Source organism: Priestia sp. YIM B13486 (assembly GCF_042787865.1).
Classification (GTDB): Bacteria; Bacillota; Bacilli; order Bacillales; family Bacillaceae_H; genus Priestia; species Priestia megaterium.
Map to the genome: position 1 here is coordinate 1 of NZ_JBHZOZ010000003.1, position 55,307 is coordinate 55,307.

61 protein-coding genes, 6 tRNA genes, 1 rRNA gene, 2 other RNA genes, 1 pseudogene and 2 riboswitches (1 of these 73 running past the window's edge) are annotated in these 55,307 nt (G+C 37.9%); of the genes and pseudogenes, 54 read left to right on the plus strand and 17 right to left on the minus strand.

What is annotated here, in order from left to right:
* Positions 1-812: Delta(5) desaturase DesA (desA, locus tag ACFX4G_RS07935; protein ID WP_377573840.1), on the minus strand; the 812-nt coding region annotated here is incomplete at its 3' end.
* Positions 813-1,442: 630 nt separating this feature from the next.
* Here desA and ACFX4G_RS07940 point away from each other — a divergent pair.
* On the plus strand, positions 1,443-1,574 hold the full coding sequence (locus ACFX4G_RS07940) for a hypothetical protein (RefSeq protein WP_230185485.1): 132 nt from the start codon (positions 1,443-1,445) through the stop codon (positions 1,572-1,574).
* 6 nt (positions 1,575-1,580) lie between these two features.
* Here the strand turns inward: ACFX4G_RS07940 and ACFX4G_RS07945 are convergent.
* A pseudogene (locus tag ACFX4G_RS07945) lies at positions 1,581-1,835 on the minus strand (isochorismatase family protein); the annotation flags it as partial.
* Positions 1,836-1,927: 92 nt separating this feature from the next.
* On the opposite strand from ACFX4G_RS07945, the gene ACFX4G_RS07950 reads away from it, so the two are divergent.
* Positions 1,928-2,554 (plus strand): type 1 glutamine amidotransferase family protein, encoded by a 627-nt coding sequence (locus tag ACFX4G_RS07950; protein ID WP_377573844.1) that lies wholly within the window; start codon positions 1,928-1,930, stop codon positions 2,552-2,554.
* Positions 2,555-2,712: 158 nt separating this feature from the next.
* Here ACFX4G_RS07950 and ACFX4G_RS07955 read toward each other — a convergent pair whose 3' ends face one another.
* Complete coding sequence (locus ACFX4G_RS07955; protein ID WP_377573847.1) at positions 2,713-3,546, minus strand: helix-turn-helix transcriptional regulator; 834 nt, start codon at positions 3,544-3,546, stop codon at positions 2,713-2,715.
* A gap of 104 nt (positions 3,547-3,650) precedes the next feature.
* Between ACFX4G_RS07955 and ACFX4G_RS07960 the strand changes: the two genes are divergently transcribed.
* The 3 genes from ACFX4G_RS07960 to ACFX4G_RS07970 are packed head-to-tail and all read left to right on the plus strand — an operon-like array spanning position 3,651 to position 6,065.
* On the plus strand, positions 3,651-4,877 hold the full coding sequence (locus ACFX4G_RS07960) for an MFS transporter (RefSeq protein WP_377573850.1): 1,227 nt from the start codon (positions 3,651-3,653) through the stop codon (positions 4,875-4,877).
* Positions 4,877-5,284: a carboxymuconolactone decarboxylase family protein gene (locus ACFX4G_RS07965; RefSeq protein WP_097822999.1), complete on the plus strand. Its 408-nt coding sequence runs from the start codon at positions 4,877-4,879 to the stop codon at positions 5,282-5,284. The genes ACFX4G_RS07960 and ACFX4G_RS07965 overlap by 1 nt, the downstream gene beginning before the upstream one ends.
* Positions 5,274-6,065, plus strand: a complete 792-nt coding sequence (locus ACFX4G_RS07970) for an amidohydrolase family protein (protein WP_377573854.1) — start codon at positions 5,274-5,276, stop codon at positions 6,063-6,065. The genes ACFX4G_RS07965 and ACFX4G_RS07970 overlap by 11 nt, the downstream gene beginning before the upstream one ends.
* A 253-nt stretch (positions 6,066-6,318) precedes the next feature.
* On the opposite strand, the gene ACFX4G_RS07975 is transcribed toward ACFX4G_RS07970, so the two are convergent.
* Positions 6,319-7,227 (minus strand): DMT family transporter, encoded by a 909-nt coding sequence (locus tag ACFX4G_RS07975; RefSeq protein WP_377573857.1) that lies wholly within the window; start codon positions 7,225-7,227, stop codon positions 6,319-6,321.
* 550 nt (positions 7,228-7,777) lie between these two features.
* Between ACFX4G_RS07975 and ACFX4G_RS07980 the strand changes: the two genes are divergently transcribed.
* The 5 genes from ACFX4G_RS07980 to ACFX4G_RS08000 all read left to right on the plus strand — a co-directional run bounded on the left by ACFX4G_RS07980 (position 7,778) and on the right by ACFX4G_RS08000 (position 10,272).
* On the plus strand, positions 7,778-8,083 hold the full coding sequence (locus tag ACFX4G_RS07980; protein ID WP_377573860.1) for a hypothetical protein: 306 nt from the start codon (positions 7,778-7,780) through the stop codon (positions 8,081-8,083).
* Between the two features lie 183 nt (positions 8,084-8,266).
* Complete coding sequence (locus tag ACFX4G_RS07985; protein WP_377573863.1) at positions 8,267-8,773, plus strand: hypothetical protein; 507 nt, start codon at positions 8,267-8,269, stop codon at positions 8,771-8,773.
* A 152-nt stretch (positions 8,774-8,925) separates the two neighbouring features.
* Positions 8,926-9,429: a MepB family protein gene (locus ACFX4G_RS07990; RefSeq protein WP_230185493.1), complete on the plus strand. Its 504-nt coding sequence runs from the start codon at positions 8,926-8,928 to the stop codon at positions 9,427-9,429.
* A 230-nt stretch (positions 9,430-9,659) separates the two neighbouring features.
* Complete coding sequence (locus ACFX4G_RS07995; RefSeq protein ID WP_377573867.1) at positions 9,660-10,061, plus strand: immunity 22 family protein; 402 nt, start codon at positions 9,660-9,662, stop codon at positions 10,059-10,061.
* Positions 10,054-10,272 carry a hypothetical protein gene (locus ACFX4G_RS08000; protein WP_377573870.1) on the plus strand — a complete coding sequence of 73 codons (219 nt, stop codon included), beginning with the start codon at positions 10,054-10,056 and terminating at the stop codon, positions 10,270-10,272. Before ACFX4G_RS07995 ends, ACFX4G_RS08000 begins: the two co-directional genes overlap by 8 nt.
* 157 nt (positions 10,273-10,429) lie before the next feature.
* Here the strand turns inward: ACFX4G_RS08000 and ACFX4G_RS08005 are convergent, their stop codons facing one another.
* A complete protein-coding gene (locus ACFX4G_RS08005; RefSeq protein WP_377573873.1) occupies positions 10,430-11,302 on the minus strand; it encodes a LysR family transcriptional regulator in 873 nt (290 codons plus the stop codon).
* Between the two features lie 125 nt (positions 11,303-11,427).
* On the opposite strand from ACFX4G_RS08005, the gene ACFX4G_RS08010 reads away from it, so the two are divergent.
* The 6 genes from ACFX4G_RS08010 (at position 11,428) to ACFX4G_RS08035 (ending at position 15,637) form a co-directional block, all read left to right on the plus strand.
* Positions 11,428-12,537, plus strand: a complete 1,110-nt coding sequence (locus ACFX4G_RS08010; protein ID WP_377573876.1) for a Gfo/Idh/MocA family protein — start codon at positions 11,428-11,430, stop codon at positions 12,535-12,537.
* Positions 12,538-12,710: 173 nt separating this feature from the next.
* Entirely contained in the window at positions 12,711-13,304 is a 594-nt protein-coding gene (locus ACFX4G_RS08015) for a YdeI/OmpD-associated family protein (protein ID WP_377574855.1), read from the plus strand.
* A 142-nt stretch (positions 13,305-13,446) separates the two neighbouring features.
* Positions 13,447-13,818, plus strand: coding sequence for an iron chaperone (locus tag ACFX4G_RS08020; protein ID WP_377573879.1), 372 nt, complete (start codon positions 13,447-13,449; stop codon positions 13,816-13,818).
* Positions 13,819-13,858: 40 nt separating this feature from the next.
* Positions 13,859-14,566 carry a DNA alkylation repair protein gene (locus ACFX4G_RS08025; protein WP_377573882.1) on the plus strand — a complete coding sequence of 236 codons (708 nt, stop codon included), beginning with the start codon at positions 13,859-13,861 and terminating at the stop codon, positions 14,564-14,566.
* A gap of 162 nt (positions 14,567-14,728) precedes the next feature.
* Positions 14,729-15,022: an RNA polymerase alpha subunit C-terminal domain-containing protein gene (locus tag ACFX4G_RS08030; RefSeq protein WP_097822988.1), complete on the plus strand. Its 294-nt coding sequence runs from the start codon at positions 14,729-14,731 to the stop codon at positions 15,020-15,022.
* Positions 15,023-15,151: 129 nt separating this feature from the next.
* Positions 15,152-15,637 carry a tetratricopeptide repeat protein gene (locus tag ACFX4G_RS08035; protein ID WP_377573885.1) on the plus strand — a complete coding sequence of 162 codons (486 nt, stop codon included), beginning with the start codon at positions 15,152-15,154 and terminating at the stop codon, positions 15,635-15,637.
* A gap of 265 nt (positions 15,638-15,902) precedes the next feature.
* Here the strand turns inward: ACFX4G_RS08035 and ACFX4G_RS08040 are convergent, their stop codons facing one another.
* Positions 15,903-16,097 (minus strand): hypothetical protein, encoded by a 195-nt coding sequence (locus tag ACFX4G_RS08040; protein WP_043981009.1) that lies wholly within the window; start codon positions 16,095-16,097, stop codon positions 15,903-15,905.
* A gap of 432 nt (positions 16,098-16,529) precedes the next feature.
* Between ACFX4G_RS08040 and ACFX4G_RS08045 the strand changes: the two genes are divergently transcribed.
* The 3 genes from ACFX4G_RS08045 to ACFX4G_RS08055 all read left to right on the plus strand — a co-directional run bounded on the left by ACFX4G_RS08045 (position 16,530) and on the right by ACFX4G_RS08055 (position 18,226).
* Complete coding sequence (locus ACFX4G_RS08045) at positions 16,530-16,757, plus strand: hypothetical protein (RefSeq protein ID WP_097822986.1); 228 nt, start codon at positions 16,530-16,532, stop codon at positions 16,755-16,757.
* A 92-nt stretch (positions 16,758-16,849) separates the two neighbouring features.
* Positions 16,850-17,701 carry a sialate O-acetylesterase gene (locus ACFX4G_RS08050; protein ID WP_377574858.1) on the plus strand — a complete coding sequence of 284 codons (852 nt, stop codon included), beginning with the start codon at positions 16,850-16,852 and terminating at the stop codon, positions 17,699-17,701.
* Between the two features lie 252 nt (positions 17,702-17,953).
* Positions 17,954-18,226: a hypothetical protein gene (locus ACFX4G_RS08055; RefSeq protein WP_255255683.1), complete on the plus strand. Its 273-nt coding sequence runs from the start codon at positions 17,954-17,956 to the stop codon at positions 18,224-18,226.
* Between the two features lie 185 nt (positions 18,227-18,411).
* On the opposite strand, the gene ACFX4G_RS08060 is transcribed toward ACFX4G_RS08055, so the two are convergent.
* Positions 18,412-18,963: a DUF4352 domain-containing protein gene (locus ACFX4G_RS08060; protein ID WP_097822984.1), complete on the minus strand. Its 552-nt coding sequence runs from the start codon at positions 18,961-18,963 to the stop codon at positions 18,412-18,414.
* 434 nt (positions 18,964-19,397) lie between these two features.
* Between ACFX4G_RS08060 and ACFX4G_RS08065 the strand changes: the two genes are divergently transcribed.
* The gene (locus tag ACFX4G_RS08065) at positions 19,398-20,402 is read left to right on the plus strand and encodes an AbaSI family restriction endonuclease (protein ID WP_377573890.1); all 1,005 of its coding nucleotides are present in this window, start codon (positions 19,398-19,400) and stop codon (positions 20,400-20,402) included.
* A gap of 254 nt (positions 20,403-20,656) precedes the next feature.
* On the opposite strand, the gene ACFX4G_RS08070 is transcribed toward ACFX4G_RS08065, so the two are convergent.
* A complete protein-coding gene (locus tag ACFX4G_RS08070; protein ID WP_013058266.1) occupies positions 20,657-20,812 on the minus strand; it encodes a hypothetical protein in 156 nt (51 codons plus the stop codon).
* A 356-nt stretch (positions 20,813-21,168) separates the two neighbouring features.
* Between ACFX4G_RS08070 and ACFX4G_RS08075 the strand changes: the two genes are divergently transcribed.
* The 12 genes from ACFX4G_RS08075 to ACFX4G_RS08130 all read left to right on the plus strand — a co-directional run bounded on the left by ACFX4G_RS08075 (position 21,169) and on the right by ACFX4G_RS08130 (position 25,075).
* Positions 21,169-21,429 carry a hypothetical protein gene (locus ACFX4G_RS08075; protein ID WP_377573893.1) on the plus strand — a complete coding sequence of 87 codons (261 nt, stop codon included), beginning with the start codon at positions 21,169-21,171 and terminating at the stop codon, positions 21,427-21,429.
* 526 nt (positions 21,430-21,955) lie between these two features.
* A complete protein-coding gene (locus tag ACFX4G_RS08080) occupies positions 21,956-22,135 on the plus strand; it encodes a small acid-soluble spore protein H (RefSeq protein WP_028409545.1) in 180 nt (59 codons plus the stop codon).
* Between the two features lie 329 nt (positions 22,136-22,464).
* Positions 22,465-22,653: non-coding RNA, 6S RNA (gene ssrS, locus ACFX4G_RS08085), on the plus strand.
* Between the two features lie 13 nt (positions 22,654-22,666).
* An RNA gene (gene ffs / locus ACFX4G_RS08090) (signal recognition particle sRNA large type) lies at positions 22,667-22,931 on the plus strand.
* Between the two features lie 52 nt (positions 22,932-22,983).
* Positions 22,984-23,099 (plus strand): 5S ribosomal RNA (rrf, locus tag ACFX4G_RS08095).
* Positions 23,100-23,224: 125 nt separating this feature from the next.
* Entirely contained in the window at positions 23,225-24,076 is an 852-nt protein-coding gene (locus ACFX4G_RS08100; protein WP_377573896.1) for a tyrosine-type recombinase/integrase, read from the plus strand.
* 341 nt (positions 24,077-24,417) lie between these two features.
* Positions 24,418-24,494 (plus strand) — tRNA-Ile (locus ACFX4G_RS08105).
* A gap of 15 nt (positions 24,495-24,509) precedes the next feature.
* Positions 24,510-24,602, plus strand: a tRNA-Ser gene (locus ACFX4G_RS08110).
* A gap of 18 nt (positions 24,603-24,620) precedes the next feature.
* Positions 24,621-24,697, plus strand: a tRNA-Met gene (locus ACFX4G_RS08115).
* Positions 24,698-24,707: 10 nt separating this feature from the next.
* A tRNA-Leu gene (locus tag ACFX4G_RS08120) sits at positions 24,708-24,792 on the plus strand.
* A 9-nt stretch (positions 24,793-24,801) separates the two neighbouring features.
* Positions 24,802-24,878: transfer RNA gene (locus ACFX4G_RS08125), tRNA-Arg, on the plus strand.
* Positions 24,879-24,984: 106 nt separating this feature from the next.
* Positions 24,985-25,075 (plus strand) — tRNA-Ser (locus tag ACFX4G_RS08130).
* 343 nt (positions 25,076-25,418) lie between these two features.
* On the opposite strand, the gene ACFX4G_RS08135 is transcribed toward ACFX4G_RS08130, so the two are convergent.
* Positions 25,419-26,594 (minus strand): NupC/NupG family nucleoside CNT transporter, encoded by a 1,176-nt coding sequence (locus ACFX4G_RS08135; RefSeq protein ID WP_025750788.1) that lies wholly within the window; start codon positions 26,592-26,594, stop codon positions 25,419-25,421.
* Positions 26,595-27,026: 432 nt separating this feature from the next.
* On the opposite strand from ACFX4G_RS08135, the gene ACFX4G_RS08140 reads away from it, so the two are divergent.
* Positions 27,027-27,692 (plus strand): MOSC domain-containing protein, encoded by a 666-nt coding sequence (locus ACFX4G_RS08140; RefSeq protein ID WP_377573899.1) that lies wholly within the window; start codon positions 27,027-27,029, stop codon positions 27,690-27,692.
* Between the two features lie 57 nt (positions 27,693-27,749).
* Here ACFX4G_RS08140 and ACFX4G_RS08145 read toward each other — a convergent pair whose 3' ends face one another.
* Positions 27,750-28,589, minus strand: a complete 840-nt coding sequence (locus ACFX4G_RS08145) for a C40 family peptidase (RefSeq protein WP_013058260.1) — start codon at positions 28,587-28,589, stop codon at positions 27,750-27,752.
* 506 nt (positions 28,590-29,095) lie between these two features.
* Here ACFX4G_RS08145 and ACFX4G_RS08150 point away from each other — a divergent pair.
* Positions 29,096-30,010, plus strand: coding sequence for a DMT family transporter (locus tag ACFX4G_RS08150; RefSeq protein ID WP_097822979.1), 915 nt, complete (start codon positions 29,096-29,098; stop codon positions 30,008-30,010).
* Positions 30,011-30,058: 48 nt separating this feature from the next.
* On the opposite strand, the gene ACFX4G_RS08155 is transcribed toward ACFX4G_RS08150, so the two are convergent.
* Positions 30,059-30,709, minus strand: a complete 651-nt coding sequence (locus ACFX4G_RS08155; protein WP_097822978.1) for a DUF975 family protein — start codon at positions 30,707-30,709, stop codon at positions 30,059-30,061.
* Positions 30,710-30,902: 193 nt separating this feature from the next.
* Between ACFX4G_RS08155 and ACFX4G_RS08160 the strand changes: the two genes are divergently transcribed.
* Positions 30,903-31,256, plus strand: a complete 354-nt coding sequence (locus ACFX4G_RS08160; RefSeq protein WP_377573904.1) for a DUF4181 domain-containing protein — start codon at positions 30,903-30,905, stop codon at positions 31,254-31,256.
* A 34-nt stretch (positions 31,257-31,290) separates the two neighbouring features.
* Here ACFX4G_RS08160 and ACFX4G_RS08165 read toward each other — a convergent pair whose 3' ends face one another.
* Entirely contained in the window at positions 31,291-32,304 is a 1,014-nt protein-coding gene (locus ACFX4G_RS08165) for a S66 family peptidase (protein ID WP_377573907.1), read from the minus strand.
* A 148-nt stretch (positions 32,305-32,452) separates the two neighbouring features.
* Here ACFX4G_RS08165 and ACFX4G_RS08170 point away from each other — a divergent pair, with 148 nt between their 5' ends.
* Both ACFX4G_RS08170 and ACFX4G_RS08175 read left to right on the plus strand, forming a co-directional pair.
* On the plus strand, positions 32,453-32,965 hold the full coding sequence (locus ACFX4G_RS08170; RefSeq protein WP_377573910.1) for a sigma-70 family RNA polymerase sigma factor: 513 nt from the start codon (positions 32,453-32,455) through the stop codon (positions 32,963-32,965).
* A 19-nt stretch (positions 32,966-32,984) separates the two neighbouring features.
* Complete coding sequence (locus ACFX4G_RS08175) at positions 32,985-34,148, plus strand: DUF4179 domain-containing protein (RefSeq protein ID WP_377573913.1); 1,164 nt, start codon at positions 32,985-32,987, stop codon at positions 34,146-34,148.
* A 45-nt stretch (positions 34,149-34,193) separates the two neighbouring features.
* Here the strand turns inward: ACFX4G_RS08175 and ACFX4G_RS08180 are convergent, their stop codons facing one another.
* Positions 34,194-34,613 (minus strand): MarR family winged helix-turn-helix transcriptional regulator, encoded by a 420-nt coding sequence (locus tag ACFX4G_RS08180; protein WP_016765035.1) that lies wholly within the window; start codon positions 34,611-34,613, stop codon positions 34,194-34,196.
* A 145-nt stretch (positions 34,614-34,758) separates the two neighbouring features.
* Here ACFX4G_RS08180 and ACFX4G_RS08185 point away from each other — a divergent pair, with 145 nt between their 5' ends.
* Together ACFX4G_RS08185 and ACFX4G_RS08190 are read left to right on the plus strand one after the other, a co-directional pair.
* Complete coding sequence (locus ACFX4G_RS08185) at positions 34,759-35,106, plus strand: DUF6054 family protein (protein WP_377573916.1); 348 nt, start codon at positions 34,759-34,761, stop codon at positions 35,104-35,106.
* 205 nt (positions 35,107-35,311) lie between these two features.
* Positions 35,312-35,695, plus strand: a complete 384-nt coding sequence (locus ACFX4G_RS08190) for a FixH family protein (protein WP_013058250.1) — start codon at positions 35,312-35,314, stop codon at positions 35,693-35,695.
* 79 nt (positions 35,696-35,774) lie between these two features.
* On the opposite strand, the gene ACFX4G_RS08195 is transcribed toward ACFX4G_RS08190, so the two are convergent.
* Positions 35,775-36,155 carry a VOC family protein gene (locus ACFX4G_RS08195; RefSeq protein WP_377573918.1) on the minus strand — a complete coding sequence of 127 codons (381 nt, stop codon included), beginning with the start codon at positions 36,153-36,155 and terminating at the stop codon, positions 35,775-35,777.
* A gap of 329 nt (positions 36,156-36,484) precedes the next feature.
* On the opposite strand from ACFX4G_RS08195, the gene ACFX4G_RS08200 reads away from it, so the two are divergent.
* The gene (locus ACFX4G_RS08200) at positions 36,485-36,652 is read left to right on the plus strand and encodes a hypothetical protein (protein WP_098247867.1); all 168 of its coding nucleotides are present in this window, start codon (positions 36,485-36,487) and stop codon (positions 36,650-36,652) included.
* A gap of 149 nt (positions 36,653-36,801) precedes the next feature.
* Here ACFX4G_RS08200 and ACFX4G_RS08205 read toward each other — a convergent pair whose 3' ends face one another.
* Complete coding sequence (locus tag ACFX4G_RS08205; RefSeq protein ID WP_377573921.1) at positions 36,802-37,731, minus strand: DUF3298 and DUF4163 domain-containing protein; 930 nt, start codon at positions 37,729-37,731, stop codon at positions 36,802-36,804.
* A gap of 432 nt (positions 37,732-38,163) precedes the next feature.
* Between ACFX4G_RS08205 and ACFX4G_RS08210 the strand changes: the two genes are divergently transcribed.
* From ACFX4G_RS08210 to ACFX4G_RS08230, 5 genes are all read left to right on the plus strand, one after another.
* Positions 38,164-38,421 (plus strand): FeoA family protein, encoded by a 258-nt coding sequence (locus tag ACFX4G_RS08210; protein WP_013058246.1) that lies wholly within the window; start codon positions 38,164-38,166, stop codon positions 38,419-38,421.
* Positions 38,414-39,145, plus strand: coding sequence for a FeoB small GTPase domain-containing protein (locus tag ACFX4G_RS08215; protein ID WP_097822969.1), 732 nt, complete (start codon positions 38,414-38,416; stop codon positions 39,143-39,145). The genes ACFX4G_RS08210 and ACFX4G_RS08215 overlap by 8 nt, the downstream gene beginning before the upstream one ends.
* Before the next feature lie 13 nt (positions 39,146-39,158).
* Positions 39,159-40,526, plus strand: coding sequence for a nucleoside recognition domain-containing protein (locus ACFX4G_RS08220; RefSeq protein WP_377574861.1), 1,368 nt, complete (start codon positions 39,159-39,161; stop codon positions 40,524-40,526).
* A gap of 180 nt (positions 40,527-40,706) precedes the next feature.
* Entirely contained in the window at positions 40,707-41,390 is a 684-nt protein-coding gene (locus tag ACFX4G_RS08225) for a hypothetical protein (protein WP_097822967.1), read from the plus strand.
* Between the two features lie 73 nt (positions 41,391-41,463).
* Positions 41,464-41,841 carry a hypothetical protein gene (locus tag ACFX4G_RS08230; protein WP_377573926.1) on the plus strand — a complete coding sequence of 126 codons (378 nt, stop codon included), beginning with the start codon at positions 41,464-41,466 and terminating at the stop codon, positions 41,839-41,841.
* Positions 41,842-41,886: 45 nt separating this feature from the next.
* Here the strand turns inward: ACFX4G_RS08230 and ACFX4G_RS08235 are convergent, their stop codons facing one another.
* Positions 41,887-42,267 (minus strand): FixH family protein, encoded by a 381-nt coding sequence (locus ACFX4G_RS08235; protein WP_377573929.1) that lies wholly within the window; start codon positions 42,265-42,267, stop codon positions 41,887-41,889.
* A gap of 230 nt (positions 42,268-42,497) precedes the next feature.
* On the opposite strand from ACFX4G_RS08235, the gene ACFX4G_RS08240 reads away from it, so the two are divergent.
* On the plus strand, positions 42,498-43,481 hold the full coding sequence (locus ACFX4G_RS08240) for an HD domain-containing protein (protein ID WP_377573932.1): 984 nt from the start codon (positions 42,498-42,500) through the stop codon (positions 43,479-43,481).
* 90 nt (positions 43,482-43,571) lie between these two features.
* On the opposite strand, the gene ACFX4G_RS08245 is transcribed toward ACFX4G_RS08240, so the two are convergent.
* On the minus strand, positions 43,572-44,678 hold the full coding sequence (locus ACFX4G_RS08245; RefSeq protein ID WP_377573935.1) for a GntR family transcriptional regulator: 1,107 nt from the start codon (positions 44,676-44,678) through the stop codon (positions 43,572-43,574).
* Positions 44,679-45,015: 337 nt separating this feature from the next.
* On the opposite strand from ACFX4G_RS08245, the gene ACFX4G_RS08250 reads away from it, so the two are divergent.
* The 8 genes from ACFX4G_RS08250 to metE form a co-directional block, all read left to right on the plus strand.
* Positions 45,016-46,647, plus strand: a complete 1,632-nt coding sequence (locus ACFX4G_RS08250) for a xylulokinase (protein ID WP_377573938.1) — start codon at positions 45,016-45,018, stop codon at positions 46,645-46,647.
* Positions 46,641-47,339: an L-ribulose-5-phosphate 4-epimerase gene (locus ACFX4G_RS08255; RefSeq protein WP_097822963.1), complete on the plus strand. Its 699-nt coding sequence runs from the start codon at positions 46,641-46,643 to the stop codon at positions 47,337-47,339. The genes ACFX4G_RS08250 and ACFX4G_RS08255 overlap by 7 nt, the downstream gene beginning before the upstream one ends.
* 29 nt (positions 47,340-47,368) lie before the next feature.
* Positions 47,369-48,793, plus strand: coding sequence for an L-arabinose isomerase (araA, locus tag ACFX4G_RS08260; RefSeq protein WP_230183242.1), 1,425 nt, complete (start codon positions 47,369-47,371; stop codon positions 48,791-48,793).
* A 147-nt stretch (positions 48,794-48,940) separates the two neighbouring features.
* Entirely contained in the window at positions 48,941-50,320 is a 1,380-nt protein-coding gene (locus tag ACFX4G_RS08265) for a sugar porter family MFS transporter (RefSeq protein WP_377573941.1), read from the plus strand.
* A 144-nt stretch (positions 50,321-50,464) separates the two neighbouring features.
* Positions 50,465-50,653 carry a hypothetical protein gene (locus tag ACFX4G_RS08270; RefSeq protein ID WP_377573944.1) on the plus strand — a complete coding sequence of 63 codons (189 nt, stop codon included), beginning with the start codon at positions 50,465-50,467 and terminating at the stop codon, positions 50,651-50,653.
* Between the two features lie 239 nt (positions 50,654-50,892).
* A complete protein-coding gene (locus tag ACFX4G_RS08275) occupies positions 50,893-51,771 on the plus strand; it encodes a metallophosphoesterase family protein (protein ID WP_377573946.1) in 879 nt (292 codons plus the stop codon).
* 597 nt (positions 51,772-52,368) lie between these two features.
* Complete coding sequence (locus ACFX4G_RS08280) at positions 52,369-52,620, plus strand: hypothetical protein (RefSeq protein WP_377573949.1); 252 nt, start codon at positions 52,369-52,371, stop codon at positions 52,618-52,620.
* 79 nt (positions 52,621-52,699) lie between these two features.
* Positions 52,700-52,810: riboswitch (SAM riboswitch) on the plus strand.
* A 79-nt stretch (positions 52,811-52,889) separates the two neighbouring features.
* Positions 52,890-53,078, plus strand: a riboswitch (cobalamin riboswitch).
* Between the two features lie 150 nt (positions 53,079-53,228).
* Positions 53,229-55,307: the 5' portion of a 5-methyltetrahydropteroyltriglutamate--homocysteine S-methyltransferase gene (metE, locus tag ACFX4G_RS08285; protein ID WP_377573952.1), read on the plus strand. Its footprint extends 216 nt past the window's final position; only the first 2,079 of its 2,295 coding nucleotides appear in the window; its start codon is at positions 53,229-53,231; its stop codon lies off the right edge, out of view.

Genomic DNA, 55,307 nt, shown 5'->3' on the forward strand with positions numbered 1-55,307 from the left:
TGATGGAAACCAATATTACCTGTTACCCATTGTAAAACTTTAGGAAGCTTGTAATAGGAGCTACCATCAACCGCAGCTTTCACGTAATCCCACTCCTTTTCGTTTTCAAAGTAGGAATCCTCAAATTGATGCTGTACGTAAAATAGCCAAATTCCCAGTGATCCTGCTACAAAAAGTATGGGAGCTTGAACGAGCAGAAAAGCTCGCCAACCAATACCCCAACATAAAAGTGCATACACTGCAACAATTGAGAAATTGGTTAAATATGTGTTCAAACGTTCCTTTCGTTTCGCGTCTTTTCGATTCAATCGGTTAGAAACTAAGAAGAGATAGATGGGACCTAATCCAAACATAACAAGTGGATTGCGGTACACTCGGTAAGCTAACCGACCCCAGTAGGAAGCTGCAACATACTCATCAACTGTCATGACCCACACATCACCAGTTCCTCGTTTATCTAAGTTGCTGCTCGTGGCATGATGAATCGAGTGGCTTCGTTTCCACTGTTCATACGGAAACATGGTGATAACCCCACTGATTGTACCAAGGATATTATTCGCTTTTCGGCTTTTGAAAAATGATTGATGACAACAATCATGGAAAATAATGAAGGTTCGGACGACGAACCCGGCTGTAACAATAGCTATTGGCAGTGTTAGCCAATAAGAAACGGACAAACTTTTATAAGCTAAAAACCAAAGTAGTAAAAACGGAAGAAATGTGTTTATTAATTGCTTTATACTCGATTTCGTATTGGATTTTTCAAAAGGTGCTACATTTTTTCTTAATTCAGTCGTTTTTTGTTTGCTCATGTGTTCCTCCTTACATCTTTCTTTACATTGATTAGTATTCAACTCTTCTTTATATTTATAGTAGAACATAGTAGCTGGTAATAAAAGATATAAACGTCAAGTAGTTAGTATGACAATTGTCATACATGTGTGAATGTATTTTCTTAATAAAAGGAAAAGGGTATGAAAAAATTCAGTTTCATTAAAGCATTAGCATTATTTCAGTCCTAGCTATTTAAAAGCACTCATCAGTGTGTACCTTTCTAACAGGTTTTGTGCCACTATTTTTAAAATATAATGCGAACAAGTAACTACTTCTACTATAATGTCTAGGATTGGAGGTAGCTTTTCAGAGCTATGAAGTTTCAACTGTCGTGCACTTTGTTATAAAACAGAAAAACCTATTGGTTCATCCGGCACCAGTAGGTTTTTCTATTTAAAACAACAAGGATTTTAAAGTATTGGATAGATGCCTCACGGCGTCTTGTTTAGTTTGCTCGTTATAGTAGATATTATTCAATGTAGGCAATCTAAATATAATAAAATGAAAAATAATATTAGATTGTTTTTGTCAGAAATCATAACAAAGTCATAGCTTGCTTATATCGGTTTATATGTAATGTATTAAATCCAAAAGCTGCTCTTTTCTTTTTGAGTATTTTTTCTCAGTTTATTTCAGCTGATACAGCTAGCTGGGTATGTTGGGCTTATGGAACGGAGATCGTTATCGCAGTAGGTTTGTGGTTTATCTTTATTTCGACAGTGATTTTCAGTCAAATTTAACTTTTTGATCAATTCTTCAGTTGTTAAAACTTTGGCAAACTCATTATCTAAAGTTGCTAATGACACGGTATGTATTTGTTTAGCTGGATAATATGCATTATCTGCTCCTTTTATTGCAAATGCAGCTGTGGCATCTGATATGAGATACGTTTCAAATCCTAAATTTTTACTCATTCGAGTAACAGTTGATACACAATGTGGAGTTGTTAATCCTACTATTACGACTTTTTCTATTTTGTTTTCTTTCAAATGATTCTCAATCTCCTTGATTTTTTCTGAATATTTTAACATATTTATAGATATATGCCTTTAAAATGGTATAATATAGAGAACGTCAGTTCGGGAGGCTTAATATGCAAACAAAAAAAGTTTATATTTATGTATTTAATACAATGTCAGATTGGGAGTATGGATATTTAATTGCTGAACTAAATTCAGGAAGATATTTCAGGCAAGGTTTAGCCCCTTTAAAAGTAATGACGGTAGGAGTTAATAAAGAAATTATTAAAACAATGGGGGGGCTAAGTATACAGCCGGATATTTCTCTTGATGAGTGCACTTTTCTGGATAAAGATCTTTTAATTCTACCGGGAGGGAATACATGGAGTGAGGAGATTCATCAACCTATATTGAAAAAAGTTGGGGAAGTTTTAGAGCTTGGTACTATTGTATCTGCAATTTGTGGTGCTACTGATGCCCTTGCAAATAGTGGGTACTTAGATTCTAGAAAGCATACGCTTAATAACTTAGAATATACAAAAATGGTCTGTCCTAATTATAAAGGAGAGAAGTTGTATGAGATTGGACCTGTAGTATCCGATAATAACATGATTACTGCTTCAGGAGTAGCACCTCTAGAATTCGCGAGGGACGTATTAAAAAAATTAGATGTATTTGCATCAAATACATTAGATTCATGGTATAGCTTAAATAAAACTCAGAAGTCCGAATACTTTTTTCAGTTAATGAGTTCAATATAGATTCCTAATTATATACAAGGTCGATTACAATAATTTTCTTTTTTATTTTTGTAGATACCTATAATCAAACTTATGTAAACTCAAGAAAAAGCCTATGTACTTGTCAGGAGTACATAGGCTTTTAATAATTAAGACCATTAATATATACAATACTACTATTACCTCAATAACTGCTTCATCTTCTCTTTTGTCTCATTCTCCTCACGAGGCTGATAAACAGTCACTTTTAATTGGGGTGCATCATACACTTGGAGCGTAATATGATCCATAATCATTTTTCCTGCTACAGGGTGAATAATAGTCTTTTTTCCACAAGGCGTACCTAAAACTTCATGGTTAGACCACCACTCATAAAACTGAGGGCTTCTGTTGCTAAGCTCACTGATCATGGTTTTAAACCACTCATCTCCTACAAAACGTGTGTAAGCTAGGCGGAATTGAGCAATTAGTCGTTGGGCATGATCTTCCCAATTTTGAAAAAGATTTTGATATTCTTGGGAAGTGAAGCAGCGCCACACTGCATTGCGGTTTCGCTCATCCATCTCGTTAAAATCCCCAAATACCATTACAGCAGCTTTATTCCAGTCTACAATATTAAGTTTTTCGTCTGTTACATAGGCAGGGCATTGGTCTAATTGGCTTAATAAATTTTTTACAACGCGATCTATATTTTCTCTTTCATTCTGTACGGTTGCAGATGGAAGTGGCTGATTGCCTAATAAAAATAAATGCTCCATTTCTTCTTTGCTTAATTTAAAAATACGTGATATGGCTTCTAATACTTCAGAAGATACTTGTATATCTCGTCCTTGTTCCAGCCACGTATACCAAGTTATGCCGATTCCTGCTAGTTGAGACACTTCTTCTCTGCGTAATCCTTTGGCTCTTCTCCTCGGTCCAATAGGCAAGTTAAAATCTTTTGGAGACAATCGTTCTCGTCTTAACTTGAGAAAATCCCCTAATTCTTTTCTTCTTTCTTTATCGCTTACCATGATTTTACTCCTTTGTGTAGGTAGTACTTTTACTACTAGTATAACTAGACTCCTATTACCATTATAATCCTTATTTTATGATCTTGGTAAGGGAGGTGAAACAGATGATAGTAAAAGGTAGCGAAAAAAAGTCTCATATATCAAGAGGCTTAGTTCTTTTAATGGCTACAGTTTGCGGGTTTACAGTGGCCAATGTCTATTTAAACCAAACTCTTTTAGTAAGCATGTCCGCCAGTTTTCACGTTTCAGCAGCCGACATAGGTATTATAGCGACTTTAGCTCAAGTTGGATATGCGCTAGGAAATCTTTTTTTAGTACCGCTAGGAGACATCTTCGAACGAAAAAAATTGATTTTGATTTTATTATTCGCTATATGTATCGTTCTCGCTTTAAACTCTTTATCTATCAACAAAACGAGGATGATGGTTACAACCTTAGCATTAGGAATCGTAACGGTTGTTCCTCAAATTATCGTTCCGCTGGCTGCGAATATAGCTTCAGATCATAGTAGAGGAAAAGTTTTAGGAAATGTCGCCATTGGATTAGTTTGTGGTATTTTAGGCGCTCGGCTTGCTAGTGGATTTATTGATGTTCATTTTGGATGGCGAATGGTGTATTGGACGTCTGCTGTGGCTACACTTTTTATGATTTTGTTAGTTTACGTCTATTTTCCAAGAAGTAAAGGAGGAAATGCAACCAGTTATAAACACTTGCTCATGTCGTTAGGTCCGCTGTTTATAAAAGAAAGAGCCCTGCAAAAAGCATGTGTAAGTCAGGGGATGATGTTTGCTTCTTTTAACGCATTTTGGACCACGCTTGTCTTTTTATTACATACACATCCCTATTCGTATGGAAGTGACATGGTAGGGGTAATAGGGTTAGTCGGGATAGCGGGAGCGTTTGCTACGCCAATTATCGGACGTTTAATTGATACAAAAGGGGCAAAGTTTGCAAGTCTTTTGTGTATGTCCGTATCTTTACTTGCTTTTATAGGTCTTATACGGGAAGGGTACTGGTTACCTGGATTAATTTTAGGAGCTCTCCTTATAACGATAGGGACTCAAGCGAATCAAGTTGCCTGTCAGTTTACTATTTTCCAATTAGGAGAAGAGAAAAGAAGTCGATTAAATGGATTATATATGGTTTCCACATTTTTAGGCGGGTCCCTAGGATCTTACGTGGGTTTACTTGCATGGAGTAAATGGCAGTGGCATGGAGTGTGTGCCATAGCCATACTGATGATAGCCATTAGCTTTTGTTCTTTAATTCCAACGAACATTCCTACAAAGACGATAGAAAATTTCATGAGTAAGAAAGGAAGTAAAATGTAATGAGAACACATACAGATAACTTTCAACGAGGATTAGATATATTAGCTAGGATTGATCCAGAGAACTATGAGGATATAATGGCAGGCTTTGAACAGTCAGCTCTCCCTGATTTAGGAATGCTAGCTGTAGAGTTTAACTACGGACAAATTTTCTCGAGAGGAGGTTTAGACTTAAAGTCACGCCTTCTTGCTACAGTGGCTGGCCTAACTGCATTAGGTAATACGGAACAGCTGAAATTTTATCTAAACGGGGCTTTGAATGTTGGATGGACACAGGAAGAAATTTTAGAAGCAATGTTACAAATGGTCATTTATGCTGGATTCCCTGTAGCTTTAAAAACGATTTTGACAGTTGCTAATGAAGTCTTTTACGAAAGAAATGAAAAGGAGAAACAAAATGATTATTGATAGTCATGCACATGTGGTTTTGCCTATAGAGAAACATATTAAAATGATGGATGAAAGTGGAATAGATAAAACCGTATTGTTTTCTACTCTTGTTCATCCAGAAAAAAGCAGTAATGTTAAAGAATTTACAACGGAAATGAACAAATTACATCAAATTCTCAATAATGAGGTGAATCCCTTACAAGCACGCTTAAATGCGCTAGAAGAAGTAAGCGTTGCGATTAAGGAATACCCGAATAGGTTTGTCGGATTTGGTTCGGTTCCGCTTTCCTATTCTCCTGGTGATGTCAATCTAAACTACTGGGTAGAGAAGCTTGTCAAAGAGCAAAAGATGAAAGGTCTTGGAGAATTTACTCTTGGCCCAGATCAAATTCCATTGTTAGAACCTATATTTAAAGCAGCGAGTGACTATATGTCTTTACCTATCTGGGTACATACTTTTCATCCTTTGAACTTAAAGGATATTCAAGAGTTATTTCTTCTCACTCAAAAATATGAAAATGTGCCGGTTATATACGGGCATATGGGCGGAATTCATTGGCTACAAACGATAGAAATGATAAAAGACACCAAAAATGCATACTTAGATATATCAGCATTTTATACAACATATGCCTTGTCTTTGGCTATAAAAGAAATACCTGAAAGAACGTTATTTAGTTCAGATTTTTCATACGGAGATCCCTACTTAAATCTACAGGCTGTTAAGCGGCATACATCTAGTGGAGAAGTTGCAGACAGAGTGTTAGGTGGGAATATCTCGAATCTGCTAAATATATAAATTCAGCGTTTTTGTTTGATGTTGTGTTGCATGGGATAACGAGCAGTGAATTTTAAAATTATTTTCTGCCTTGAAATAAAAAAGGCAGCCAAATAGAGGGCTGCCTTTTAAACAAGATTGAACAACTAGAATTACGCCTTATCATCACGTATGATGAATTTCATTTGAAATATATCATATTCTGTAGTCTTTCAGTTTCTTAATTCTACTCTCGGAGATAACTTTAAAGACTCACATTATAAGATCTACTTACTTAATTTTGTTTATTGCTAACAAGAGTGACATGCGGAGTTTTACCTTTTGATTTCCTAGATGAAAGATAAACGCCAGCAAAGATAATAAGTAGTCCAACGATTATGTGTGGAGTAATTGTCTCTCCCAGTAGTAAATAACCCCATACCATGGCGGAGGCAGGGATCAGGTAAGTAACCGTCGCTGCTAATTCAGGCCCACCATTTTTATTGATATAAAAATAGATTAACTGACCCAATCCTGAGCCAAAACAGCCGAGACCCACAATTGCCAGAATCGGAAGTGGATGAATCAACAAATCTGATTTAAATGGTTCGGTAATCAACATCCCAACTAAACCGATGATAGCACCTGTTAGTAGGGTGAAGGTTGTTATAGTTAGTACGCTCACCTCAGACAAAAACCGTTTTGTTAACTGCCCAGCAAGCCCATAGCAGATACAAGCAACAAGCATTGTTCCAATCCCAACAAACCCTTTCCCGAAAATCTGACCAAATTGAAAATTCATGAGGACGAGTATCCCGAAAAAACCGATAAGAATACCGATCCACTGACGTCCGGTAAGTCGATAAGAAAAAAGAATAAATCCGATAAGACCTGTCCAGATTGGAGTGGTCGCATTCAGAATGGAGGCAGTCGTACTGTTTATCTCAGTTTCGCTTAAGGAAATTAATCCCCAGGCTAAACCACAGTTAAATATACCAACAACAATCAACGCCTTCCAGGGGAGTTTTTCTTTAACTTTTCTACGCTTCCACCATAAAAACGGGAGCAAGATGATTGCACCTGCTAAACAACGAAAAAATACAATTCCCCATATTCCAGCTGAGGGAAGCAGCCACTTCATAAATACAAAAGATAAACCCCAAATTAAACTAAGCCCAATTAAGGCTCCATACAATCGAAACATAATACACCTCCTTACTTCACTTATTATGGCAAATTTTGTTGATTATTTCATTCCGAAATTTTGCTTTGTAGAACATTTTCTCATGTTTTTTTGTTTTCGTTATCTCGATACCTTTCTCTAGGTATATAAGGTATTTCTTTTTTTATAAAATAATAAATTCGACGTTATTCATAGGAATAATTCGGAAAACTTTAGAGTTTTTATTGAAAAGGGAACGTTTGTTCTTGTATAATATAGAGAACGAATGTTCTTTTTGATAGGTTCTTTGGATCGATTATGAGCAGCTACTAAACAGAGTCATTATATGTATCGACATGAAGGCATTCTTTGCTTTGTTTTTTTCTATATTAAATGCAAACGTTGAAGAAGAGGAGAAAATGAGCTTGTTGGAGGATGTTGTAATCAGCGTGAAAGAAGCCTATGCCCTTGCCAAAACGATTGATTAAATTGGGCTTTCTCTTTAAGAGCACCCAACTATACCATCATCTTAAAGGGAAAAGATAACCAATATATAAATTATATAAAATTAGTTTTCTAAGGAGAAATAACATTGAACTCTACACTCAATAATTCAGAAGGTATAAAAAGGGAAGAAGGACAAAAGCAGCTGCTTGAAAAAAGTCTTCAAGCTCATAGAAATAAAAAATGGATAATCAACTTTACTTGTACTATATCTTTTCTTTTAGCAATATTATGTTTTTGCTTTCAAGTGCCAGACGCTATAATTATTACTGTTATCTTACTGTTCATATGTGTAACTTTCCAAACCGCACATAAAATGTTAGATAGAAAAATAGAGCTGCGCTTGAAACGTATAAAGCAGGATCATAGAAAGATCATATTCAAGATAAAATAAATCCTAACTTCCTGCCTATACTTTTCTAAAGTTTAGACAATCTTGCCGCGAACTAATAACACGTCATTTTTTTGCTTGTTCGTTTAAAGTTAGAGGTTTTTGAATAGATGTAATCCAAGAATGAACGCTTTTTTACTTGTTATTGGACTCACTCGATGCTTTAGTTTAAAAAAGGAGGGCTTTATGAATTACTCTAAACTGCTTCAATATCAAGGCTGTATTTATTTAAACTCTATATTTGAACCTGAGGATAACGCGCTAATAGTGGATATTGAACGTTGCAAAATTAGTGGAAATGCAGATGAAGAGATAACAGGAGAAAGCACTTCTTCTTCTTATGCCTCTATTGATGTGGATTACGCACTTCCTATAATTCGACTTACATTTGATTGGTACATTGCATACTCTGTTAGAAACGAAAGTTTTACTGTAATAGATGAATATGAAATGTATAGAGGAGGCGCTTTTGCAGTTTATTCAAAGTCCAGATATCTAGATTTTATCGAAGTTGGTACCATAGCTGACGATATACACCCTGGCCCGTTTAAGCACTATGGAATACATGCTTTGAATCATATAATTGATGTGGTTTCAACTGAACCTCCAAGTATTTCAGTAATACAAAGAGATCGAGAACAAGAGTGGAAAATGAGGTTAATATGTGGCACATTAACTATATTAAGAGGGTAGCAACACTTAATGGATCAAGAGGTGTTATAAGTCAAGGATAGTTTCGCTATATCATTTGGAATATTCAAGATATTTAGACGCGATTTCGAGGAAAGAAATACAAATCACTTAGTATTAATTGGAGAGGGCTATAAACATAAGGGGTAAAAACAATGGAATTTCATGAGGCGTTAACCTATGTAAATGAGAACTTTTATGAACCAAATCACTTCGTTATAAAAGCTATTCGAGAAGAAGCTCAGAACTCAGATTATGGCGCTGGTATATTTCAGTTAAATTCAAAATCTATAAGATTTAGGGTAGCGAAAACTACACCTAATAAGGTAGGGCAGTTTGTATCCTTTTGGGAAAAAGATGCGGCTCATAAAAACCAAGCCTTTTCGTATGGAAAAGCTACCGATCTATTAGTTATTAATACCTTCACTAGTACAAATAGATTTGGACAATTCATTTTTCCAAAAGAGATTCTTTTAAAACAAAAAATCCTTAAAACGGCTACCACAAAAGGTAAAATGGCTATTAGAGTGTATCCGATATGGGATAAACCAACTAGCAAACAAGCTATGGAAACACAAAAATGGCAATTAGAATATTTTGTTGAGACGAATGATGCGAACAATTTGCTCCATCAAAAATTATTAAAGCTATACATCTAGAGTGGCAAGGGTTAAAGCCTTATATATGAATTAGCAAGTGCACTTTACATAATATAAGAAGAGTCAATGCGTAACAAAGACAGGATTCATTCAGTTTTTTGATTCTTTAGGTGAACTGTTTGTTTTTATTGATGACACGTTTGGTTTAAAGAACAAAATGAGATTAATTGAGCTAATCGATGTTTAATTCGTGTAGAGTTAAAGTATAAAGAATGATTGTAATGTAAGAAATGTTTTTTGGAAAGAGGGATTGTATAGAACAGATAGGTTATGTATCTTTATGGATCGGTAAGTTTTCAACTAGCGAAGAGCTAGAAAAATATCTGTTGGTTGCTTATACGGAAGATGGAGATGCCATACCCTCACAATTTGAAAAGGACTTTAAAGTTGATTACTTTGACGAAGATTTTAGCGAAGCTCATTATGCAAATCAGGATATGCGTAAGCTCTCGCACCTGTTAAAAGGCTGTTCGTATGATGGTGTAGTAATTCCTAACTTTGTTGAAAAATATGGAGAATATTTGCCTGATGGTTTCAACAGTATGATTTTAATTTATGATTTTCAGCACAATAAAAAGAGTGATAACGAAATTAATGGTGTTAAATATTTAGGAAGTATTAGGTATGGATAGTTATGAACAAGGTGGTATTCATATCCATTTTGCTTTACATATAAAAACAGAGAACTTTGATTCTGCCATTAAAGTATTAAACGATGCTAGTATTGACCATAAGGTTATAGAAGAGGTTAATATCAATATGCAAAAAGAGAAGCGGCTGTATTTTAAGGATAATGAAGATAACGTTGTAGAATTCTACACGTTGGATATGAGGGAAGATTAATAAAGAGCGAATCAAACATTGATTTGCTCTTTATTATAAATGGCTGCTAAGAATACGCTTTATGTAAAGCGAAAAAATCTTTCACTGTACCTATATAAAAAACAATGATAGCCAAGAAATCACAAAGAAGGTTACAGAAAAAACTATAACCTCAATATTAAACTTCTACTCTTCTAAAAGTGTCCCCAAGGAAGTTATTCAATTCAATAAACTGTTTTTCGATAGGGGTAAATTCATAATTTAGCCGGGAAATGAGATAAAAGTCAGTGTACCGATAAGGTGGTGGAACTTCTAAATAATTATGGATGTTATAACGGTTTGCGATACGCTTGGATACTAAAGAAATTCCCATCCCCATTAACGCAAATTGTACTAATGTTTCTGGATCGCCGACTTCGATCATGTCACCTTGTTCAATATGTAAGCTGGCATAAATAGTATGTAATATTGTCATGTACAAGCACTTATCTGAAAGTACCAGTACATTTTTTTGCCTTACATAGTCATCAAATGTCGTGTGTTGATCAATATCGCGACCAATGACAACCATTTCTTCTACGCCTACTTTTTTATACCGTATCTTTTTGTTGTTTAATGATCCAATCGTATAAGCTACATCAATTTGTCCAAGTGAAACTTGGTTTTCAATATATTCGGTTGAACCCGTTTTTAGTGTTACTGCTAAATCTGGATAAGTGTTGTAAAGTTTGTTTAAAGCGCTTGAGAATTGAGTTCCTCCAACTGATATCATGGTGCCAATACGGAGCTTTTCATCTTGTTTCTTCATTTTATTTTCAGTTTCTTCCCAAAGAATCAATATTTTTTTAAATTGGTGATACAATTTTTCTCCTTGCTTGGTTAATTTAACGCCTTTTGAGTTTCTAATAAACAGTTCTTGATTATAATAGCTTTCTATTTTCTTTATTTTAGCGGTCATATTAGATTGAAGATGGTTCAATTTTATTGCAGCCGCAGATATATTTCTTAATTCGGCCACTGAAACAAAAGCTTTCATATTTTCAATATCCATTCATATTCACCCTCCATCAAAAAAAGTGATATAGCCATCATATTTTAACATTTAAAATAATGATTCATTTTAATTATACTTGATTAAAAGGTAATATTTTCTACAAAATGTTGGAGGAATGTCTAATGAAGGAGAAATTAATAAAAGTAGGAATTATAGGGGGATCTTTAAATAATCGATGGGCAAGTAAAACACATATTCCAGTGCTTAAGGAAAGCCCTTTTTATCGAATAACCGCGATTGGAACATCAAAAGCAGAAACCGCCAAGGAAAGTGCGAGGGTACTTGATGCTTCCCATAGCTTTACAGACTATAAGGAATTAGCGCAATCTAAAGATGTTGATTTAGTAGTAGTTAGTGTAAAAGTTCCGTTTCATTACGAAGCTTCAATTGCTGCCATAGAGGAAAATAAACACATTTATTGCGAGTGGCCTTTAGGTGTAGATACTAAGCAAGCAATTAAACTGGAAAAGTTAGCAGATGAGGCGAACATTCATCATGCGATTGGGTTACAAGCAAGACAATCTCCCGAGGTGAATTATGTAAAGCAGGCTATTAACCAAGGGGAAATTGGAAGAATTATTTCCTGTACCATGCAGGTAGCGACACAAGGGAAGGGTGGAATAACAGATGAAGCAAACAGCTATATCTTAAAAAAAGAAAATGGAGCGAACCTTCTTACAATCAACGGTGGACACTCGCTTGATGTTCTGTGCTACATCTTAGGTGATTTTAAAGAGTTATCGTCGATAATGAATACGCATTATACAGAAGCTCTCATACAAGGAACAGAAGTTACGGTGCCAAAGGATACAGCGGACCAAATCTTAATACAGGGAACACTCAACGGCGATATTTCAGCGTCTGTCCATATTCAAGGCGGAGTTTATCCTGCTTTTCAATTAGAGATTAGAGGAGAAAAAGGTGTTTTTCGCTTAACTCAGAATTCTTCATCCGGTCACGTACAATTTGGTAATCTTAAATTAGAGAAGGTCAAGTATCCTACTTATTTATTAAGTACTGAAAGTGTGTATGTTGAAGAGATAAACGTATCTTCGGTAAAAGATAATCATCCAAAAGATTACGTTGAAAAGGCTTATCAGGTGTTAGCAAAAGATATATTTGAACACAAAAGTCAAATTCCAAACTTCCACGATGCTGTTAAACTTCATCAACTATTGGATGCGGTTCGAATATCTGCAGAGACTGGTGAAAGGGTAACGCTTGATAAATAAACGAAAGCCTCTTTCTTATAAAGTTAAAATGTTTATAATTTTAATAACTATCAAGTCAATTGTAGAAGGGCATTTCCTACATTTGAAGAATAGTAACACCATTAAATGAATTGAAGGCTGACTGTATGGCTGCTAGAGCGACAGATTTAAAAATTGAATGGGAGTGTTCTTTAATGACAAATAGCAAAATGAATCCTAAGGTTAATGAATTTTTAAATAAAGCTAAAAAGTGGAAAGAAGAATATGAGACGTTGAGAAAGATTGTTCTTGACTGTGAGTTGACCGAAGATTTTAAATGGATGAACCCTTGTTACACGTTTGAGAAGAAAAACATTGTTTTAATACATGGATTTAAAGAATACTGTGCGCTGCTGTTCCCTAAAGGTTCTCTGTTACAAGATTCTCATGGTATTCTAATTCAACAAACGGAGAATGTACAAGGCGCGCGACAAATTCGGTTTACCAATGTGCAAGAAATAGCTGAAAAGGAAGCCATCTTGAAAGCTTATATTGATGAGGCCATCGAGGTGGAAAAAGCCGGATTAAAAGTCCAAGTTAAAAAGCCTGAAGAACTCATTATTCCTGATGAGCTACAGCATAAATTTGATGAAATACCTGCTCTAAAAGATGCTTTTACTACATTGACTCCAGGACGGCAAAGAGCATATATTATTTATTTTTCTGCGGCCAAGCAATCTAAGACTCGAGAATCAAGGATTGAAAAATGCATTCCGAACATTCTTAATGGAAAAGGATTAAATGATTAGTACATTTTATTTAAAACATGGCCAATATAAATTGTTAATGTATTTGAGTCAAAAGTGAAACAAGGTTAAGTGAACTGACTGGTGTTCCATTTGTATAAAAGTAGAGTAAATTAAAAAAAATTTTATTTGAGGAGAAAATGCTATGGAAGTTTTTGCAGAATATTTAGCGCGTATAGATAGCCCTGACCACCGTGACCGAACAGAGGAGGTTTTGGCTTGGATTGCTAATACTTTCCCGAATTTGGAACCACAAATCAAATGGAATACGCCAATGTTTACTGATCGTGGAACATTCATCATCGGCTTTGCCTCAGCGAAACATCATTTGAGCGTTTCACCTGAAGAAACAGGCATCGTGCACTTTAATAATGACATTGCTCAGGCTGGATACAGAGCTACCAAAGGCTTGTTTCGAATTCTATGGACTGAGCCAGTAAACTATGAATTACTTAAAAAAATAATTGAGTTTAATATTTTAGATAAGAAAGACTGTTCAACTTTTTGGCGGAAATAAAAAGCAGATTATGAGCGGAGAAGAAGGAGGGTACAGAACGGTGGACTTTGAAATGGTTATGAAAGAACTTGAAGCGCTTGGTACGGAACGAATTAAAAAGACTTACATAAACAATGGTGCACACGATCCACTTTTTGGAGTGGCAACAGGGAAAATGAAGCCGATTGCAAAGAAAATCAAGAAAAATCAGGCTTTAGCCGAGCAGCTTTATGCGTCTGGCAATTATGACGCTATGTATTTTGCTGGTATCATTGCAGACCCAACAGAGATGACTGCGGAGGATTTTGAGCGTTGGATCGATAAAGCGTATTTTTACATGCTGTCCGATTATGTAGTTGCGGTAACTTTGTCAGAAACCGATTTTGCACAAGTTGTTGCTGATAGATGGGTGGCAAGTGATGAAGAACTTAAAATGTCGGCAGGTTGGAGTTGTTACTGCTGGCTTTTGGGTAATCGTCCTGACCATGAATTTAGCACAAGCAAGATTGCCGATATGCTTAATCAAGTGGAAAATACGATTCACGATTCTCCAGATCGAACGAAATCGGCTATGAATAATTTTATCTATACAGTGGGTATTTCATATTTGCCACTTCATGAGAAGGCGCTTGAAACTGCAAAGGCAGTAGGTCCAGTCGAAGTTAAGAAGGATAAGAAAAAAAGTAGTATTCTTCTTGCTTCCGAAAACATTCAAAAGGATATAGATAGAGGACGGCTTGGGTTCAAACGCAAACATGTAAGGTGTTAGCATAATTTGTAATGGAGCTGCACTACCTGAAACGAGACTCACAAGTATTTAATGATAATTAGCTTACTATACGCATGATGTTTTGTTCCTTCATAAACCATCCATTGAAGAAGTGGCAGGGGATAAAAGCTAAAAAACTCTTGAGAAAAGGAGAGATTAAAAATGAACATCCAAAAGGGAAATCTAAGAATCTGTCATAAAGGACATAAATATTATAAAAGCAGTAGTTGTCCGACCTGCCCAACCTGTGAACAAGAACGCAAACCTGAAGAGGGATTTCTTTCCATGCTATCAGCACCAGCAAGACGAGCATTGGAAAGCAACGGGATAACTTCTTTGCAGCAGCTATCAACATTTAGTGAAAAAGAGATATTACAATTTCATGGTATGGGGCCGGCTTCTTTACCTAAACTTAGAACAGCTTTGCAGGCCAATGGGTTAGTCTTTAAAGATTAAACATTCATTAAGGATAGTTAAAACAAGAAATAGATCTGGATAAAGTGTACGAATAAGCTGAATTTCTGGATATGGAAGGATGTTAAGAGATAAAAAAGTAGTGGGAAAAAGAAGGGTTGGAGATTTAAGTTGAATCACAAACTAGATAAAGCATTAGCATTACGAAAGAATGGAAATCACAAAGAATCTAACGAATTGCTAAGTGAATTAGTTAAGGAATTTCCAGACGATGCTTTATATAACTATCAATGTGCTTGGAGCTTTGACATATTAGGAGAAGAAGAAAAGGCAGTACCCTTTTACGAAAATGCCATAAAGATAGGATTACCTTCGAAGGATATGGAAGGGGCAATATTGGGATTGGGCAGCACATATAGAGCCTTGGGGGAATATGAAAAGTCAAAATATATATTTTTAAAGGGAATGGAATTATTCCCAGATAATCATGTAATTAAAGTGTTTTATTCTATGACCTTATACAATTTAAAAGAACATAGTCAAGCGATGGAACTGTTATTGAAGTGCTTACTAAATACGACAAATGACAATGAAATACTAAGTTATAAAAAAGCCTTACATTTTTATTCAGATAAACTGGATCAGACTTGGAAGTAGCTTGTAAAATTCACTGAATATAAGTTCGTTTTCTGAAACGAGGAGAGGACTTTTTTTGTAACAATACTGGCAGGCTTCCTGCGATAAAATGACTTTTTTAAATGATAGAGTGTGAAGAAGTACATTTAAACTATAGGGGGCGTTTGTTGAATAAGAGAGTCCTTACATATTATATATGTCTAATATGTAAGGAACCTTATTAGAAATAGATTTGAAATATGAGATCTTTGCTTTAGATCTTGCGCTTCTTTCTTTGTTGAAGCACTTATGTTTGTACCACTCTATCTCTATCCTTACTAAACTCTTCTTCAATTAGCTTATCCATGAGAAAATGATAAAAAACGTGATAATTTGTTTTAGTTAGTTTGTCCAGTTCCTGGTGAGTGATAATATTATGTTGGATGAGTAAACCTATAGCAGCTGATATACAATTTACTTTTAAATCTTCTTCCCCTAACATATAAATCACCTTCCCTTAGTTACTAAGTAACCCATTCTATATAATAGGCATACTTAAGACACGGACTTATATAAGCTCTTTTCTCAATATTGCTCTCGTGCTGATAGAAAATGATAATAAAATGTTCTTAACACTTTTTAATGCATACTGTTATTTTTATATACTGCGCTTTCTTTTCCTGCAAAAAAAACTAAACGATTCAAAATTTCCCTTATTATGGAATGTTACATTTGTTTTTAACAGTTAGGGAAGCTTTTGAACGCTCAGTATGTATCTGAATGCCAACACCAAGAACTTATGAACGCCATCCAAGGAAAGTGAATAATGGAATTTATTTTAATTGGTTTCTATTATTTATCTTATGTAAATGCGAAATAAATGTGGTTTTCCTGTAAGTAAAATACTGTTGTTACAAGTTAGTGAGGTAGAAGTATGAAAGAAACCAATAGTAAGAATTTAAAATCTGAAATTATAAAAAAGCATGAGGTATTATTTGCAAAGAGACTAGAACTTGAGAGTGAAGCAAGCCGTTTGATGTTAGAAATTAATTTATTAGATGCACAGAATACTCTTGATAATGTAAGTCAATTAAACCAACAGATAGATGATATAACCTCTGAAATGGATTATTTGAAACAAGCCCTTGAAGCTATCAATTAAGCTATATATCAAAGTGTAACTAATTCTATAAGTATAACCACGAGCAAATTAGAAAAAAAGTGATCAACATGGAAGAGAAAGAAGGTATTTCTATGAAATCTATATTGTTAATTGGACAATCAAATATGGCAGGCAGAGGATTTATTGAGGATGTACCACCGATTTATAATGAGCATATACATATGTTGAGAAACGGTAGATGGCAAACGATGGCAGAACCAATTAATTTTGATCGTCACATATCTGGTGTTGGACCGGCAGCCTCTTTTGCTCAACATTGGACAGAGGATCATCCTGGCGAGTCCATTGGGTTGATACCATGTGCCGAGGGAGGAAGCTCAATTGATGAGTGGACAATTGACGGACTATTAACAAGACACGCGATTTCTGAAGCGAAATTCGCAATGGAAACAAGTGAGTTAGTGGGAATTCTGTGGCATCAAGGAGAAAGCGACAGTTACGGAGAACGTTATAAGACGTATGAAGATAAATTGCTTTCATTATTTAAACATTTGAGAGAAGAATTGAATGCACCAGATATCCCGATTATTATAGGTGAGTTGGGGCATTACCTTGGAGATGTCGGATTTGGAAAAAGCGCTGTAGAATATAAACAAATAAACCAGATATTATCTAAAGTTGCCCACACTAAAAAAAATTGTTATTTTGTAACATCAAAAGACTTAACAGCAAATCCAGATGGCATTCATATTGATGCCGTCTCTCAAAGAAAGTTTGGATTAAGATACTATGAGGCTTTTTCAAAACAAAAGCATGTTTTAGATGTTTTGGACGTTGAGCATGAATGGATTGAAAAGGAAGCAAAGCGTGAACTAACTAAAAATGAGCGTATATTTGTTGAAAGTATGAAGTTTGCCTTGGGACAATTAAGTTTTGAGGAGTTTTCTATTAATATCTCTACTATTATTAATGAAAGTAAGTAAAGCAAAATTAATCCCATTTTATGAGGAGAGATCAATTGATTCCACTTTTAATCTTAGGTTTGTTAAAAGAAAACCAGGTTCATATGGATATGAACTTTTGGCAATTATGAATGAGTGGAGTTAGTATAGATTTGTTAATTATTAAAACTAAAAAAAGAAGAATCCTTTAAACAGGAACTCCAAAAAGCCGGTATTCAAGCCACGCAAATTTTTCAAATGCAACTAGCGGAGAAGTTGCAGACAGAGTTTTAGGTGGGAATATTTCAAATCTGTATTTCTCCTCTCGTTTCAGAGAAATGGAAGAACATTCGGGAAAAGTTTATTCAACGAATTTCAGAAGACATTGCCTATGCGCAGCGCAATGGATTAGCCCGTAAAGATGTACATAACGAGCTAGTAGCAAGAGGGTGGTTTTTCACTAATGAAATGTACCTTTGGGAAATTGTTCGTAATGAATATGAGCATCCTGTAGAACAAATTGCTAAGAATATCGCATCTATTTACATTAAAGGACTCTATTTATAATTTCGGTGCGTAAATTGAATTTGTTTGAAACAAGTATATAGTATCCCGCTACTATTCAACATTCTCTGCAGAAAAAAGGGGCCGTTTCCCCATACACTCTCTCATGGGTATAGATAATAGTATAAATATAATAAAGCTCACTAAACGTTGAACGTTTAGTGAGCTTTTTACTCTATGGAAAAGTATTATTTAATTTGAACTTTACTTCCGTTTATTTCTAAATACCATTTCCCTTTTGCATAGCTATCTTTTGAAATCTCAAACACTTTAATGTCTGTTACTTTAATGTTAGGGTTCAAGTCACTTGCAATTTTAGAGTTATCAATATCTGTTTCGATTGCATAATTTGATGTTGCATCAATATCTGCTTCATATTTTGTACCTTTTTCGTCAACTAAATTAATTGATGGAACTGAGAAAGCATTTAAAGGTTTATCAGATACGTTTTTAACAGTCCATTGCACAGCAACAAGTGTACCGCCTTCAGAAGCTTTTTTATTTGCATATTGGTTTCCAACTTGTTCTTTTTCCTCTACTTTTGTTACAGAAACTTCCGCTTTATCATCTACTGTAAAAGTGTCTCCCACTTTATGAGCTTTTTGTTCTTCTGATTTTGAAGAGTTAGAACTAGATCCAGAACCACTATCATCTCCACCGGATGCTACGACAGCAATTACTACAATAAGTGCAATAAGAATAATAAATCCTAAACAGCCAATCTTAAAAATTTTTTTCATTTTAGTACATTTCCTCCTGTAAACATTAAACATGCATTTATTATGTATTTAAAATACATGTTTAATGTTTACATATATATAGTTATATTACAATATTAAATTTCCTTATTTTGATAATAGGTTAGATCAAACTGCTTAATATACACTAATAGGGACTTATTATCCTGAAATTAAGTCTCGATATGTTTGTTCTGGTTAATTTTAGTATATATTAATTATTTTACTAATATATAAATGTTGGAAATAGTATGTGAGTATGTACCTCAAAATAACTAGCAGAAACTTATAGCAACAAGAGGGAGGAATCGTAAAGGCAAAGTCCAGTAGACAGTTCATCAAAAGAGTTGCACTGCCTTCACCGTTTGGATATGGTTATTGAGGCATTCATTTTTATAGTGCTACAGCAGAGGGAAAAGAGAGGATCTAGAAAAGTAATGAACAAGTATGACTATATTAAAAGACAATTAGCGAAAACGAATAAAAAAAACGATGAAAATTATATCATTACAAGGATCTGGCATTTGCTTGATAATTACGATATAAAAATAAATACTCAACAGTATGTAGTACGATCAAATAAAAACCAAAAGGCTGAATACGGATTAATTGATTTGTATTTTCCGCAGTTTAATTTGGCGGTTGAAATTGATGAAGCCCATCATAAGAATGATATAAATCAAACACTGGATGAAATTAGAAAAAACGATATTGTGAATGCGTTAGATTGTGAATTTATCAGAATAGATGCTACTCAATTTCTTGAAAAGATTCACGAAAAGATCGACCAGGTAGTGGAAAAAATTAATCTGCTAACAAAGGAGAAATGGTTTATTCCATGGGATTTGGAGAAGGAATATGATCCAAATACTTATATTGAACAAGGATATATAGATGCTGATGACAATGTTTCTTTACGGTTAGTTGCAGACTGTTGCAATGTGTTCGGAGCTGGCTATGCTCACGGGATTCAAAAAAGCGGCGCACCGCACAAGTTTGAAGAAGATACAGATATTAAAAGATTAAAATTTTTCCCTAACGAAACGTGGAACAATCAACTTCTTGAAAACGAGGAAATATTTATTGAATATAATACAATTCCAGAAGAGAACGAAGTCTACTTTCAAAAAAGAATGTATCAGCTGAATCAGAAGATCGCGCTATTCGCATATGCAAAAACCTCTTCGGGACGATTTGAAGCAATATTTAAAGGACTTTATCTACTAAATCGTGAAAAAAGCAAAAATACAGGTGTTCTGACTTATGAAAGGATGTCGACCATAATGCCGACTTATTATCCAAAAGATGTTAAACAACCTCTTAGAGTCGCAGAAGCCTATAATAACGACGGATATAAAGTAGCACACTTTTGTACAGAGAATCAGGTTAGAAAATTTGAAGGTAAGTATAAAAAAAGATATAAGATAATATCGTATACATAAAAAGATCGTTTTTCTTATAAGTTTCGGAAAGAGTTGTTATGTTAAGCTACACTTTTTTATTTTGTTATAATACTTAACGATTATCTAATGTGAGATACTTTCTTTTTATTTGAATTCTGTTTCCATAATAGAATTCAAATTCTCTTTAGCTTGGTGCCTCTTTTGCTCATAAGTCTTCTTCACTCTATAAAAGAAACCTCCGTTCAAGTCATAAATTTGAACGGAGGTTTCTTATTATCCTCGAAAGGTTAAATTTATTTTTTATTCACTTGGCGTCCACTTTTTTTCTGGCTCTGGGAACTTGTGTTGCCAGTTTGAAATTCATTACCTAATTCAACATCATTTCTTTTATCTTGCTTCTCCACTTGCTCTCTTGTTTGATTCTTTTTCTGTATCCCTTGTTTTGACATTACTTATCTCATCTCGCTTTCATTTAGTATTGTTTTTAATATGTGCAACTATAAGAAAAAACATATAAATTAAATAAATAATTTGTTAGTTGCTTCTGAATCAAAGCCCTATTTGCCACTAGGCGAGCCCCAGCATATAAACAACCGAGCACATCTTACATTACTACTTACACCTCACCTAATGCAGTAATTATTCTTTTTTAGTTTTAGGGTGAACGGACAAGCTTTATGGGATTAATTTGATTTTGGGATAGGTGAGAATAGTATCGTAAAAAGGACACATAATTAGTAAAACAATTACTGTTGTTTAATGTGTCAAGAGATGAAGATTTTACTCATTTTTGGAGGAAGTTGTAATGAAGAAAGATCAAACGTTGAAAAATGCGATGAATGAATGGGCACGTGTGACTGAGGATCCACAAATGTTAATGACTTATGAAGTAAACCAGGAATTCCAAGTAGATGAAACATTGACATTAAAAAAAGCTGAAAAGCAAGGGGGAAAAAGAGCTATTAAGAGAGTAGCATTAAGAATGCTGCAAAAAGGTATGGATAATCAAACAATATCTGAATTAACGGAGCTTACAGAAGAAGAGATTGAACAGATTCGTAAATAACGAATGTAAACCGAGGGCAGGAAGGAATAGATCCAAAACAACATTTTATTTTATCACGATAAAAAAAGGGCTACCCCAAAATAGAAAAGAGGTAGCTTGCTCTACTGAAGCAAAAGATTGAATACATTGGTTGAGTTAAAACAACTACATTATTTTAACATGTATAAAATTTTTAGTAAAACGCTATCATTTCCAGTTTTATTACCTGATTTCCTCTGCTAAAATGGAATTATAGGGATGAAGAGAGAAGGGTAGATGAGGCATATGAGTACGAGTCTATTACTAACTTTAGGGGTTATATTTTTGGCAACAATAGCTATAGCCATTTTAATTAAGATTCCAGAAGAAGATTAAACTGAATAATAAAATGAAAAGCTATCTCAAATTATGAACGAGATAGCTTTTTGACCGCTTTATGTCTCATTTGAAAAATTAAAATTGATTTTATATAGAGGAATTAAATGTATAAAAATTAATTAAAAACAAATACTTTCACTGTCATAAATAAAAAGGAGGCTAGATAAAGATGGATGCACAAAGAGCACAAGAAATTGCCGATTCAGTGGACATGGCCAATGTCATACATAACGGGAAAAGCATTTACATTGAGCATGTAGACCAACAAAATGGGGTAGCTACAATTCATAACCTGGATGAACCAAATAGTAAGCAAAGTGTTTCTATAACTGAACTAACAGAACAATAATTTACTCTTAGAATAAAAAAGCCGTTTTATGTAGGCTTTTTTATTTTTCTCCCATAGGATAAGAAGAAAAATAACCGCATCAGAAAAGTGTTGTCAGATCAAGGATGTATAAAAATCTAATCGTAATGAACTTCACTTTTAAGTGGAGGACTCAATATAATGAAACACGACTCCTTATAACTTCCACCTTTCAAAGGAATCCCTTCCCAACAACAGAAAATCAAGCAAATAAGAAAACATTGAGAGTTAGGAGTTATTTTTTCGTTTATGTTGACTTCTGCGAAATTTTATTGTAGGATAATCTATATCATCAATAAACACATTAAATACTTATCCTACGATGTAAGTTATGCCCTATTTGTTTTGAACCGTACTGTTTATTTGGGATTCCTACATTTGTTGACTGATGCCATGCCTGTCTTTGACACAGGATCGCTGAAACGTTAATATGCGGAAACCCACCTGCGAAATCGCGGGTTCACAAAACAGATTGGGAGGACGACATAGGTGGGAATCCATTAACTATACATACCGTGCTAGACGGGGAGATGGCGGTGCCCTGTAACCTGCAATCCGCCTTAGCAGGGTTTAATTCCTAACAGAGGTATGAGTCAGGTAAGGTCTGACTTGGACAAGTGGTGTTGACAACTAGGTCCTGTACAACAGAAACCTATGAACATGGTCAGGTCCGGAAGGAAGCAGCCATAAGTAGATTCTTCTGTGTGTTGCAGCACAGCCCGGTCGAGCTAACTGTACAATTAACGCTTATTTGATCATGTCAATGACGGGTGCACGGTGTTTTTACTTAGCAATTTTTATTTAGTGTTAAGAAAACTATCTTTAATAGGTCTGGTGGCGATAGCAGAGAGGTCACACCCGTTCCCATATCGAACACGGAAGTTAAGTTCTCTAGCGCCAACGGTAGTGGGGACTTTGTCCTTGTGAGAGTAAGACGTTGTCAGGCAAAAAAACAGCCCATCATATCAATGATGGGCTGTTTTTTTGTATATTAATTTCGTTTAAATTGATTTCTACGAAATTAAATGTTATGTTTTATGTAATTTATTAGTACATGTAGGAGGATTTAGAGTGAAAAAAAATAGCCTAGAAGTTATTCCGTTGATTGATGACTTTAGCCGATGGTTAATAGAATCAGGCAAATCTGATAATACGATTAAAACCTATCGAGCAGTGCTAAACCAATTTCATGAATGGCTTCTAAGTGAAGGTAGACATTTAGAGCAAGTAACAAGAAATAATGTCCAAACTTATATGATTAACCTTGAATCTAATAATAAAAGTGCGTCGACTATAGAAAAAGCTTTTGTCACAATTAGCGTTTTTGCACGCTTTCTTGAAAAACCAGAAATTGTTCAAAATGTTGAACGTAAACCAAAAGAGAAAAATAACGAGGTTGTACCAGAGTCATTAGAAGCAAGTGAGCGTGAGCGCCTTTTATCTGAAGTAAATCAACAGGGAAACCTTCGTGATATTGCTATTGTATATACTTTATTACATACAGGGATTCGAGTATCAGAGATTTGTGCTTTGAATCATAAAGACGTAAAGATTAACAAATCTGACGGTTTTTTAATTATCCGTAATGCTAAAGGGTCTAAAAAGCGACTTGTTCCTCTTTCTACAGAAGCAAGAAATAGTTTAAAGAGATATATTGATTCACTTGATTCTAATCATGAAGCTTTATTTGTCTCTAATTTTGATAGAAGAATGTCTGCACGTACGGTTCAGTACATGTTAAAAAAATATAATGTAAATCCTCATAAATTACGTCATACTTTCTGTCATGAGTTAGTTAAGAAAGGGATAGATATTGCAACAGTTGCCGAATTAGCAGGCCATTCTGATGTGAATGTTACAAAACGATACCTAAAATCTTCTACAAGAGATTTAGAAAATGCGATTATGCAAACCTTTTTATAAAAATAAGCTCTGTAACAAGAATCATGATTCTTGTTACAGAGCTTATTTTATTTAGGTGTATATTCCTACTTAATAATTGCAAAATTAAGTATCAAAACACAATTTACATAGATGTTGACTTCTACGAAACTATAAGGTAAAATAATTTTTGTTGGTAGCGAAACAAATATTAATTATTAACTTACTAGTGCATGTTTCATATGAAGGGGTAGCATACGGATAAATGTGACTGACTATAAATAATTTTCATACTTATTGGTGGCATAGTCAAGGTCTGCAATACCTTTATCACCGGTTCAAATCCGATTGCCGTCTCCACATTCTAATAGAGAACTTAGAAAGGACCTTTAGCTCAGCAGGTTAGAGCAGACGGCTCATAACCGTCCGGTCGTAGGTTCGAGTCCTACAAGGTCCACCATTGAACCTGAAATATGGAGGAATACCCAAGTCTGGCTGAAGGGATCGGTCTTGAAAACCGACAGGGGTGTCAAAGCCCGCGGGGGTTCGAATCCCTCTTCCTCTTCCATTATATCTTTGTTATTATCGCGGGGTGGAGCAGTTCGGTAGCTCGTCGGGCTCATAACCCGAAGGTCGCAGGTTCAAATCCTGTCCCCGCAACCATTTTTCACATGCGGATGTGGCGGAATTGGCAGACGCGCTAGACTTAGGATCTAGTGTCTTATGACGTGGGGGTTCAAGTCCCTTCATCCGCACCATTTTAGGAAGCGCCCGTAGCTCAATTGGATAGAGCGTTTGACTACGGATCAAAAGGTTAGGGGTTCGACTCCTCTCGGGCGCGCCATAAACGGGAAGCAGCTCAGTTTGGTAGAGCCCAAGTCTGATGAGGTCGGTGTCAAGCCCACTTAGGCCTACTATTATTCCACAGTATCTCAGTGGGAGATCCATACAGAGAAGTACCCAAGTGGCTCAAGGGGCTCCCCTGCTAAGGGAGTAGATCGTTAACGCGGTGCGAGGGTTCGAATCCCTTCTTCTCTGCCATTTTATAATTTTATCTGGTCCGTTGGCCGAGTGGTCGAGAAATTGTCCTTTTAAAAAGGTAACACGGGTTCGAATCCCGGACGGGTCATTACAAAAAAGGCAGTTTGCTGATAAAGCAAGCTGTCTTTTTATTGGATAAGAGATATTGCTTTAATCCATTATGTAAAACTAATTTAAATGTTATTAGAATGAAGATAAAAAGCATTTGATAATAGTGCCGATAACTCGGAGTATGTCAACAGAGATATTTAATAAATTTCAACATTGTAGAAACGCTCCAGCTATAACCCCAAAAGAACCAGCCCCAACAAAAAAGCACTCACCAAAAGTGAGTGCTTTTCCATTAAATAAACAATCCAACCATAATACCTGTTAATATCGATCCCATTGTCGCGACTAACAGCATCTTCAAGCCGAACTTCGCAACGCGTGAAGCTTGTTCGCCGTTGATTGCTTGGATCGTACCAAGAACGATACCAATTGAGCTGAAGTTTGCAAATGAGATTAAGTAAGCTGATACGATACCAACCGTTTTTTCAGAAAGGTGAGGCATCATTTTTTGGAAGTCAAGCATGGCAACGAATTCGTTTGCTACTACTTTTGTTCCCATTACGCCGCCGGCTCTCATTAGTTCATCTGCCGGAATACCCATGATAAAGGCAATTGGGTAGAAGATATAGCCTAAAATGTCTTGAACAGTTAATCCGATGACGCCGTTTAATACGTAGTTCACTAATGCTAAAAGACCAACGTACGTTACAAGCATCGCTGCTACGATTAACGCAACGCGTCCGCCGTCTAGTGCTCCGTCGCCGATTGCTTCAAACAGCGTGCCTTGCTTAGCAGGTGCTTTGATATCGACTTCGTTTTCATCTTCTACTTTTACAGGCGCAACGATAGAAGAAACAATTAAGCCAGAGAATACGTTTAGCGGAAGGGCAATTAATACGTATTCCGCCGGAATCATCTGCATGTATGCGCCTAGAATCGAACAAGAAACGGATACTAATGATGTTGTTGTAACGATAAATAAACGGTTTGGTGTTAAACCTCCGATGTGGTTTTTCACCGCAATTAGCGCCGTTGTATCACCAAAAATCATTGCGTTCACGGCTGTGAAGCTTTCAATTTGAGGAAGTCCGGTAATTTTTGAAACAAGTCCTCCGATATATTTGATCCCAAAGGGTAAAATACGAGAGTAGTTTAAAATACTTAATAATGCTGAAACGAATACAATCATAACTAACGTTTGGATAAAGAAAATGCCTTTTCCTGCAAGATCTCCAAACACGAACGAAATTCCGTCGTTACCAAATGATAAGATCTTTGTAAATACACTTGTGATAAAGTCAAGCACCTTGCGACCAATCGATGTATTCATCATAAAAGCAGAGATAGCAAGCTGGATAACCAGCATAACTGCGATGCCTTTATAGTTGATAAGTTTCCTGTCGTTCGACATGAGGAATGCAACTGCTAAGATAATTACAATCCCGATAATTCCCATTAAAATTGACATTTACTTTTCTCCTTACATGTATTCTATATTTATAAAAGAGGGACGTGCATAGAAATGACTATGTAAATCGGCCTCTATTTTATACAAAAACGGAACTTTTACGCCAATTTTGTTAAAAATGGGCAAAATTTTTTAGGCCATTGTAAAAAATGACGTAATTGTAAAATAATATTTACTATGTGCTATTATGTAAAGAAACATGCAGAGCTGACATAATAACTTATATTTCGACAGCCTCTACTATCTTAAATCATTTCGAACAAAAGAAAAAGAGGAAATGAAGATATTTTTAATATAATTGTGAAATATTTTTTAAACTTTCATGATATTGCCAAGATCTTAGTGAAATACATAAAAATAAGAGATCCATCTTTAAAATGTGGTAAAATATGACGTAATTAGTAAGGGAAAACGGGGAAGGGAGAGGTACAAATGAATGAACGCAAAATAATTCATTTAGCAACCGGAATGCCTGAACAAATGGCATATAGTCCTGACAAAGAAATGCGCACAGGCATCTGCAAAAAGCAAGTAAACGAAACGTTTTTAGCAAAAGAAGGGTTTCAAGGCGACGGCGTAGCGAATTTAAAGTATCACGGCGGGCCGGATCGTGCGGTGTGCGTGTATTCGTATGAACACTACAATAAATGGAACGAAGAGTTTGATACGGAGCTCCCAATGTCTGCGTTTGGAGAAAATCTTGTTGTAGCAGGCATGGTTGAAAAAGACGTATGCATTGGAGACGTTTATCAAGTAGGAGACGCCGTTATTCAAGTGACGCAAGGTCGAAATCCATGCGACACGATTACAAAGAGAACGGGCGTTAAAGGGATTTTAAAACGAATGATTGAGACAAGCTATACGGGCTACCTTTGCCGCGTGCTGAAAGAAGGTACGATTACGCAAGATGCGGAAGTGAAATTGATTGAAGCTCATCCAAACCAAGTATCCGTTGGGTTTACGCTTGATTTATATTTCCATCGTTCAAAAGATGTAGAAGGGATGAAGCGGGCTTTAGAAGTGGCTGAGCTAGCTGAAGACTGGAAGCATAAATTTCAAACGCGTATTGAAAAGGCGCTTTCCGTCGCGCAGCGATAAAAAGTAAATGCCCTCTAATCGTTAGAACGTATCTAACGATTAGAGGGCATTTTTTTCTTAGAAGCGTCCGTATCCTAAGAAATGATCTTGGTAGTAAGAAACATCTAGGTCAGCTACAGCTACACCGTGTGAACCAGCATGAATCATTTGGCCGTTTCCGATGTAGATTCCCATGTGAGATGGGCCGCTTGTGTATGTGTTTTGGAAGAATACTAGATCTCCTGGTTGTGGAGACGAAATTTTTGTCGCCATGTTCCAGTAGTTGGCTACGCTTGTACGTGAAATGCTGTGACCGCTATGGTTGAACACGTATGCGATAAAGCCTGAGCAGTCAAATCCGCTTGGCGTGTTTCCTGCCCATTGGTAAGGTGATCCTACTAAACTACGTGCAACATTTACTGTGCTTCCAGAAGCCGTGCTTGTTGTTGGAGCAGGTGCTGGTGTGCTAGTTTCTTGTGCTGCAGATGTAGATGCTGTAGAAGTAGAAGGAGTTGATGTGCTTACACCTTTTACTTGGCTTGCGCTTGGTTTACCTGATGCAATTGTTACGTAGCTTGAGCTTTTTGAAATCCATTTGTTTGGTGCAATTTCAACTAAGCCGTTTGCTTCTTTTAAAATAGCAAACTCTTGACCTTGTGTTGCAGTTCCAACGACTGGAGATGAAAAGCTAGCTCCTTGACGAATATTTAACGCACTCACGTTTACGATGACTTTTTGATTAGTAGTAGTAGTTGCTTGTTGTTGAGGTACGCTTGGCGTTACCTTTTCTTGTACGGGTGCTGGTGCAGCGCCTCCGTCATTAGCACTTGCTGAAGTTGTGCTAAATGTTAGGGCAGCGGGAACAAGTAATGCTGCTAACCCCATATTCATAACTGTACGATTTGCTTTCTTTAGCATGTTCTTTCTCCCTTTCCATAACTTGTTTTATTCACAAGTGTGAGTCTATCAATCCTGACAGGAAAAGTAAACATCTAATTCCAAATTACGACATTTTGTAACATAGTTTTAATATTAAAGGGCGATATAAGTAGAATTGTCACCTTCTCTGTAATAATTCTGACAATTTATCTAGGTAGAAATGTTTAGGAGATTCATAGATTTATTAGAAAATATGTAAGCTAAATGAAAAAGGGGAGCAGAAACCCAGCAGCTGAATGGCTTTTAGGATGTATAAAAGCTATAGATAAAAAGTGATATTGTCACTAGCCATGCACTTTATTTTTTCTGGGTGAACACATAGAGAAGAAAGATACGCTGTCATAAAAGAAACTCAGTTACTATAACTGCTATACATAAATTACATCAAAAGCATCCAGTTGAAGTGAGTAAAAAAGAAGCGTAGTATACAAGGAGGAATGAACGCGTGAATCATTTACATTCATATATGTAGGAGTGGTTGTTGTATGAAACAGTCATCATCTTTTATTAATGGGATTCTTTTAGCTGCTCTTGTACTGATTTGGGGATTAACGTGGCCGATGTCGAAACTGGCGCTTGGCTATTCATCGCCTATTTTGTTATCTGGACTGCGGTCATTAAGTGCGGGAATCATCTTATTAGCAGTCGCACTGCCAAGATATAAGCAGCTTCACTGGAAGCAGAACTGGCGTAAATATATGGTGTCAGGTCTATTTAATTCAATCTTATTCTACGGTCTGCAAACGATTGGACTTATGTTTATGCCAGCAGGGGTCTTCAGCGTTATTGTCTACTTGCAGCCGGTGCTCATCGGCATCATTGCATGGATGTGGATTGGAGAAAGCATGAACGCTGTGAAGATAGGGGGGTTGCTTCTTGGCTTTGTAGGTGTAGCTACCATCAGCACGGGAGAATTATCTGCTAATGCTTCAGCCGCTGGAATTCTTTTAGCTGTCCTTACGGCACTGAGCTGGGCGATTGGAACCGTTTATATCAAGCGTATTAGCGACAGTGTAGATGGTATTTGGCTTATTACCGTTCAAAGTCTTGTCGGCGGAGTGGTTATGACAGCAGCCGGAAGCGGAGTGGAAGGATGGTCTCATATGGTGTGGAATTCATCATCTATGCTGCTGCTTTTATTTTTAGCACTGTTTTCCGTTGCCGTTGCGTGGCTCATTTATTTTTATTTAATCAGTAAAGGAGAGGCCAGCAAAGTGGCGTCCTTTAATTTTCTTGTTCCGATTATTTCAATTGTCATTGGCACACTCTTTTTAGACGAACCGTTTACGTCGTCACTTCTTGTAGGGCTGGTGCTTATTATTATCAGTATTTATTTAGTGAATAAAAAAGCGAAGAATCAAAAGTTAAAGCCCTCTGATGGAGGAGACCAGGCAGCGTAAAGCTAGCCATAAAAAAACCGTATTCGCAACTCGAATACGGTTTTTCGTTTATTCAGCAACTTCAGTTTCATTTGCTTTTAGCTTTTCATAAAATACGCCAAGCGAAGTCGTTACATACGGAACGAGCCATAATAACCCAATGCCAAGCGTGATGATACTTAAAATTCCCCAGCCGATAAAGCTTAAAACAAGTAAAAAGTAGGTCCACTTGTAGCCGCTCATTAATCGTCTGCTTTCAGTAATAGACTGGTTGACCGAATAATCTGGGTTATCCCGGAATACGTAGTAAGCCTGTGAATAGGCAAGGCTTTTGATGATGCCGGGAATAATTAATAAAATACTCCATAGCACGGTATAAATAATCGTTAGCAAGTAAAGTCCGAGGGTTCTAAAATATAATCCCGCACATGAAAACGAATCAAACACGTTTCCTACACGTACACTTTCTCCTCGCACCAGACGCAATAGTACCCAGTAGTAAGAGAAAAAGAGCGGTACGAGCAGCAGGGATACAATATTAGCTAAGGTAGACTGAGAGTATTCGGTTTCAGACCCGCTTGGAAATCCGTTAACAAGAAAGTCAATAAGTCCTGGAATACCGGCAGCGATTAGATACGTAACGAACGTAAGCAGTACGGCAAATCCCCAGCGGTTTTTCAGCGCTGCGAGTGCACCTTGCTTCACTTCTTTTATTCTCATAACTTGATGTCCCCCTCTAGGTGAGTTTATACAGAGAATTTAACCTGTACATTAGTCAATATATTAGCGATTTTTAAATATATGAATGCTTGCACTAATAAGTTGTGTAAAGATTTTTTAGAGTCTTGAAATTTATGGGAACTTCTTTAAAATGGAAGTATAAGGATATTTTTGGTCGGAAGGAGGAACGGAAATGACGCTTGTGTATTTGCTGATTCTGGCAGTTGTTTATATTTTTCTGGATCTGTTCATGCGAAAAAAGCTGCATACAAAGATGAAAAAAAGCTATTGGAGAAGCTTTAAAGGAAGGCGTCCGCTGTTTGTCACAATTGAAATGGTAATGCTTGCTTCGTTTTTAGTGCTCATCTTCGTTATACCTCCAGCCTACACCTCGGTTTTTATGTTTCTTTTCTTTTTTTTCCTATACGTAATTCGAGGTTTCGAAGAATGGAAGTTTGAAAGAAAGCAAAAAGAGTACTACCACTCGTGGTTTGGCGCAACTTTTTTCTTATTTGGGACGTTTATATTATTGATGACGAATATGTGAAAAAACAAGAGAACAAAAAAGTTCTCTTGTTTTTTTATGTAAAGTATTGAACGACTGTGCCTTTGTTCTTCTCTACGTTAACACTCGCATACGCGCCGTTAATAAGCGTGAGCTGAGGAGGGAGGTGGCCGCAGTCAATGTCATAGATAACTGGAATATGTAAGTCAGAGGCAAGGTCATGATACACGTCTTCAGCGGTGTAGGAATCAACGGGCTTATTAGCGCTGCTTCTGCCGAATAAAATACCTGAGCAGTTATCAAACCAGCCCGCTAGCTTAAGCTGAAGAAGCGAGCGGCGAAGTTCAGCGGTCGTGAGTTCACAGTTGTCAAAGTACCAAATGACCGGCTCAGCAGGAATGTATTTTTCTCGAAACGTTTTTACATCTCCAAAAGGAGTTCCTACTAAGTGCCTGATCACGTCAATACATCCTCCGAGAAGACGCCCTTTGATGTGCAAGTCGCTTAACTCCGTATGCTTCCAAGTGGTTTGTTCCGTTAAATGAAACACGCATGGTGACGGGTTGTCATGCTGCCATTCTTTTTGATAGCAATCAGAAGAAACTTGAGCCACACTTTCTCCTTTTTTGGTCGTCAGCACCTGCTGCCACATCGCAGTCGTTGGATCCCAGTGCTCTCCTCGCAAGTCCACAAAGTTGGTTCCATGAGCCGTTGCAATCCCGGTGTTAAGTGTAATAGCCAGCAAAAGAACGCTGGTGTCAGAATAGCCAAGCACCCATTTTGCTGTCCATTTTGTAAAGTCGAGATGTTCAAGCATTTCAATCAGCAGCTCGCCTCCCCAAGGCGGGATAATGATATCAATGTTTCTATCTTCTATCATGGCTTGAAGCTCATTTGCACGTTTTTTAGGAGAAGCGGATTTTGCTTTATGCTGCGTCCACACGGTTTCGCCCGGTATAACAGAAAAGCCTTTTTCTTTCATTCGTTCACACGATAAAGAAAACATGGAATGAAGAGCTTGAGGTACACCAGAAGAAGGTGCGGTTATACCGATGGTTGGGTTGGATGTAAGAAAAGGATAGGTAATCATAGCGGCCTCCTTCACAGGTTTTAGCTTATTTTACCAGCGAGAGAAATACGGAACAAGCTTATTTTTCATTTAATTTAGGAAGATTGATAGGTTTTGTAAAAAGAATCCGTATTAATAGATGTAAAAGCAAGTGGAAAGGAGCAATGTCATGGAAGATGACTGGATTGTTGCGTGTATAAAGAGAAAAAAAGAAAAAGGATTAGAGCTGTTAATCGATCAGTACGGAGGGTTAATTACGGCCATTGTACGCAAGCATTTAGGCACGCTGAAAAGCTACGAGGAAGAGTGTGTAAACGACGTATTGTTAGCGGTGTGGCATCATATTGATCGCTTTGATCCGGAGAAAAATACGTTTAAAAATTGGGTTGCAGCTGTTGCTAAGTACAAAGCCATTGACTATCAGCGCAAATACATAAAAACGCAGCACGAATCGCTTAGCAAAGCGGGAGTGGGTGAAACATCAGAAGTTCATAACATTCAAACAAACGACGTGGAAGAACTTTTAGGTCACTTAAGCGAAGGAGACCGCGAGCTGTTTAAAGCGTATTACTTACAGGAAGTCGAGCTGAAGCAAATTGCTCAAAAGCAGCAGACTACCATCAGCAATTTATACAACCGGCTGTCGCGCGGACGCAAAAAGTTAAAAGCGATTTTCAAATAAGAAATAAGGAGGGACAAAGATGAAAAATCAATACGACTTATTAAATGGATCTTCTGTAGATTTTGATGAATATGAAGAAATTGAGCTAACGGCAAGCGAGAAAAAGCGTATGAAAAAACGTTTAAAGCGTGACATAAAGCCGACTCGAAAAAAAGCGCGTCCGCTGATCGCCGCTGCGGTGCTGCTGCTTGCTGTGACGCCTGTGATGATGCAAAACGAAACGGTATGGGCATCGGCTGTGCGAATCAGTCAGCAAATTGGCCAGCAAATCGAGCTGCTTATGAACAAGCCTGAAGGCAGCTTGAGCAGCTATAAAAAAACGGTAAATGAAACAGCAACGGACCAAGGCATTCAAGTAAAAGTAAATGAGCTGATGCTTGATGACGGACAGGTGCTGCTTGGGCTGACGATTAGCGCAGATGAATTTAGAAGAACTGCACTAGGTCTTAATCGAAACGCGCCAATTCGCCCAGGAGAGCTGCGCGTGAAAATTGGCAACATGTCGTTTTTTGATTCGGCTTCCAGTATTAGAGAGGAACCAATCAAAAACAAAGACGGAAGCTGGAACTATCTGTACGCTTTAAAACTAACGCAAGCGGACACGAACGGAGACGGGAAAATCGATGTGGAAGGCTACAATGTGCTAGATCATATTGATCCAAATAAAAACTATCAAATCAGCGCGCAGTTCACAAGTCTAGAATTTGAAAAGAATCCTGCTCAGACGAAAAGCGGGAACTACCGGGATTCCTACGGAGAAATTAAAGGAAATTGGACGGTTCATACAAGCGTAAACGGCTCAAAAATTATTGCTGATACAAAAGTGTATCCGTTAAATAAAGAAATTCCGATTAATGAAAAAGAAATAGAAGGCGTATTGTCTATTAAAGAAGTTCGCGTATCGCCTGTTTCGATTAAGCTGCACTATACGTTTACATCGTCAACCGGAAGCATTCGAAACGGAACGAACGTGGGTGTAAAAATAAAAGACCAAAATGGAAGAGATCTTTCTGAAAGCGGCAGTGGAGGAGGAACAGACAGAGTGCTAGAAATGGACGAAGAGTACCGAAACGACAAAGGAGTGGTTATGCTGCGATTTGTTCCGTATGTAAGTGATTACGAAAACGACAGTTCAAAAGACTTAACCTCAGACGCCTTTAATTTGAAGGTAAACAACAAATAACAAAATAAAAACCAGATGCCTGCTTAGCGTGCATCTGGTTTTTTATTAGATATCCATTTTATTTAACAAGCGAAGAAACGTTTGTAATTCTTCATCCGTAAAATGGCTAAGCTTTTCACCATATTCTTTGGTGAGCACTTTTTCCATTTCTTCTGCAAACGCTTTTCCTTTATCCGTAATGGATAAGTAGACAACGCGGCGGTCTTTTTGACTGCGTACGCGCGTGACAAATTCTCTTTCCATGAGGCGGTCGCTGACGCACGTCATGCTGCTGTTTGAGATGTGCATATGCTCTGCAATCTCAGAAACGATATGATTGCCTTCTTTATACAGCAGGCGAAGCGCTAAAAATTCATTTAAAGGAATATATGATTTTAAAGTGGGGATAACCGATAGCTGCATTTTTTTCGTTTGGTTTCGCATCGTTGAAACCACATTTTGGATAAGTTGATCTCGTGTATTCATAGAGGTTGTATGCTCCTTTTTCCGTTCAAACAATTCTTTTTCTTCTATTGTACCATATTGATTGTACATAAAGAGAAGCGGCAGGTTTTTTAGTGGGAAAAAGAGAAGTAGTACATATCTGTTGCGATAGAAAGGGGCTTGAGTGATGGAAAAAGTAATTGAGTTTAAAACGACGCTGCTTCCTTTTGATGGAGCAAAAAAGCTTGTGAATGCAAATAATTCGGAAAGTGACTTATTATACAAGGAATATTATGATCTCGGAGATGGCAAGCAGATGTGTACGCTTGTGTTTGAACGCTATTTTTTCCGCACCGGCGGCAGGGGATCACTAACGATTATTTTAGAAAATGTGTCCGGTCCAAACAAAGTAAAGTGTATTCCTTCAGGAAGCGCAGAAGGGATATTAAATATTGATTGGGGAGGAAGCAAAGGTTTTGTGCGATGGGTAGAAAACGCCCTCTTATCGTACACGTTAGAAGAACCGCAAAGATAAAGGCAAAGCTGGAGAAGGCAATAAGCTTTTTCAGCTTTTTTTGTGAAGCGAAGGGCGAGTAGAGAAATGAAAAGATGCAAAAGCTACTGTAGAAATAAGAACTTTATGTGGACAATAAGCAGTTTTTCTCTTTTTACCGGATAAATGAGTATAATATGAAATTGCAGGAAGACTTCACATTTACATAACAAAGGGGAACAACATAATGAAAAAACTCAGCATCGTATTATTTGTTTTAATGATAGCTATAGTAGGCTGTTCAAAAGGAAATGATTCAAGTTCAAAAGAAGTAAAAGGAACGATTGAAGTACCGGAATCAATTCAAGCAAATGAACAAGTCAAGCTTAAAGTCCTTGTGACACAAGGAGATAAAAAAGTGGAAAACGCCGATGACGTACAGTTCCAAGTTGAAAAAGAAGGCTATATCAATCAAGAAATGACAAAAGCACCGCACGAAGGAAAAGGTGTATACAGCACGGACTATACGTTTAAAGAAGACGGCGAATATATGATTACCGCTCACGTGACGGTAGACGGTGACATGAAAATGTTTACGAAAAAAGTAGAGGTAGGTAAGTCTAAAGAGTAAAGCTTATAGTTGCAGAAGGGGCTTATATAGCCATGTAAAAGAGAATGCCTCGTGCATTCTCTTTTTTAGTAAGATGGCTTTAATCTAAGTAGTTCGATAGCTCAATCAAATTGTAATCAGGATCTCTTACATAAACAGAAACGATAGGTCCTACAGCACCTGTTCGTTTGACGGGTCCTTCTTCAATTTCTATATCATGTTTTTGTAAATGACTAATTACGCTTTCGATTTTTTCTTCTGTGATAAAACATAAATCAGCAGAGCCGGGAAGAGGATGCTTTGCTTTTGGCTCAAATTCATGGCCCGCTTGATGTAAGTTTATTTTTTGTTCACCAAAACGAAGCGCTATTCTTCCTTCTCCGAACGTTTCTTTTTTCATGCCTAAAATAACCGTATAAAAGTGAGTCGTTTTTTCAATATCTTTTACCGTTAGCACAAAATGGTCTAATTTTTTAATCATTTCGTTTCCTCCTCACAATATAAGCTTTCTTTCTCTGACGATAAGGTAAGTACTGGGTGAGCTTTGAGAAATTTTTCTATAAATAAGTATATCATTTGTAAAAAGGAGAATAGACAAAGACAGCTGTATGTCTATTTTTAGTTCAAAAGAGTGTTTTATAAATAGCTTGTTTTTTTAAATATTGTGGTTTTACACAATGCATTAAAGATTTATGGGATTTTATGTTAATATTAGATGAGAAGTGGCATTTATTTTAGTAACTTGGTCTGAAAAGCTTGTTGATTAGATGGGTTAAAAATCTAAATACATATATGAATGGAGATGCTCGTATGTCTATGGGGATACTTTCTTTAATCACTTTTGTTGTCTGGTTTGCAGCCATTCAAGAGTTTTTAAAACCTGAAAAGAATCAGAGTAACCGAAAAATAATGATGTTAACATCCGCAGGCTCCTTGCTGACGTTAGTTCTGACCATTTCTCTTTTTCAAACACTATAAAAATACTTCTAAAAGCGGTTTTTTCTAGGCTATAAGAAGCGGAATAGGGCTCACCTTTCTTTTTTGCTCCGCTTATTTTGCAGAAAAAAAGAAAAAGAAGCTTATGAACTGATGATTCGTAAGCTTCTTTTTTGTTTTATACGATTATCTTATTTATAAACGCTGGACGGAATTTTAAATGTATGAATGCCGTTAGAATACGGGCCGTACTCATACTCACCAAATATAATGGCAATGCCGCTACTTGTGTAGTAAAACTGATCTTCTTTTAAGTTTACAGACTTAAATTCATTAACCCAGAACTGAGCACCTTTTTTATTGCGAGCAATCATTTCATTGCGAATATAGTTATTAAATTTATTCAACTTAGTGTTGTTGTTAATAATATCTTTCAAGCTAATTTGTCGAGCTTTCAATAAATCGTAATTATAAGTATCAATCCAAGCGTTGCCGTGAGCGCCGCCAGCGTACGCATCATTCGTAATAGCAACACTTAAAATATTATCTTGGTTGTAAGGTACAGAGTATGTCATATTACGAGAATAAGGACCTGGTGCCCAGCCGTTTTTACGGTCTTCCTTTTCCTGTTCTTTTAGCTCGTTGTGTTCTTTTTGTGCTTCTTTCGCAATGTTTAAAAATTTTCGATTATAGCTAGCTTCAAATGGTTTATTGATAAGGCCGGACACCTGCGGATAGCTAATGTTGCTTGCTAAAGATTTCTTCGTAACCGTTACTCCTAGTGCTTGAATTTTGTCACTAGGTGCTTTTTCATACTTAATACTTGATGACTTCTGAGCATAGGTACCCTTTGATACCCCATACAGACCACCAAATTTGCTGGACTCAGAATACACGCGGAATACTTGCCCTTTTGTCACTTTTCTAGCCGCTACTAACTTGTTGTTTTTAATGTTGTAAAGATTCGTGTTCTTTAAAACGGTAACGCGTCCTATTTGCCCTTTAACCAGTTCCTGATTCCCCCACACCACTTTTGCTTCTGCAACTGTTTGCGGAGCAAGCGGTGAGAATAACAAAGCCAAACCTAAAACAACTGCGCTAACTCTTTTGAACTTTTTCATAAAAGCCCCCTAAAGTGATTTTTTGAGGTTTTAAAGCTAATCAATACTTTATTTTCAAAAAAAACCCATTCACTAGTATAGCATATTTTTACAGTTTTTCACTTTTATTAATTCGTGTTTACTAAATTATTTTTCGACTTGATTCCTCTTATTAAATAATTAAATAAAATAGCCGGCGCACTTTATGCCTTCAGTAGAAATAAGAAAAAACACAGTATTTTACCCTAGACTAAAAAAGTTTCCTGTGGTAAACTTTCGGTATCATGACAAGTAAAAACTGAAAATTTTAAATAAATGATGCTGACATGTTCATTTTTCTGCACCAGCAGAATACCTTATTAAAAATCAACGAGCATATTTTTTTTACCTTAAAAGTTGGTCTGGTGAAAAAAACATAACCTTAGGTAAAAAATGAGAAGGGACGAAAAATAGATGGCTAGTGTAAATAATTATCCATTGTCTACATTTACGACAGGTGAAACGGTACAGCTAGAGCGAATCGAAATCGAAGGTGCCTTAAAGCGACGCTTGTTAGATTTAGGATTTATTCCAGGAGCAATTATCAAAGTGCTTCAAAAAAGCCCGTTAGGAGATCCTGTTGCCTATCAAGTCAGTCATACAACGATTGGTCTCAGAAAAGAAGAGAGCTCAAAAATTTATGTAAAAAAAGTAGGTGACGACGGTGAGTAAGTATCGTATTGCATTAGCAGGAAATCCGAACACAGGAAAAAGTACGTTATTTAATAGCTTAACCGGTCTCAAGCAGCATACGGGAAACTGGACGGGGAAAACCGTAGCCAAAGCAGAAGGGACGTTTGAACATCACCAGCAGCTCTACACAATCGTCGATTTGCCTGGAACGTATTCACTTTATTCAAACTCAGCGGACGAAGAAGTAGCGCGTGACTATATTTTATTTGAAAGACCTGACGTTACGGTTGTGGTGGTCGATGCAACGGCGATGGAGCGAAATCTTAATTTAGCGCTGCAGGTAATGGAAATGACTGAAAACGTCGTGATTTGCGTGAACTTAATGGATGAAGCAAAGAAAAAAGGAATTGTGATTAATGAAAAAAAGCTCGCTGAATCGCTAGGCGTACCGGTTGTACCTATATCAGCACGCAATAAAAAAGGAATTACGAATTTGCTAGATGCTATTGAACAAGTCGTAAGCGGGCAGGTACAGCTAAATCCTTACCAGGTGCAGTACACAAAAGAAATTGAAGCGTCACTAAAGGAGCTAGAACCTCAAGTTGCTTCTATTGTGGGAAATCAATTTCCTCTCCGCTGGATTGCTTTACGGGTTCTTGATGGAGACACATCATTTTTAGAAACGATTCAGCAGCGTCAGCAGCAAGACACCAGTCACACAGAAAGGAGGAACAGCGCATATGGGAAATCCGTTAACTCCTGAAAACTCATTAGCCATGGAACAGCTAACACGCTATGCTCAGCAGGCAAAAGAAAAAGATCATCGTTCAAATATGGTCGCAAGCATTTACAAGTCGTCACAGCAAATATGTAAAAAATCAGTTGTGTACGAAGACCGCTCAAAGCTTCAGCGCACGGAGAAATTGGATAAAGTCTTCACTTCGCCGATCTGGGGATTTCCAATTATGCTTGGCATTTTATCGGTCATCTTTTATATCACCATAGCCGGCGCAAACGTTCCTTCCGGATTAATCGCACAAGGATTTGGCTGGGCGGAAGGGTATTTAACAGCTTTCTTTCAAATGATGCATGCGCCGGAATGGCTGCACGGAATTCTTGTATTAGGACTGTTTCGAGGTACAGGATGGGTCATTAGCGTGATGCTGCCTCCGATGGCCATCTTTTTCCCGGTGTTTGCGCTTTTAGAAAACTACGGCTACTTGCCTCGCGTCGCGTTTAATATGGATCGTCTGTTCAAACGAGCAGGCGCACACGGCAAGCAGTCACTGACGATGGCGATGGGATTTGGATGTAACGCCGCAGCGATTATGTCAACCCGTATTATTGAATCGCCGCGTGAACGTATGATGGCGATTTTAACAAATAACTTTGTTCCGTGTAACGGCAGATGGCCTACGCTGATTTTGTTAGCTTCTTTATTTATGGCAACAGGCTTTACAGGGAGTGCTAAAACATTCGTAACGGCGCTTGTGGTAGTCGGAACAGTGTTATTCGGAATTGTGGTGACGCTGTTCGTATCGTGGGCACTTTCTAAAACGGCGCTGCGCGGAGTACCAACACACTATACGCTAGAGCTTCCGCCTTACCGCAAGCCGAAATTTGTTGATACGATTGTGCGCGCGACGCTGGATAAATCACTGTTTGTGTTAAAACGCGCGATTATTGTTGCAGCACCCGCGGCGGTGTTAACGTGGGTATTGGCTAATATCTATATCGGTGACACAAGTATTTTAATGCACTTCGTTCAGTTTCTTGATCCGTTTGCCAAGACGCTGGGGCTAGACGGGTATATACTAGCTGCTTTTATCATTGGCTTGCCCGCTAATGAAATTGTTGTACCGGTTCTACTGATGGCGTATTTATCAACGGGCTCATTAATTGAAATTGAAGATGCAACTCGACTGAAACAAATTTTCCTTGACCACCACTGGACGTGGCTAACAGCTCTTAACATGATGTTGTTTTCGCTTCTGCATTTTCCGTGCGGAACGACGCTTGTGAATATTTATAAAGAAACCAAAAATGTCAAGTGGACGTTTCTTGCTTTTGCAATACCAACAGTGATTGCGATTGGCGTTACGTTTACGGTTGCTCAAGTGGTAAAAGCGTTTAACCTTATTTAAATATGATATAAAAGTGCAGGGTTTTAAAAAGAGCCCTGTATTTTTTATGAGTTGTTAATTAACTAGATTTTCAGTTTTATAATGTAAGATTGATTGATATTTTTTAGGAGAAATGGTAATTTGTATGATGTGTATTTGTTTTATGATACGCACACATGTAACTTCTGGGGGAGAACAACTATGGCGAAAAACAAGGCAGCAGAAACCATCTGCTGGCTGGGAATCCTTGCTCTCCTTATTCTCAGTATTGTAAATGTCGTTTATAAAGGTACAAAACAAACGCTTCTATTTACAAGAGATGAGCTGAAGTCTGGAGAAGTAAGCAAAAGCTGGGAATCATTTCGAAAAGAACAGCAGCTGTCAAAGAACAATGCAAAAATAGAAGATTTTCGTTTAACGCTCGATAGGAATCAAAACATATCTTCTATGCGGTTTACAGTAATAGATCCTTCTGATCATAATTCCTATACAACGTTACATTACAGCTCATGTTTTTCTTGTGAAGACAAAGGAGAGGATCGTTTAACGGTTACAAGTGACAAAGTTGATCGAAAGCCTGCTCAATATGACCGATTAATGACCGCAGATGAGTTTTTTTCGAAGGTAGAGGTTCTTAATAATCAGCATTTCTTTACAACTAGTCGCTATGTGTACACGCACCTTTATTCTTCCGGTGAGTACGAGAATACGAGTTATGACGGCCCTTACTTTATTTTAGAGGGAACGGAGTTAAAACAACTACAAACCTCTCATGCTTCGGACAAAGATTATCGTAATTACGGCAGCATACAAGTGATTGGCAGCAACAGTTCGGGAAGCTATCAGACAAGCGAGGGTACGACCAAAAGCGTCATCATCAGGTAAAAAGAAGCTGCAGTTTACACTAAGAGAGATTAGTAGAAAAAAGCGCGGATAACGTGCTAAAAGGAGGCTGACGGTGGGGATATTTTCTAATAAAATAGATTCAAAAAAAGCTAATAAGTATCAAACAAGGCTATACTCTTGTTTCACCATTCTCATCGTAGTGAATGTGATTAACAGCTGGTTTCTCGATTGGCTTTGGCTTTATATCACCACAAGTAGCGTTCTTGTTATACTCGTGATATTCCTGCTCAAAACACCTAAACGTGATTTAAATGAAGAGTGGAAACAGCTAGAAATAGAGAAAGACGAGGCTTTTGAAAACAGAGTCAATTTGATGATGATGAATGGCCGAAGTGATGTGCAGGCTATTAAATACATACGAAAAGAAAAAAATCTTGGTTTGCTTCGTGCGAAGCAGTATCTTGACCGTATTAAAGAATCAAAGAAATAATAAAAGCGACCTTTGACAAGCAGAGGTCGCTTTTTGATAGGCTATTTACTTTTTCTCGCCAACCGTCACTTTTTTCGTAAACATTTTCATGTCGCCTTTTATCGTCACATGAGCGGTAATCGTATATTCGCCGTTGTCTTTGAACGTATAGTCCGTGCTGTATGCGCCGTTACCTTCGTGTTTTGCATCGATCATTTCCTGGTTAATATAGCCTTCTTTTTCAACTTGAATCTGTACGGCGTCTGCATTTTCGATTTTTTTATCTCCTTGTGTAACGAGCACGTTAATAGATGTTTTTTCGTTTGCTTTAATAGTTTGCGGCACTTCAATTGTTCCTTTTACTTCCTGTGACTGTTGCTCATTTCCTTTTGAACAGCCGACCACGGCAATAACTAAAACGAGCAGCAGCATGCTAAGCTTTTTCATAAATATCTCCTTTTTTATCTTATATCCTATTAGTGAATACATTTCTCCATAAAACTTTATCACTGAAGTCACAAAATAAAATCATCCCAATGAGTGATTTTTATGAGTGTGACGGCAAGAAACTCGAACATTTTGTCACAAAAAATAGTTTACGATCGCAACACAACTTTACAGCATTCCGTCTTGAGCTTAGGATTAAACATAATAAGCTAGGAAAAGGAGAGAGAAATATGCTCATACTTTATGATGAGCTGTACGGCAAATTTGAAGCAGACGGCGTTCTTTTGGAACTCATTCAAAGTGATCCCGTACAGCGTTTAAAAGGAATTTACCAAGGCGGAGCGAGCCGGTTTGTAAATGAAGACTGGAATACTACTCGATATGATCATTCCGTTGGTGCGATGATGCTTGTAAATAGACTCGGAGGCTCTTTGGAAGAGCAAATAGCGGCTTTATTACATGACGTTTCACATACGGCATTTTCTCATGTGATTGACTATGTTTTGGAACAAAAAGAAGAAAATTATCATGAAACGATTTACGAACAAATTGTGACCGGGTCATCTATTCCTTCTATTTTAAAAAGCGCCGGTTTAAACTGGCGAGATATCTTGCTTGATGAAAGCCAGTGGACGCTGCTCGAACAGAACGCTCCGCACTTATGCGCTGACCGCGTGGATTATACGCTGCGGGATTTGTACGTATGCGGGGAGATTACTTTACAAGAAGTGCATGCTTTTTTGGATCAGCTTGTCGTATTTAATGAACAAATGGCATGCAGTAATTTAGCAGCGGCAGAGTGGTTTGTGGATGCTTATTACAAAGAAGTGATTGGCTTTTTTATGAATCCGCTTAATATGTTTGGAAATTATCAGCTGACGGAAATTATCAAGCTCGCTTTGCAAAAAGATATTTTATCTATTGAAGATTTTTTAAAGCAGGATGAAGATGTGGTTCGGCTGCTGAAAAATGCTGGAGATAGCAGCATTGAAGGGGTGTTATCTGCTCTTTTTAACAGCAAAGTACAAAAAGGAACAGCGTCTTGTCATGATGTTCACCAAACGACAAAAATGCGCTGGGTTGATCCTCTTGTTATTGGTTCAGATGGGGCGGCTCCTGTATCTCAGTTATCACTTACCGCTAAAAGAGTAATAGAAGAAGCAAAACAAAAGATAGAAAAAGGAGTATATCTCAGCATTCAGGCTCCGTTATAAAGGGAATCATTACATAAAGAAAGGGATGCATAATAATGTGCATCCCTTTCTCTCATAAGAAGTTTTATAGACCTCTAAGGAAGCCTTCTCTTAACGAACTTCATCACGCTTCGCATTTAACTCTTTAATCGTTTCACCTTCAACTAACACAGGCTGATAGTAGGTTTCGGTTGGTAACTCTTTTTTGCCCTGCAGCTTTTTAATAATCCAATCCGCCGCATCGTGTCCCATTTGTTCCTGCGGATGGGTTAAAGTTGTTAAATTAATCGTCGCATTTTTAGCGATGTACGAATTGTCTTGACCAATAATTGACAACTTGTCCGGAATAGAAATGCCAAGTTGTCTGCATACATTTACAACTTCTAATCCGACTTCATCGTTATAGCAGACAAGAGCCGTCATTTCGTCATGATTTTCAGTAAGAAACGTCTTTAAATTAGCGTACAAATCAAGCTTTGTTTCGGTGTTAAAAGACAAAATATGCTCAGGCTGAAAGCGGAGCTTTGCTTCACCAAGCGCTTTTATGTAGCCTTTCATTCGGTACTTTCCTTGCAGGTCATCCATTTTTGCGATGAGTCCAATTTGTGTATGACCTTTTGAAATTAATTCATTTGTGGCAAGGTAGCTTGACTGAACGTCGTCTAGACAAAAAAACGGAACTTCCAATTCTTCGTAGTAGGCGTTAATCATCGTAAACGGAACGTCTTGTTCTTTGAATGATAAATAATACGAGATGTTTGGATTGTACAAATTACTTTTTGTAGGCTCAACAATTAGACCGTCTACTCCGTAGGAAAGCATCATTTCCAACGCTTTTTTTTCTTGTTCTACATCGTTATTCGTGCTCGCCAGCAGCAGCGAATAATTATCTTTATTTAACCTGCTTTCAATTCCGCGAATAATAGAAGGGAAAATATAGTCGGAAATATAGGTGGTAATTACACCGATTGTTTTGTTGGCAGAAGCCCCGCTAGATTTGGATTGATACTGATTGCTCACATAGGTGCCAGATCCTTTTTCGCTTCTTAAAAATCCTTCATTCGACAGCTCTAAAATGGCTTTTCGAACCGTATGTCTGCTGACACCATACGTTTCTTGCATGACCGATTCAGTCGGGATTTGTTCGCCCATGCTGTAATCGCCTGAAAGAATTTTGCTTTTTATATCCTCAAAAATCACCTGATATTTTGGCTTCATGTTTTCACTTCTTTCGTAGTTGTATACATTCAACTTTTTTGTGTGTAAAATTTGTATGGACATATTTTATCATGAACGTGAATAAATGAAAAGATTTCCTTGATTTTTAATCGAAAGGAAAATGATTTAAGGGTTGAATACCGATTTTTTAAAAGTTTAAGAAGGGAATAGTAGGATGTTTTGAATATTTGTGTGTATATATAATTTTTATATTGACAAATGTACGTACAAATAAATATACTTAAGTTGTTAACAAATTCAAACAGCGTTACATAAAACGGAAAGCGCTTCCTTACTGCTATAGGTATTGTTATAGCTATCAGAAAGGAGATTAAACGTGAAAACAACTCAAGAAAGCATAAAACAAGCAATTGCTAAAGGGAAAACGTCCCTTGGAATTGAACTTGGATCTACTCGTATTAAAGCGGTGCTGATTGATGAAAACTTTGAAACGATCGCATCTGGCAGTTATGAATGGGAAAATCTCTTAGAAGACGGTTTTTGGACGTACAACTTACTCGATATTATTACAGGTCTGCAAAGTGCTTACCGTGAAATGAAGCAAGAAGTGGAACGAAGCTACGGGATCACCATTCGAACAGTTGGCTCCATCGGCGTTTCAGCTATGATGCACGGATATATGGCGTTTGATAAAACGGGTGAGCTGCTTGTTCCGTTTCGAACGTGGCGTAATGCAACAACAAGCGCAGCAGCAAAAGAATTAACTGAACATTTCCAATTTAATATTCCTGAACGATGGAGCATTGCGCATCTCTATCAGGCAATTATCAATCAAGAAAAACATCTGCCGCGCATTGATTACATGACAACGCTAGCCGGCTATATTCACTGGCTGCTGACGGGCAGTAAGGCGCTTGGCATTGGAGACGCTTCGGGGATGTTTCCAATTGATGAACGCACGCAAAATTACAGTGAAGATATGATGAAGCAGTTTGATGAGCTTATTTCCTACAAAGGATATCCGTGGCAACTATCAGATATTCTGCCCGCAGTTCATACTTCAGGCGAGCAAGCAGGTACATTAACAGCGATAGGAGCTAGCATTTTAGATCAATCAAAAAATTTGCAGCCGGGCATTCCGTTTTGTCCTCCAGAAGGAGATGCGGGAACGGGAATGGTGGCGACAAACAGCGTAAGAAAACGCACGGGAAATGTTTCAGTAGGAACGTCCGTTTTTGCGATGATTGTACTAGATAAAAAGCTTTCAAACGTTTATCCGGAAATTGATTTGGTTACCACGCCAAACGGCAGTCCAGTTGGAATGGTTCATGCGAATAACTGCTCAAGCGACTTAAACGCCTGGCTCGGACTGTTTCGCGAATTTTCGGAGGCGATGGGGCAAAAAGTAGAGTCGGATAAATTATTCGAAGTGATGTTAAATAAAGCGTTAGAAGCTGACCCTGATGGAGGGGGCTTGCTTAGCTACGGCTATTTCTCAGGTGAAAATATTACCGGAGTAGAAAGTGGACGTCCGCTATTTGTCCGTTCAGCAAAAAGTAATTTTAATCTAGCAAACTTTATGCGTACACATCTTTTTACAGCTTTTGGCGCTTTAAAAATAGGGATGGATCTTTTAGTCAAAGAAGAAAACGTAAAGATTCACAGTATTTTAGCGCACGGAGGATTATTTAAAACGCCGGTAGTTGGTCAAAAAATGATGGCAGCGGCAATCAACACGCCTGTTTCCGTCATGGACACAGCAGGAGAAGGAGGCGCGTGGGGAATGGCTATTCTTTCTTCTTATATGCTCAATAAAAGTGAGAATGAAAGTTTAGAAGATTTCTTGGATGATAAAGTCTTTAAAGAAGTGACCGCACAAGAAATTTATCCTGACGAACTCGATGTAAAAGGGTTTGAAGCATTTATTAAAAGATATAAAAAAGGGCTAGTGATTGAAAAAGCAGCTGCAGAGCACCACAGCGAAGAACGGGAGGAGTTAGTGTGCTAGATAAATTAAAAGAAGAAGTATTTCAAGCAAACGTCGATTTGCCAAAACACGGACTGGTCAAGTATACGTGGGGAAATGTAAGTGCCATTGATCGAGACAGCGGTTTGTTTGTAATTAAACCAAGCGGCGTGACGTACGAGAAAATGACGGCGCAAGACATGGTAGTCGTTGATCTAGATGGTCACGTGGTAGAAGGTGAGCTTAATCCGTCATCTGATACGCTGACACATGCCGTACTCTATAAACATTACCCGCAAATCGGCGGTATTGCCCATACGCATTCAACCTGGGCGACCATTTGGGCTCAAGCAGGACTTGATGTGCAGGCAATGGGAACGACTCATGCCGATACCTTTTATGGTTCCGTACCGTGCGCGCGCTTTTTGACAGAAAAAGAAGTGAATGACGGATATGAAGTGGAAACCGGCAAGGTGATTATCGAAACATTTGAAGAGCGCGGCTTAGATGTGTTAGCGGTTCCTGGCATTTTACTTCAAGGGCACGGGCCGTTTACGTGGGGAAAAGATGCCAAAACGGCGGTAATGAACAGCGTCGTATTAGACGAAGTATCCAAAATGAACTTCTTTACACAAAAATTAAACGGGCTGGCTGAAGAGCTGCCGCAGCGTATATTAGACAAACATTATTTACGAAAACACGGACAAAATGCGTATTACGGGCAAGGACAGTAAAAGACTTACATACAGAAAAGGGGATTATCATGTTAAAAACAGCTCAAAAAGAATTTTGGTTTATTGTTGGTTCACAGCATCTTTACGGAAAAGAAGCGCTAGCAGAAGTAAAAGCACACGCGCAAACGATGACTGATGCTTTAAATGAAAGCGGTGTCTTGCCTTATCCGATTGTTCTGCAAGATTTAGCTGTGAATGCTGACACGATTACAAAGATGATGAAAGAAGTGAATTACCGAGATGAAGTTGCCGGCGTAATTACGTGGATGCATACGTTCTCGCCTGCAAAAATGTGGATTCGCGGTACCAAACTACTGCAAAAACCGCTGCTTCATTTAGCAACACAATTTAACGAAAGCATTCCTTGGGAAACGATTGATATGGACTTTATGAACTTGAATCAGTCCGCTCACGGTGATCGTGAATACGGCTTTATCAACGCTCGTTTGAACAAGCAAAATAAAATCGTAGTGGGCTACTGGGAGCGCCCCGAAGTACAGCAGCAAATTGCACAGTGGATGGACGTAGCCGCTGCTTATAACGAAAGCTTCAACATTAAAGTTGCGCGTTTCGGTGACAATATGCGCAACGTCGGCGTAACGGAAGGAGACAAAATTGAAGCGCAAATTCAATTTGGCTGGACGGTTGACTACTTCGGAATCGGTGACCTTGTTCAATATGTCAATGCCGTTACGGAAGAAGAAATCAATGATTTATTTGCTGAATATGCAGACGCGTATGAATTTGTCTACGGTGATTATTCTGCAGAAGACTGGGAGTCTAGTGTAAAAGTACAGGCAAGCTATGAAATTGCGATTAAACGTTTTCTAGATGAAGGCGGCTACAGCGCCTTTACCACTAACTTTGAAGATCTATACGGTATGAAACAGCTTCCAGGTCTAGCCGTACAGCGCTTGATGGCACAGGGCTACGGCTTTGCTGGTGAAGGAGACTGGAAAACAGCGGCGCTTGACCGCTTGCTCAAAGTAATGAGCCATAATCAGTCAACGGGCTTTATGGAAGACTACACGTATGAATTGGCTCCCGGACGCGAGTCTGTGCTTCAATCACACATGCTTGAAGTAGACCCAACGCTAGCGGTAAACAAACCAAAACTAATCGTTTCTCCGCTAGGTATCGGTAACCGCGAAGATCCGGCCCGCTTAGTGTTTGACGGTAAACAAGGAGAAGGCGTAGTGGTTTCCATGGCTGACTTCGGCACGCATTACAAGCTGTTAATTAACGAAGTATCGGCGTTTGAGCCGGAAGTTCCAGCTCCACATCTTCCGGTGGCGCGCGTGCTTTGGAACATTAAGCCAAACTTCCAAGACGGCGTTAAAGCGTGGATTGAAAACGGAGGAGGCCATCATACGGTACTTTCATTAAATTTAACGACCGATCAAATCGTGAGCTATGCAAAGCTTGTTGATCTAGAGTACGTCATTATTAAGTAAGCATCACTACTTTCGAGGGAGCGCTGCTTCCTTGGAAGTAAAAATATAGTGTTAGTAAAAGAACGCCGTTTTTAGAAATAAATGAAAGCGTTTTAAATTTGTGTGATAGGAAGCAAAACTAAGACAATACAAAGGGGATCTATAATCATGAGTAAAGTATCAAGTAAGTTTATCTTCTTCTTCGGCTCATTTGCCGGTATTTTATTCGGTTATGATATTGGGATTATTGCTGGTGCAGAAGGTCATATCCGTGAAGCGTTTCATTTGAGTCCGCTCTGGCTGGGAATTGTGGTTTCGTCGCTAATGGGAGGAGCAATTATCGGTTCCATTTTAAGCGGATTATTAGGCGATAAGTTTGGACGAAGAAAGTTAATTTTAATTTCGTCGATCATCTTTCTTTTAGGCTCCATCGGTTCAGCGATTGCACCAGAGGAAATTACGTTAACGATTGCGCGCGTCTTTTTAGGTACAGCAGTAGGAACGGCTTCTTCTTTAGTTCCTGCCTATATGTCAGAAATCGCACCTGCTCATATTCGCGGCAAGCTTTCAGGTTTAAATCAGCTAATGATTGTAATTGGATTATTATTAAGCTATATCGTAGCCTTTATTTTTGAGCCGGTTCCAAACAGCTGGCGATTAATGCTTGGCAGCGCCGGTATTTTTGCAATTGTATTATGCATCGGTATGATCAAGCTTCCAGAGTCGCCTCGCTACTTAATTAAAAATGGAATGCCAGATAAAGCGCGTGAAGTGCTGCGCACGCTTCGCCGGTCAACAGCTGAAGTGGAAGCTGAAGTGTCTGAAATTGAAAGCGTAGCTGTTCATGAACAATCAGGAATTAAACAGCTGTTTCATAAAAAGGTTCGTCTAGCTTTAATTATCGGCGTCGGAATGGCAACTTTTCAGCAGATTCAAGGCTCAAACTCAATTGTTTATTATGCAACAAGCATTGCTCGTCAAGTTGGTTTAGCCCCGCAGGTAGCTGCTGGTTTTACGGTCATTGTTGGGGTAATCTTCGTCGTGACAACACTTATTTTTCTGCAGTTTGTCGATAGATTCAACCGCCGTACCATTCTTACGATTGGCGGCGCGGGTATGGCTCTTTCATTTTTCACACCGGCTATTCTAGGAGCGTTAGGCGTTAATGAAGTCGTTGTTAACTGGGTTACGTTAATTGCTCTTTGCTGCTTTATCCTTTGCTATGCGTTTTCTTGGGCGCCGCTTACGTGGATCATTGTAGGAGAAATTTTCCCGCTTTCTGTACGCGGAATCGGTGCTGGGATTTCATCTGCTTTTAACTGGACAGGATCGCTGGCAGTAGGGCTTGTGTTCCCAATTTTAGCTGATCAGTTTAGTTTGGGCGTTATCTTTTCAACGTTCGGGATCATTTGTATTCTCGGTTTATTCTTCATACGTTTTGTAGTTGTTGAAACAAAAGGACGTAGCCTAGAGCAAATTGAAACGGACATGGCAGCTCGTTCTGGAAGAAATTCTGTAAGTCCAGTTGAGCGTAATAAATATGTTTAATTGTCGTAAATGTTTTAAATGTAAGATGCTGAGATAAAAGTATTTTAGCTGAAGTGAAAAACGAACCACTAATCAAACACTTTGATTAATGGTTCGTTTTTTTATGGTGAACGCAGGTTTTAGCTGTTTCGTTTCTTCTAGCAGTTGATTGGAGAGCAAGGCGAAGACTCCTGCGGGACAAGCGGAACAGATGAGACCCCGCAGGCGCACAAGCGACGAGGAGGCTCATCGGCCGCCCGCGGAAAGCGAAGCCTTGCACGGAAATCAACTGCGGGGGAACAAGCGGTTCAGCTCATGTCGGCCTTTGTTCGTCCCCAGCCTCTTTCTTATTAGTAGATACAGAGAATTCATCTTTTACCCTGTCATATTAGTGCCTAATAAAATGGAAAGATAGGTTAGCTTATCATAGTGTGGACTTTAATAGATATTCATAACTAGCAATTTCTAAAACGAAAGCTAAATGTGCGTTCTGCTTGCAAGAAGGTAGTGACCACCATCAACAAATTCTCATATAAATAAGTAAGCTTGTTTACTTTTAACTAAATTTATTTATTAATAGGGGGATTAACTAGTTGATAAATTTGACGCTTCATGAACGTTCTGAAAAGTTATTAAAGCAAAGAATTAAACAATTAAATCCGAGAGATCCATTTAACTTTGTTTTTATGGGAGACAGCAGAGGTGACGGACCAAACGATAATTGTTTCACGATGAGCGGTGAATTTGAGCTTGTGTTAAAAAAGGCGGTGGAATTGAACCCGCTGTTTATTATTCATGGGGGAGACACCGTCTATACAGGGAAAAAAGAGTATTTGGAGCACTTTGTTAAGGTTGTTGAAAAAATCGCCCCAAACATTCCTATGTTTGTATGCGTAGGGAATCATGATGAACTGTACCTTGATGAAAGCAATCTCGAAAACTTCAGAGCCACTATCGGAAAAGTACACTGGGTTATTGATATTCCTGTCTTTAACTTCCGGTGCATCGCATTAAATAATGTCATCAGTCCCAAAAATAAAATATATGGATTTACAGATAGAGAGCTTAATTATTTAGAGCAGCAGCTAGAGGATGCTCCTCGTAATACCGTTATAGCCATGCATGCGCAGCCAAATATCGGTCGGTGGACAAACCTTGAAGGGTTTCCTGTAACGACTCCTCAAAGTCAAGAGTTTTTTGATTTAATTCAAGAACACCGCGTGAAAAAAGTGTTAGTCAGCCACGTGCATGCGTATGACGAGCAGTTTATTAGAAAAAACAGAAACGGGTCGTTTACGCTTGGAAGAGGCACTGATTTTGTATTGTCAGGAGGCGCCGGCGCTCCCCTTGATTTTGAGCCGCCTTTAATTTTAAATAATTATAATTTTACGGAATTTTTTGTAAGCAGGTACAACATTTTAGGTCCTCTTCTTTGGAAGGATTTTGGACGACCTCGAAGAAATTGTTTGTAAAAACAAGAAAGTAGAAAGCTAGGTTCAAAAAAAGAGGCTGGGACAAAAGGATTTTAGACGAAGTGAAAAACGAACCATTGATCAAGATGTGTGATTAGTGGTTCGTTTTTTTGTGAGGGTAAACGTAGATTTCATGTGTATAGGTCTTTCTAGCAGGTGATTGGAGGACAAGACGAAGACTCCTGCGGGAAAAGCGGAACAGGTGAGACCCCACAGGAACGTATGTGACGAGGAGGCTCAGCGACCGCCCGCGGAAAGCGAAGTCTTGTACGGAAATCAACTGCGGTGTCACAAGCGATTCAGCTCATGTATTCCATTTGTCTTTAGAGTGGATTCATTTGGTTATGTCTCAACCTCTTTTGGAAAAATGTGCATAACTCTTAACGAAACCTTGTAGCAGAAGGCTCAGTCAAACGTTATAATAGATAATGAATGATGATATATTCTCTATATTTGTCATATATTTGTATTACATATGTAATTAAAGAAAAACATTCACTTGATATACTGTTTAATGACTTAACTTTATCTTAAAATTTACAGTGAACTGCCTGTTTATAGAGGCTTAGAACATACACAGCAAATGGAGGAGCAATCATGGCAAACGAAAAGATGCAAGAAGGACTTGATCGTTTTATCAAGGAAGATTTAAATGACCTTTTAGGTAGACTGTTCCCCTTAATGGACCGGGAGTGTGCCGAAGAAAAAAGAATGCTTATCGAAACCGCGGTAGAGTACATCTATTCTTCAGGGTATCATCAAGGAGCAAAAGACTTGATCGAAACACATCGAAAAGATGATTACAAATTGTTAAGGCAAAAATTAGCGTCAGCACCTCCTGAAAACTGATTTTTTAAAATTTTTTTTGACAACGTAAATGTAAGGTGTTAAGATAACTCTAAATTCAAAACATTATAAACAATTAAAACTCTTATTGAGAGAGGCGGAGGGACTGGCCCTGTGAAGCCCGGCAACCATTTAACAATTTTGTTAAAAAGGTGCTACATCCTGCAAAGCGTACAGCTTTGAAAAATAAGAGAGGATTTCATAGATACTATGCCTCTCTATTCATGATAGAGAGGCTTTTTATTTTATGTGAAGGTGTTTTGAATAAACAATTTCATAGAAATGCATCAGGTGCTGTGTAACGAATGTACGCAGCTTAAAAGGGAAGACCGGTGAAAAGCCGGCGCGGTCCCGCCACTGTAATGGGGAGCAACTTATTAACCACTGTTTCATGTTGAAATGGGAAGGGATAGGAAGCGATGAACCTAAGTCAGGAGACCTGCCTGTTGTATGCACTTAAGCTCTACGGGATATAGAGAGGAGTGAGGAATACGTGTTGAGAAAAACAGGCTATCTCAACTTTAGTTAAGTATGCGTATCATCTCTCTTTTTATTTCGAAAAGAGAGATTTTTTAGTTTACCGATAAAAAAATATACAGGGAGTGGAAAAAATGAGCAGTGTAAAAAGTTCGAACTTAGGTTATCCAAGAATTGGTGAAAAACGAGAATGGAAAAAAGCGCTTGAGCAGTTTTGGGCAGGAAAACTAGAGAAAGATATCTTTCTTCAAGAAATTGAAGCTCTTCGTCTAGCGCATCTAAAAAAACAGCGTGACGCAGGAATTGAATTGATTCCAGTCGGCGATTTTAGCTTATACGATCATGTGTTAGATACAGCTGTTATGTTTGGTTTGGTGCCAAAGCGCTTTGATTATGACGGGGGATCGGTATCGCTTGAAACGTATTTTGAGATTGCGCGAGGAACAAAAGGTGCGGTAGCCTCTACGATGACAAAATGGTTTAACACAAATTATCACTATATTGTACCAGAGCTTGAGGAATGTACGCCGGCACTTGTAGAAAATCGCCCGCTTCAATTTTACAAAGAAGCAAAACAGAAGCTGAATATTGAAGGTAAGCCCGTGATTTTAGGTCCAGTAACATTTGTGAAGCTGTCAAAAGGATATAAAAAAAGTGAGTTTAAAGAAGTAGTTGAACAATTTGTTCCGCTTTATGCAACTATCTTAGCGGAGCTGCAAGCAGAAGGAGTAGAGTGGGTACAAATAGATGAGCCGGTTTTAGCTACAACGCTATCAAAAGAAGACCTGGCGCTTTACACAGAAGTCTATCAAACTTTGAAGGAAGCGGCACCGAATGTAAAAGTCATTTTGCAAACGTATTTTGACAGCGTTGATCACTACAAAGAAGTTGTGTCTCTTCCTGTTGAAGGAATCGGTTTAGACTTTGTGCATGACCGAGGCGAAAATCTCACTGCGCTTAATAAATATGGTTTTCCGACTGATAAAGTGCTGGCAGCAGGAGTGATTGACGGACGAAACATTTGGCGTGAAAATTTGGACGAACAGCTTTTAACAATCAGTGAAATTGAAGAAGCTGTATCAAAAGATCGTCTAATCCTGCAGCCTTCATCAAGTCTGCTACATGTTCCTGTCACGGTGAAAAATGAAGAGACGATTGATCCAGTATTGAAAAATGCGCTCTCTTTTGCAGATGAAAAGCTAAAGGAAATTACGCTGTTAACAAAAGCGGTGCAGCAAGGAAAAGAAGCAATAGAAGAAGAAATAAGCGTAAGCAAACAGGCAATTCAAGCATTAAATGGTTCATCTTTTCGAAATCATCAAGACGTGCAAAAAGAGCTGAAGCAGCTGCACAGCTATAAAGCAGAGCGACAAGCGCCGTTTGACGTACGTCAGCGCGTTCAGCAAGAAGCTTTTCAACTGCCGCTTCTTCCAACGACAACGATTGGAAGCTTTCCGCAAACAAAAGAAGTGCGAAAAGAGCGTCTAAAATGGCGTAAAGGCGAGTTAAGCGATGAAGCATATGAAGCGTACATTAACGAGGAAATAAAAAAATGGATTGAAATTCAAGAAAACATCGGCTTAGATGTCCTTGTGCACGGAGAGTTTGAGCGTACGGATATGGTCGAATACTTCGGTGAGAAATTAGGAGGCTTTCAGTTTACGAAGTTTGGCTGGGTGCAATCTTACGGTTCTCGCTGCGTGAAGCCGCCGCTTATTTACGGAGATGTATCGTATGAGCAGGCGATGACGATCAAAGAAACGGTCTACGCACAGTCTCTAACCAATAAGCCGGTTAAAGGAATGCTGACGGGTCCGATTACGATTTTAAACTGGTCGTTTGTGCGTGATGATATCCCGCGCTACGACGTCGCAAATCAAATTGCGCTTGCTCTTAGAAAAGAAGTAGAAGCACTTGAAAGTCAGGGCATTTCAATGATTCAAGTAGATGAACCGGCGCTGCGTGAAGGACTGCCGTTAAAACGAGAAAACTGGGACAGCTACTTAAATGCTGCGGTGTATGCATTTAAACTAGCGACGGTATCGGTGCAAAACGAGACGCAAATTCACACGCATATGTGCTATTCGGAATTCGAAGAAATTATTGATGCGATTAAAGCGCTTGATGCCGACGTGATTTCCATTGAAACATCTAAAAGCCACGGCGAATTAATTTATGCGTTTGAAAAACATACGTACAATCAAGGAATTGGA

Coding starts and splice junctions, on each gene's coding strand:
- ACFX4G_RS08060 (WP_097822984.1), bottom strand. CDS start 18,963: ATGAAAAAAATTTTTAAGATTGGCTGTTTAGGATTTATTATTCTTATT.
- ACFX4G_RS08170 (WP_377573910.1), top strand. CDS start 32,453: ATGGAAGATGACTGGATTGTTGCGTGTATAAAGAGAAAAAAAGAAAAA.
- ACFX4G_RS08220 (WP_377574861.1), top strand. CDS start 39,159: ATGGAACAGCTAACACGCTATGCTCAGCAGGCAAAAGAAAAAGATCAT.
- ACFX4G_RS08135 (WP_025750788.1), bottom strand. CDS start 26,594: ATGTCAATTTTAATGGGAATTATCGGGATTGTAATTATCTTAGCAGTT.
- ACFX4G_RS08185 (WP_377573916.1), top strand. CDS start 34,759: ATGGAAAAAGTAATTGAGTTTAAAACGACGCTGCTTCCTTTTGATGGA.
- ACFX4G_RS08075 (WP_377573893.1), top strand. CDS start 21,169: ATGAAGAAAGATCAAACGTTGAAAAATGCGATGAATGAATGGGCACGT.
- ACFX4G_RS08205 (WP_377573921.1), bottom strand. CDS start 37,731: ATGAAAAAGTTCAAAAGAGTTAGCGCAGTTGTTTTAGGTTTGGCTTTG.
- ACFX4G_RS08020 (WP_377573879.1), top strand. CDS start 13,447: ATGGAAGTTTTTGCAGAATATTTAGCGCGTATAGATAGCCCTGACCAC.
- ACFX4G_RS07965 (WP_097822999.1), top strand. CDS start 4,877: ATGAGAACACATACAGATAACTTTCAACGAGGATTAGATATATTAGCT.
- ACFX4G_RS08235 (WP_377573929.1), bottom strand. CDS start 42,267: ATGAAAAAGCTTAGCATGCTGCTGCTCGTTTTAGTTATTGCCGTGGTC.
- ACFX4G_RS08195 (WP_377573918.1), bottom strand. CDS start 36,155: ATGATTAAAAAATTAGACCATTTTGTGCTAACGGTAAAAGATATTGAA.
- ACFX4G_RS08155 (WP_097822978.1), bottom strand. CDS start 30,709: ATGAGAATAAAAGAAGTGAAGCAAGGTGCACTCGCAGCGCTGAAAAAC.
- ACFX4G_RS08080 (WP_028409545.1), top strand. CDS start 21,956: ATGGATGCACAAAGAGCACAAGAAATTGCCGATTCAGTGGACATGGCC.
- ACFX4G_RS07960 (WP_377573850.1), top strand. CDS start 3,651: ATGATAGTAAAAGGTAGCGAAAAAAAGTCTCATATATCAAGAGGCTTA.
- ACFX4G_RS07975 (WP_377573857.1), bottom strand. CDS start 7,227: ATGTTTCGATTGTATGGAGCCTTAATTGGGCTTAGTTTAATTTGGGGT.
- ACFX4G_RS08245 (WP_377573935.1), bottom strand. CDS start 44,678: ATGAAGCCAAAATATCAGGTGATTTTTGAGGATATAAAAAGCAAAATT.
- ACFX4G_RS07990 (WP_230185493.1), top strand. CDS start 8,926: ATGGAATTTCATGAGGCGTTAACCTATGTAAATGAGAACTTTTATGAA.
- ACFX4G_RS07955 (WP_377573847.1), bottom strand. CDS start 3,546: ATGGTAAGCGATAAAGAAAGAAGAAAAGAATTAGGGGATTTTCTCAAG.
- ACFX4G_RS07985 (WP_377573863.1), top strand. CDS start 8,267: ATGAATTACTCTAAACTGCTTCAATATCAAGGCTGTATTTATTTAAAC.
- ACFX4G_RS08175 (WP_377573913.1), top strand. CDS start 32,985: ATGAAAAATCAATACGACTTATTAAATGGATCTTCTGTAGATTTTGAT.
- ACFX4G_RS07950 (WP_377573844.1), top strand. CDS start 1,928: ATGCAAACAAAAAAAGTTTATATTTATGTATTTAATACAATGTCAGAT.
- ACFX4G_RS08180 (WP_016765035.1), bottom strand. CDS start 34,613: ATGAATACACGAGATCAACTTATCCAAAATGTGGTTTCAACGATGCGA.
- ACFX4G_RS07995 (WP_377573867.1), top strand. CDS start 9,660: ATGTTTTTTGGAAAGAGGGATTGTATAGAACAGATAGGTTATGTATCT.
- ACFX4G_RS08000 (WP_377573870.1), top strand. CDS start 10,054: ATGGATAGTTATGAACAAGGTGGTATTCATATCCATTTTGCTTTACAT.
- ACFX4G_RS08005 (WP_377573873.1), bottom strand. CDS start 11,302: ATGGATATTGAAAATATGAAAGCTTTTGTTTCAGTGGCCGAATTAAGA.
- ACFX4G_RS08190 (WP_013058250.1), top strand. CDS start 35,312: ATGAAAAAACTCAGCATCGTATTATTTGTTTTAATGATAGCTATAGTA.
- ACFX4G_RS08030 (WP_097822988.1), top strand. CDS start 14,729: ATGAACATCCAAAAGGGAAATCTAAGAATCTGTCATAAAGGACATAAA.
- ACFX4G_RS08070 (WP_013058266.1), bottom strand. CDS start 20,812: ATGTCAAAACAAGGGATACAGAAAAAGAATCAAACAAGAGAGCAAGTG.
- ACFX4G_RS08160 (WP_377573904.1), top strand. CDS start 30,903: ATGACGCTTGTGTATTTGCTGATTCTGGCAGTTGTTTATATTTTTCTG.
- ACFX4G_RS08280 (WP_377573949.1), top strand. CDS start 52,369: ATGGCAAACGAAAAGATGCAAGAAGGACTTGATCGTTTTATCAAGGAA.
- ACFX4G_RS08240 (WP_377573932.1), top strand. CDS start 42,498: ATGCTCATACTTTATGATGAGCTGTACGGCAAATTTGAAGCAGACGGC.
- ACFX4G_RS08150 (WP_097822979.1), top strand. CDS start 29,096: ATGAAACAGTCATCATCTTTTATTAATGGGATTCTTTTAGCTGCTCTT.
- ACFX4G_RS08145 (WP_013058260.1), bottom strand. CDS start 28,589: ATGCTAAAGAAAGCAAATCGTACAGTTATGAATATGGGGTTAGCAGCA.
- ACFX4G_RS08200 (WP_098247867.1), top strand. CDS start 36,485: ATGTCTATGGGGATACTTTCTTTAATCACTTTTGTTGTCTGGTTTGCA.
- ACFX4G_RS08050 (WP_377574858.1), top strand. CDS start 16,850: ATGAAATCTATATTGTTAATTGGACAATCAAATATGGCAGGCAGAGGA.
- ACFX4G_RS08045 (WP_097822986.1), top strand. CDS start 16,530: ATGAAAGAAACCAATAGTAAGAATTTAAAATCTGAAATTATAAAAAAG.
- ACFX4G_RS08010 (WP_377573876.1), top strand. CDS start 11,428: ATGAAGGAGAAATTAATAAAAGTAGGAATTATAGGGGGATCTTTAAAT.
- ACFX4G_RS08165 (WP_377573907.1), bottom strand. CDS start 32,304: ATGATTACCTATCCTTTTCTTACATCCAACCCAACCATCGGTATAACC.
- ACFX4G_RS08040 (WP_043981009.1), bottom strand. CDS start 16,097: ATGTTAGGGGAAGAAGATTTAAAAGTAAATTGTATATCAGCTGCTATA.
- ACFX4G_RS08225 (WP_097822967.1), top strand. CDS start 40,707: ATGGCGAAAAACAAGGCAGCAGAAACCATCTGCTGGCTGGGAATCCTT.
- ACFX4G_RS08140 (WP_377573899.1), top strand. CDS start 27,027: ATGAATGAACGCAAAATAATTCATTTAGCAACCGGAATGCCTGAACAA.
- ACFX4G_RS08210 (WP_013058246.1), top strand. CDS start 38,164: ATGGCTAGTGTAAATAATTATCCATTGTCTACATTTACGACAGGTGAA.
- araA (WP_230183242.1), top strand. CDS start 47,369: ATGTTAAAAACAGCTCAAAAAGAATTTTGGTTTATTGTTGGTTCACAG.
- ACFX4G_RS08015 (WP_377574855.1), top strand. CDS start 12,711: ATGACAAATAGCAAAATGAATCCTAAGGTTAATGAATTTTTAAATAAA.
- ACFX4G_RS07970 (WP_377573854.1), top strand. CDS start 5,274: ATGATTATTGATAGTCATGCACATGTGGTTTTGCCTATAGAGAAACAT.
- ACFX4G_RS08065 (WP_377573890.1), top strand. CDS start 19,398: ATGAACAAGTATGACTATATTAAAAGACAATTAGCGAAAACGAATAAA.
- ACFX4G_RS08265 (WP_377573941.1), top strand. CDS start 48,941: ATGAGTAAAGTATCAAGTAAGTTTATCTTCTTCTTCGGCTCATTTGCC.